The following is a 48561-nucleotide window of genomic DNA, read 5'->3' as shown; positions in this document are numbered from 1 at the left end:
GGCTCGGTGGCCCGGCGGCGCGGGTGCCGGTAGTCCACGGGCCCGGCCGGGGACGGGGTCTCGGACGCGGGGACGGCCTGCGGGGCGGCGGGCGGCGCCTCCGGAACGGCGTGGTCGGCGGGCCAGTCCACGGCCGTCCCCGCGTGTCGGCAGCCGCTCCCGGCGTGCCGCGCGGAGGACTGCCGCGCCGAGAGCACGGCGGCGCTCCCGGCCGTCTCCGCCTCGACGCCCGCGGCGAGCTCGGCGGCGCCGTCCACCCCGAGGTCGTGGAAGAGCTCGGCGAGGCCGCCCGCGTAGCCCTGGCCGACGGCGCGGACCCGCCAGGCGCCCTGGCGGCGGTAGAGCTCCAGGGCCACCAGGGCGGTCTCGGCGTCCAGTTCGGTGACGGTGAAGCTGGCGACGTCGTCGCCGCCGGCCCCGGACAGGGCGAGGAACGGCGCGGCCGTCACACCGAACCGCGCCGGGCCCCGGCCGCCGGGCGGCAGGGCGAGCAGGACGTGCACGCGGTGCACGGAGTCGGGCAGGGCGTCGAGTTCGACGGTGAGCCGCTGGGCCGGGGCGACGCCGTCCGGCGCCTCCACTCCCGGCAGCCGCGGGGAGCCGGGGCGGGCGACCTGTCCGGCGCCGGCGACCCTGCCGTCCGGGCCGCCGAGCGCGGCCCCCACCACCACCGGGTCCCCCGCCGAGACCCGGATCTCCAACCGGCTCTCGGTCAGCGGGTGGTTCTGCCCCCGTACCAGCTCGACCGTCATCGCCCTGCTCCCCCTCCTCGTGTCCTGTGCGCCGCGGAAGCCCGGTGGCGCCGCGCCACCGGGCCGTTCCGTACTGTCCCGTGCTCCGTGTCCGCCCCGTCGGACCCGCCCCCGGCGGGGGCCTAGAGGATGGTCGCGATCACGGGGTAGAGGTCGTGGATCGTGCGGCCGTTGGACGGGGTGCCGATGGCCGTCATCTGCCAGCCGCCGCCCACGCGGTGGACCTTCGCCATGATCTGCGCGGTGTAGGGCCCGCCGCCGTCGAGCGTGTAGCGGGCCAGCTCCTCGCCGGTGTTGTCGTCGACCAGCCGGCAGTGGGCGCTGGTGATCTCGGAGAAGGTCTGCCCGCTGAAGGAGTTGACCGCGAAGACGATCTGGTCGACGTGGACGGGGACCCGGTCGAGGTCGACCAGGATCGTCTCGTCGTCGCCGCCGGTGCCGGCGCCGCCGACCAGGTTGTCCCCGGTGTGCCGCACCGAACCGTCGTGGCTCACCAGGTGGTTGAACCAGACGTCGTCGATGTGCTGGCCGTCGGCGAACATGCTCGCGGAGGCATCGAGGTCGATCTCCTTGGTGCGCGACCTGAACAGTCCCCGGCGCGGGGCCGACTTCCAGCCCAGCCCCATCCGCACCGCGGTCAGGCTTCCCCCGCCGGCCTTCTGCAGGCTGATGCCCTGACCCTTGGACAAGTTGACTGTCACGCGCGGTCCCTTCTCGATCGTCGTTCGGTCACCGTCGTACGGTGCTTCCCCCGGAACGCCGCGCGCGTGCGCGGCGCATGGAACGACCCTATGCACTCCCGCCGCCGCCTGCTCCACCCAGGGCGGTTTGTGGCGGTCTTGCAACATCTCCGCCGGGCGTTTCCGGACAAAGGAACCGGCGCTTCCGCCCGGCCGGCCCGACGGCACGGCCCGAAGGGCCGTCAGGACGGCGGAGGCCGGGCGGAAGGACGGTCAGGCGACCCCGGCCTCCCTCATCTGCCGGAGCTCCTTCTTGAGCTCGCCCACCTCGTCGCGCAGCCGTGCGGCGACCTCGAACTGGAGCTCCGCGGCGGCCGCCCGCATGCGGTCCGTCATGTCCTCGATGAGCTGCGCGAGTTCCGCCGCCGGCCGGTCGGTGGCGACGGCGGCCTTGGCCTTGCCCTTCTTGCCGCCGCCGGCGGCCGTCGGGACGGGGGCCTTGCCCTTCTTCTCGCCGCCCTTGGCCTTGTCCGCCGGCTGCCGGTAGCCCGTGCCGAGCAGCTCCTGGGTGTCGATCTCCTCGCGGACGATGGTGGCGACGATGTCGCCGATCTTCTTCCGCAGCGGCTGCGGGTCGATGCCCCGCTCCTTGTTGTACGCGATCTGCTTGGCGCGGCGCCGGTTGGTCTCCTCGATGGCCTTCTCCATCGCCGGAGTGATCTTGTCGGCGTACATATGGACCTGGCCGGAGACATTGCGCGCCGCCCGGCCGATGGTCTGGATCAGCGACGTCCCGGAGCGCAGGAAGCCCTCCTTGTCGGCGTCGAGGATCGCCACCAGCGACACCTCGGGCAGGTCCAGGCCCTCACGCAGCAAGTTGATGCCCACCAGCACGTCGTACTCGCCGGCCCGCAGCTCGCGCAGCAGCTCGATACGGCGGAGGGTGTCGACGTCGCTGTGCAGGTAGCGCACCTGGATGCCGAGCTCCAGGAAGTAGTCCGTGAGGTCCTCGGCCATCTTCTTGGTGAGCGTCGTCACCAGGACCCGCTCGTCCTTCTCGGTCCGCTTGCGGATCTCGTGCACCAGGTCGTCGATCTGGCCCTCGGTCGGCTTGACGACGACCTCCGGGTCGACCAGCCCGGTGGGCCGGATGATCTGCTCGACGTAGCCGTCGGACTTCGCCAGCTCGTACTTGCCGGGCGTCGCCGACAGATAGACCGTCTGCCCGATGCGCTCGGTGAACTCCTCCCACTTCAGCGGGCGGTTGTCCATGGCGGACGGCAGCCGGAAGCCGTGCTCCACCAGCGTCCGCTTACGGGAGGCGTCGCCCTCGTACATCGCGCCGATCTGCGGGACGGTGACGTGCGACTCGTCGATGACCAGGAGGAAGTCGTCGGGGAAGAAGTCCAGCAGGGTGTTGGGCGGGGAGCCCGGCTCGCGGTCGTCCATGTGCAGCGAGTAGTTCTCGATGCCGGAGCAGGAGCCGATCTGGCGCATCATCTCGATGTCGTACGTGGTGCGCATGCGCAGCCGCTGCGCCTCCAGGAGCTTGCCCTGCTTCTCCATGCGCGCCAGCGTCTCCTCCAGCTCCGCCTCGATCCCGGCGATGGCCTTCTCCATCCGCTCGGGGCCGGCGACGTAGTGGCTGGCGGGGAAGACGTACAGCTCCTGATCGTCGGAGATGACCTCGCCGGTCAGCGGGTGCAGCGTGGACAGCGCCTCGATCTCGTCGCCGAACATCTCGATGCGGACGGCCAGTTCCTCGTAGACCGGGAAGATCTCGATGGTGTCGCCGCGCACCCGGAAGGTGCCCCGGGTGAAGGCCAGGTCGTTGCGCGTGTACTGGATCTCCACGAAGCGGCGGAGCAGCTCGTCCCGGTCGATCTCCTCGCCGACCTTGAGCGGAACCATGCGGTCCACGTACTCCTGGGGCGTGCCCAGGCCGTAGATGCAGGACACGGAGGCCACCACGACCACGTCCCGCCGGGTGAGCAACGAGTTGGTCGCGGAGTGGCGCAGCCGCTCCACCTCCTCGTTGATCGAGGAGTCCTTCTCGATGTAGGTGTCCGACTGGGGGACGTACGCCTCGGGCTGGTAGTAGTCGTAGTACGAGACGAAGTACTCGACGGCGTTGTTGGGCAGGAGCTCGCGGAACTCGTTGGCCAGCTGGGCCGCGAGCGTCTTGTTGGGCGCCATGACGAGCGTCGGCCGCTGGAGCTTCTCGATCATCCACGCCGTGGTCGCCGACTTGCCCGTGCCGGTCGCGCCGAGCAGGACGACGTCCTTCTCACCCGCGCGGATGCGCTTCTCCAGCTCGGCGATGGCAGCCGGCTGGTCACCGCTGGGCTGGTAGGGGCTGACGACCTCGAAAGGCGCCACTTTGCGTTCGATCTGGGAAACGGGCCGCATGTGACCACCGTACGACCTGCCACTGACAATGGCCGGTGCGACGGCCCTCACCTGCGGTTTTCCCAGGTGAACCGGAAGTGAGGATCCGTGGACGATCCGCCGCCCGGCCGTCCTTCCTGCTGCGCGGGGGCGGGGGTTTCCGGTACGACTGTCTCCGTACGCCATGGACCGGTCGCCACCGCGCCCGGTATCCCGGACGCCGCGAGGAGCCTTGATGCGCATCCGCCCCGCCTCCCCCGTGACCCGTACCCTCCTGGGCCTGGCCGTGACCGTCCCGGTCGCGCTGGGCCTCGTCGCACCGGCCGCCGAGGCCGCGCCGGACGCCGGTGCCACCGCGCGCGCCCGGGTGCCGCTCACGATCGGGCACCGCGGGGTGCCGGTCCAGGCCCCCGAGAACACCCTCGCCTCCATCGACAGAGCCGCCCGGCTGGGCGTCCGCTGGGTCGAGAACGACGTCCAGCGCACCAAGGACGGCAAGCTGGTCGTCATCCACGACACCACCCTCACCCGCACCACCGACGTCAGAAAGCGCTTCCCGGACCGGGCTCCCTGGAAGGTCGGCGACTTCACCCTCGCCGAGATCCGCACGCTGGACGCGGGCAGCTGGTACGACCGCCGCTTCGCCGGCGAGCGGATCCCCACCCTCGACGCCTACCTCCGGCGCGTCGACCACAACCGCCAGAAGCTGCTGCTGGAGGTCAAGGCGCCCGAGCTGTACCCCGGCATCGAGCGCCAGCTGGTCGCCGAGCTCCGCAGGACCGGCTGGCTCGACCGGCGGCACGTCGGCGGCCGGCTGGTCGTCCAGAGCTTCAACGCCGCCTCCCTCAAGACCTTCCACGGGCTGCGCCCCGACGTGAAGACCGGCTTCCTCGGCGCGCCGAAGCCCGCCGAACTCCGTGACTACGCCAAGTTCGCCGACCAGATCAACCCCGACCACACCAAGATCAACGCAGCCTGGGTGCGGTCGGTGCACGGGGTCAAGGGCCCGCACGGCCGGCGGCTGGAGGTGTCCGCCTGGACCGTGGACGACCCCGACCGCGCGGTCGCCCTGGCGCACCTCGGCGTGGACGCGATCATCACCAACGCCCCGCACGTGATCGCGGACGCGCTGGAGGAGGACGCCGAGGACGGCTCCCCGCTCGCCCAGGCCGCCCTCCCGGACTCCGCCTGACCCTCCCCGGCCGCCGCCCGCGGCAGCCACCGCGGCCGAAAAAACCCACCGTGACCTGCGGAAACGGTCCGTTGTCAGTGGTACCCCCTAACGTTCCGGGCAGTGAGAGGCGGCCGGTCGTGGCCGCCGGGGAAGGGGGCCCTGCCATGTCCGTCACACCGTCCGCGTCCGGCGCGTCCGAGCGCACGTATCTGGAGCTCTCGCAGGAGGGCGGCGGCGCGCACAAGTTCTACGAGGTCACGGTGGCCGGCACGACCGTCACTGTCCGCTACGGCCGGATCGGCGCGGCAGGGCAGGTGCAGACCTCCGCTTTCCCCACCGAGGAGAAGGCCCGGGCCGCCGCCGCGAAGAAGGTCGGGGAGAAGGTCCGCAAGGGCTACGCGCCGGCCGTGCCGGGCGGCCGGGCCGCGCGTCCGGTGACACGCCGCGAGGTGTCCTCGGCGCCCTCGACCGCCCGCGCGGTGGCCCCGGTGCTGTGGCGCTTCCGCACGGGCGCCGCGGCCTTCGGCATCCACGTCGACGAGGAGCGCTGCTGGGTCGGCAACCAGGCGGGCGACGTCTTCACGCTCGGCCACGGCGGCGAGGTCCTCGCCCGGTACCAGCTGCCGGACGGCGTCAAGTGCCTGGTGGCGGACGACTTCTGGATCTACGCCGGGTGTGACGACGGAACCGTCTACGACCTGTCGTCCAAGCTGCCCTTCGCGGCCTACGAGATCACCTCGGCCGTCGACATCTTCTGGCTCGACATCCACGAAGGCGTGCTCAACGTCTCCGACAGCGACGGCACGCTCACCGTCATCGACCACGAGGACGAGCACCAGTGGTCCCGCCGGAGCGCCGGGCACCACGCGTGGATGGTCCGCCGGGACGAACGCGCCGTCTACCACGGCCACTCCTCCGGAGTGACGGCCTACGCCGCCGACGGCACCGGGCAGTTGTGGCACAGCCCGACCCCCGGCGCGGTCCTCTTCGGCTGGCAGGAGGACCACTCGGTGTACGCGGGGACCGCCCTCCGCGTCGTACAGAGGCTGTCCAAGGCCACGGGCGCCGTCGAGGCGACCTACCGGTGCGACGGCGTCGTCTACTCCTGCGCCACTGCCCCCGGCGGGCGGTACGTCTTCGCGGGCGACAACTCCTCGTCCGTCTACTGCTTCGACGCCGACGGCACCCGGCTGTGGAAGCTCGGCACCGGCGGCGGCTCGGCCCTGTCCATGCAGTACCTGGACGAGCGGCTCTACATGGTCACGACCGACGGCTCCCTGGTGTGCGTGGACGCCTCGGACGCCGCGATCGCCGCCGCCCGCTCCGGCACCGTGCCGGTGCCGCGCGACATCAAGTCGGCCGCCGCGCTGCCCACCTACACCCCGGCGACCACGGTGGCCACCGTCCACACCGTGCCGGCGTCGGGCGTCGTGGTCGAATGCGTCCAGGAGGGCGGACGGCTGCGCGTGCACGTGGTCTCCGAGGGCTACGAGCCCGCGTGGAACGTCCAGTTCCCCCGCCACATCCGCCGGGCGGGCGCCCGCTACGTCGTCGACTCCCTCACTCCCGCCTCCGGAGGCTTCTACCGCGTTCGGGGCGAGATACGACAGCTGGTCTGATCCTGGGGCAAGCGTCGGTCCCGGGTTCCGCGCGGGCGACGGCTGGCCGGCTCCGCTCGCGAGGTTCTCGTGGACCTGGTGGACATGGCGGACAGGGCCGACGGGTGGATCCTGGAGGGGGAGATGGTGCCCATGCCTACGCGTACCGGAAACGAGCCCCTGACGGCCCGCAGTCCCCTGCGGCTGCGCTGCGGGCTGGCCGTCCTCGGCCTGGTGTTCGCCGGGGCGGGGGCCGCACTGTTCGCCCTCACCGGCCACCCCGGCTGGGCGGCGGCCTTCGCGGCCCTGGCCCTGGTGACCGTCGCCGACCTGACGGTGGTGATCCACCACATCCGCCAGGGCCCGCACTACCAGCCGGGCCGCGACGTGCCGCCCTACGAGCCGCTCCGGGACGACAGACCACCGGGCCGAAGGCCCTGACCGACGGAAACGGCGAGGTCCCCGACCCCGACCGCGCTGTCCGCCCCTCCGCGGGCCGCCCCCTCAGTCCTTGTCGTCGAAGCGGGCCGCCGCCACGAAGTCCGGCCGGGGGTCGAGCGCCGCGGCGAGCCGGAAGTGCCGTACGGCCTCCTCCGGGCGGCCGGCGCGGACGAGGGTCCGGCCCAGGGCGAAATGCGCGAACGCGTTGTCCGGCTCGCGTTCGAGCACGTGCTGGAACTCCAGTTCGGCGGGGCGGAGCCGGGCGGCCGCGAAGTAGGCGCGCGCCCGCAGCAGGCGGGCCGCGGTGTTCTCCGGATGGGAGGCGATGACCGAATCGAGCAGTTTCACCGCGCCGCGCGGGTCGCGGGCGTCCAGCAGCCGCTCGGCGGAGCGGAAGTCGATGACGTGGGTCTCGGGTGTCGGCTCGGCCACGGGCACGGTCCTTCCCTGTCGGTAACCCGGACATACGGCGGTCCCGGGGGGACGCGGCCCGCACAACGCCACGGCGTCAAGCCCTATTCCCGGCCGCCGTCCCCCTGCCGCGCTCCCGGGTCCCGGCTCCCCTTACCCGCGTCGCTGCGCCGCCCGCGCGCACAGCTCTGCCCACACCTCGTCCACCCGGGCCTCCAGCTCGGCCACCGGCCCGTCGTTGGCGATGACGACGTCGGCCGCGGCGAGCCGCTGTTCGCGCGTCGCCTGGGCGGCCATCCGGGCCCGGGCCTCCTCCGGCGCCATGCCCCGCAGCCGCACCAGCCGGTCCAGCCGGGTGTCCTCCCGGGCGTCGACCACGACCACCACCTCGTACAGCGGGGCGAGGCCGTTCTCGACCAGCAGCGGCACGTCGTGCACGACGACCGCGTCCGCCGCCGCCGCGGCCTCCAGCTCGGCCGACCGGGCGCGCACGAGCGGATGGACGATGGCGTTCAGCGCGGCGAGCCGTCCGGCGTCGGCGAAGACGATCGCGCCGAGGCGGGGACGGTCCAGGGAGCCGTCCGGAGTCAGCACCTCCGGTCCGAACTCCGCGACCACCGCGGCCAGTCCGGCCGTCCCCGGCTCCACCACCTCCCGCGCGATCCGGTCGGAGTCGATGATCACCGCTCCGTGCGCGGCCAGCCGGCGCGCCACCTCGCTCTTCCCCGCACCGATACCGCCCGTGAGACCCACCTTCAGCATGGGCCCCACGCTATCGGCCGCCGTCTCAGCGGCCGCCCTCGCCCTCCCGGTCGGCGAGGAACCGCTCGAACTCGGCGGCCAGTTCGTCGGCGGAGGGCAGTTCCAGAGGCTCCGCGACGAGGCTCCCGCGCGTCTCCGCGCCGGCCACCGCGTCGTACTGGTGCTCCAGCCCCCGGACGAGCGCCACCAGCTCCTCGTCCCCCTCGGCGACCTGCCGCTCGATCTCCTCCTGGGTCCGCAGCGCCTGACTGCGCAGCGTGTGCGCGGCGCCGGGCAGCACCAGGCCGGTGGCCGAGGTGATCGCCTCCAGGGCGACCAGCGCGGCGTCCGGGTAGGGCGACCGGGCGACGTAGTGCGGGACGTGGGCGGCGATGCCCAGGACGTCGTGGCCCGCCTCCGCCAGCCGGTACTCCAGCAGCGCCTCGGCGCTGCCGGGCACCTGGGCCTCGTCGAAGTGGCCGCGGTGTCCCGGGACCAGCTCCGCGCGGTTGCCGTGCGGGGTGATGCCGACCGGCCGGGTGTGGGGCACGCCCATGGGGATGCCGTGGAAGTTGACCGAAAGCCGTACGTTCAACCGTTCCACCAACTGCCGTACGGCGGCGGCGAACCGCTCCCATTCCACGTCCGGCTCCGGCCCGGAGAGCAGGAGGAACGGCGCGCCGGTGGCGTCCTGGACCAGCCGCAGCTCGATCGTCGGGGCCTCGTAGTCGCTCCAGTGGTCCCGCCGGAAGGTCAGCAGCGGGCGGCGCGCCCGGTAGTCGACGAGCCGGTCGTGGTCGAAGCGGGCCACGACCTGGTTGGGCAGCTGGTCGAGCAGCCGCTCGACAATCTGCTCACCGGTCGCGCCGGCGTCGATGTAGCCCTCGAAGTGGTAGAGCATGACCAGGCCGGCGGTTTCCTGAGCCAGGGCCAGGTCGGCCACGGCGAGCCCCTTGGGCTCCCATTCGTACAAACCCTGCGGATCCAACACGGTGACCGTTCCTCCTCATGTTCCTTGGGAGGGAACGTCCTTGGGAGCCGCCGCCATTCCCGGGAGCGGGCCCCGCCCCGGAACGCGCGTGAGGCCCGCTCCCCCGAAGGGGAACGGGCCTCACGTCAGCCTGCGGTCAGCCGCGGCAGGTCAGAGCCTCAGCTCTGGCCGCCGGCGAGCTTCTCGCGGAGGGCGGCCAGCGCCTCGTCCGACGCCAGGGCGCCGGAGTTGTCGGCCGACTCCGAGGAGTACGAACCGCCGGAGACGTTGCCGGCACCGGAGGCGGCGGCCGGAGCGGCAGCACCCTCGGCAGCGGCCTGCTCGTCGGCCTCGCGGGACTTGATGACCTGCGCCTGGTGCTGCTCGAAGCGCTGCTGCGCCTCGGCGTACTGGCGCTCCCACTCCTCGCGCTGCTTCTCGTAACCCGGCAGCCAGTCGTTGGCCTCGGGGTCGAAGCCCTCGGGGTAGATGTAGTTGCCCTGGTCGTCGTAGGACGCGGCCATGCCGTACAGGGTCGGGTCGAACTCGACCACGGACGGGTCGGCACCGAAGGACTCGTTGGCCTGCTTCAGCGAGAGGCTGATGCGGCGGCGCTCGAGGTCGATGTCGATGACCTTGACGAAGATCTCGTCGTTGACCTGGACGACCTGCTCCGGGATCTCCACGTGGCGCTCGGCCAGCTCGGAGATGTGGACCAGGCCCTCGATGCCCTCGTCGACGCGGACGAACGCGCCGAACGGAACGAGCTTGGTGACCTTACCCGGGACGACCTGACCGATCTGGTGGGTCCGGGCGAACTGCTGCCACGGGTCTTCCTGGGTGGCCTTGAGCGACAGGGAGACGCGCTCGCGGTCCATGTCGACGTCCAGGACCTCGACCGTGACCTCCTGGCCGACCTCGACGACCTCGGAGGGGTGGTCGATGTGCTTCCAGGACAGCTCGGAGACGTGGACGAGACCGTCGACGCCGCCCAGGTCCACGAAGGCACCGAAGTTGACGATGGAGGAGACGACGCCGGAGCGCACCTGACCCTTCTGGAGGGTGGTGAGGAAGGTCTGGCGGACCTCGCTCTGAGTCTGCTCCAGCCAGGCGCGGCGGGACAGGACCACGTTGTTGCGGTTCTTGTCCAGCTCGATGATCTTCGCCTCGAGCTCCTTGCCCACGTAGGGCTGGAGGTCGCGGACGCGACGCATCTCGACCAGGGAGGCCGGGAGGAAGCCGCGGAGGCCGATGTCGAGGATGAGACCACCCTTGACGACCTCGATGACGGTACCGGTGACGATCCCGTCCTCTTCCTTGATCTTCTCGATGGTGCCCCAGGCACGCTCGTACTGGGCGCGCTTCTTCGAGAGGATCAGGCGGCCTTCCTTGTCCTCCTTCTGGAGAACGAGGGCCTCGACCTGGTCACCGACGCTGACGACCTCGTTGGGGTCGACGTCGTGCTTGATCGAGAGCTCGCGGGAAGGGATGACGCCTTCGGTCTTGTAACCGATGTCGAGCAGGACCTCGTCCCGGTCGACCTTCACGATGACGCCGTCGACGATGTCGCCGTCGTTGAAGTACTTGATCGTCTCGTCGATCGCGGCGAGGAAGGCTTCCTCGTTACCGATGTCGTTGACCGCAACCTGCGGGGTGGTGGCGGTGGTCTCGGTGCTGCTCGTCATGTGGGAAAGGGCTCCGGTACGGACATTGAGTCGTAGGTACTGCTACGCCATGAGCCCGTATATCGCACCGCCGAAGCCGGACAGCTTAGAAGCGCACTCTCCGGATGGCTCCGGAAGCGCCTCGACAACCGAGGGGACATACAACAAGTACGAAAGCGGCCTGCTCGGTCCGAGGCGCGCAGGCTCGCAGCGCAACTTGTAGCATACGGGGGCAGCCGGACACGGTCAATGCGCGAAGGCGCACACCAGGGACAAAATGCCCAGAATCCGGCACAACATCCGGCACAACTCGCTTTGTGGAAGCCCCTCGGGACTCCCGGCGGCCGAACAGATTACCCCCACGTACCCCTCCGACCCACAGCCAGGGATGGCGACCACCCAGATGACGCCAGATACGTACGAGCCGCGGCAGGACCCCCGGGACCCTCGGACCCCCGGGCCGGAGGAGGGCCCCGAGCCGGAAGAGGGCCTTGAGCCGGAGGCGACTAGACGGGACGCCGGTGAAGCGGAGAGCAGCCGGGCCAGCCGCGTCTGGTGGGACGGCAACGCCGACGAGTACCAGCGGGAGCACGGCGCGTTCCTCGGCGACGACCGTTTCGTCTGGGGCCCGGAAGGGCTGGACGAGGCGGACGCCGGCCTGCTGGGCCCGGCCGCCGGCCTGGCCGGGCGGGACGTCCTGGAGATCGGCGCCGGGGCCGCCCAGTGCTCGCGCTGGCTCGCCGCCCAGGGCGCCCGGCCGGTCGCGCTGGACCTCTCCCACCGGCAGCTCCAGCACGCGCTGCGGATCGGCGGCGTCCCCTTGGTGGAGGCGGACGCCGGCGCGCTGCCGTTCGCGGACGGCTCCTTCGACCTGGCGTGTTCGGCCTACGGTGCGGTGCCGTTCGTGGCCGATCCGGTGCGGGTGATGCGGGAGGTGCGCCGGGTGCTGCGGCCCGGCGGGCGCTGGGTCTTCTCCGTCACCCATCCGATCCGCTGGGCCTTCCCGGACGAGCCGGGCCCCGAGGGCCTGTCGGTCGCGGCCTCCTACTTCGACCGCACCCCCTACGTGGAGCAGGACGAGACGGGCCGTGCCGTCTACGTGGAGCACCACCGGACCATCGGCGACCGGGTGCGGGACGTGGTGACGGCCGGTTTCCGGCTGGTCGACCTCGTCGAGCCGGAATGGCCGGAATGGAACGCTCAGGAGTGGGGCGGCTGGTCCCCGCTGCGCGGCCGGCTGATCCCCGGTACGGCGATCTTCGTCTGCGAACGGGACTGAGGCGCCCCGCGCGCCCGGCCGGGAAGCGGGTCAGCCCCAGAGGACGCCGATCACCCCGGCCGTCAGGAACACCAGGGCGTGCACCCCGAGCACCGTACGCAGCACCCACCGTGTGTCCGCCGGCGAGTCGGCGTCCGGCCCGGTGATCGTCTCCGTGGCCGAGCGGGTCTCGGCCATCCGCCGGGTGGCGGTCCCGCCGGCTCCCGGGTCCGCCGGGGCCGCTTCGGTGCGGGGGCGGACGGAAGCGGGGCCCGGCGCATTGTCCGCCAGCTGCGCCGCCAGCGCGACACGCGCGGCGGCGGCGCCGGAGGCCAGGGCGGCGCTGACGTTCTGCACGGCGACGAGATGGGCCGCGGAGTGGCCGAGCGCCCGGGCGGTCTCGGCCTGGCCCGCGGCGAACATCGCGTTGGCCCCGGTGTTGGAACCGGCCAGGAATCCGCCGGCCGCCCCGATCCAGGGCGCGAGGAAGAGGTACGAGGAGCCGAGCGAGGCGCAGGCCTCGGCGATCTCCCGGCTCATGCCGGTCACGGTGAGCAGGGTGCCCAGGGCCAGGAAGACGGCCGTCGTCAGGGTCACCTGCCACCAGCGGCCGAACGCGGCGCGGGCCGCCCCGCCCAGCACCTGCCAGCGGGCGCCCAGCAGTCGCGGGGCGAGGAGCGCGGTCAGCGGCAGCCAGCCGGCCGGTCCCGCGACGACCGCCCACCACCCCTCGTCGACCCCGGCCGCCTCCAGGACCGCCCGGCTCACCAGCAGGCCGGCGACCAGGAACGCGTACGGGGACAGGGCCCGGCCGACGGGCTCGCCGCCACCGCTGTTCCGCTCGCGCAGCCGGGAGACCAGGAGCAGCGCGGCCATGGTGACGAGGCCGCCCAGGACACCGGCGGGCGGCACGCCGACGTAGGCGTTGACGGCCCAGACGGTGCCCCAGAGCGCGGTCACGGCGATGGCCAGGTCACCGGCCGAGGCCAGGGCGCGGCGGGGGCCCAGCGCGACGGTCAGGGCGGCGGCGCCGCAGATGAGGAAGACGGGCGCGGACAGCAGGGCGGAGTCGACGCCGAGCCGCTGGAAGTCGACGTCGCCGAGTTCCGCCGCGACGAGGCTGCCCGGCGCCAGGGAGCCCCAGGGGACGGTCACCAGCCCGAGCAGGCCGGCCACGGCGGCCCGTGCCGGGGGCAGGCCGAGGCGGCGCAGCAGCGGGATCGCCACGATCACGCCGATGCCGAAGCCGGTCAGCGACTCGGCGAACGGGGTGACGCCCAGCGTCACGAGCAGGACCGCGCGCCCGGGTGAGCTGCAGGCGCTGCCGAGCCGTTCGCCCATGCGCGCCTGGGCGCCGGTGCGGGCCATCAGCTCGCTGAGCAGGATGCCGCCGAAGAGGATCGCCGCGAGTTCGACGACGGTGGGCAGCATGCGCTGGGAGGCGTCGCCGAGGTCCGCCAAGGGCGTGGGGAAGGCCGTGGCGGTGAGCGTCAGCGCGGTCGCCAGGGCCGCGAGGGCGGCGTACAGGGCGCGTACGCCCAGGGCGAGGAGCACCAGCGTGACGAGGACGGGCAGGGTGGCGAGAGCGGCGTTCACAGGGCGACCTCTGTGGTCCCGAGGCGTGCGGACCGGCGCTGTACTGCGGAAACATCGTTTCGGAGGGGCTCTCCGGCTGTTCCGCGCGGGCAGGGGCGAGCAGCATGCCCGGCGCCCGGAGGGGTGATCAACGGGTTCCGGATAGTCGGTCACCTTGTGGCCGGAAGGGTGGGTCCCGGGTGTGGATCCGTCCGTGTCCGAGGGGTCGGCGACACTGGTGCGCGTGATCCGCACCGACGTCCTCGACCGGCTTCCCGTCCGCACGGCGCTTCCGGCGCTCGTCTCCGCCCTGGACGGGCACGGCACCGCCGTGCTCTGCGCGCCGCCCGGCACGGGCAAGACGACGCTGGTCCCGCTGGTCCTGGCGGGGCTGGTGCCGGGGTCGGGGCTGGTCCGGCGGGTGCTGGTGGCCGAACCGCGGCGCATCGCCGCCCGTGCGGCGGCCCGGCGCATGGCGTGGCTGCTGGGCGAGGAGGCCGGGGGCCGGGTGGGGTTCACCGTGCGCGGTGAGCGCCGGGCCGGGCCGGGGACGGTCGTGGAGGTGGTCACGACCGGTGTGCTGCTGCAGCGGCTCCAGCGTGACCCGGAGCTCTCCGGGGTCGACGTGGTCGTGCTCGACGAGTGCCACGAGCGGCATCTGGACGCCGACACCGCGGCGGCGTTCCTGCTGGACGTGCGGGCGGCGCTGCGGCCGGAGCTGAAGCTGGTCGCCGCGTCGGCGACGACGGACGCGGAGGGGTGGGCGCGGCTGCTCGGCGACGCGCCGGTGGTCGCGGCCGAGGGGGTGTCGCACCCGGTGGACGTGGTGTGGGCGCCGCCGGAGCGTGCGGTGCGGCCGCCGCACGGGACGCGGGTGGACCCGGTGCTGCTGGAGCATGTGGCCGCCGTGGTGCGGCGGGCGCTGCGGGAGCGCGCGGGCGACGTGCTGTGCTTCCTGCCCGGTGTCGGGGAGATCGCCCGGGTGGCCGGCCTGCTGGGCGGTCCGGCGGAGCTGGGGGCGGAGGTGCTCCAGGTGCACGGCCGGGCCCCGGCCGCGGTGCAGGAGGCGGTCCTGGCGGGCGGGTCGGGGACGCGCCGGGTGGTGCTGGCGACGTCGGTGGCCGAGTCGAGCCTGACCGTGCCGGGTGTCCGTGTGGTGGTGGATTCCGGGCTGGCCCGGGAGCCGCGGACGGATCACGCGCGCGGGCTGAGCGCGCTGACCACCGTACGGGCGTCGCGGGCGGCCGGCAGGCAGCGGGCGGGGCGCGCGGGGCGTGAGGCGCCGGGGACCGTCTACCGCTGCTGGGCGGAGGCCGAGGAGGCGCGGCTGCCCGCGTTCCCGCAGCCCGAGATCCTGGTCGCCGACCTCGCGGCGTTCGCGCTGCAGGCGGCCTGCTGGGGCGATCCGGACGCGAGCGGGCTGGCGCTGCTGGACGCGCCGCCGTCCGGCGCGCTGGCCGCCGCGCGCGCCGTGCTGGCGGCCACGGGCGCCGTCGGCGCGGACGGGCGCCCCACCGCGCGGGGGCGGCGGATGGCCCGGATGGGAGTGCATCCGCGGCTGGCCCGGGCGCTGCTGGACGGCGCGGACGAGGTGGGGGCGCGGCGCGCGGCCGAACTGGTGGCGCTGCTGAGCGAGGAACCGCCGCGCGACTACGGCGACGACTTGGCGGCGGCTTGGCGGGCCGCGCGCCGGGGCGGTGACGCGTACTCCGCCCGCTGGCGGACCGAGGCCGGGCGGCTGGAGTCGGCGCTGCGCGGTGTCGCCGAGGGGACGGCCGGCGGCGCGCTCACGGATGACGCCGCCGCGGGTCTGGTCGCCGCGCTGGCGTTCCCGGAGCGGGTGGCGAGGGCGCGGGGCGAGGGCGCGTTCCTGATGGTGTCGGGGACCGGCGCGGTGCTGGGCGACGGCTCGCGGCTGCGCAGCGCGCCGTGGCTGGCCGTGGCGGTGGCCGACCGGCCGGTCGCCTCAGCGTCGGCGCGGGTCCGGCTGGGCGCGGTGATCGACGAGGAGACGGCCCGGGCGACGGCGGGGGCGCTGTTCGCCGAGGGGGAGGAGGTGGGCTGGTCGGCGGAGCGCGGTGACGTCGTGGCCCGGCGCGTCGCGCGGCTGGGCGCGGTCGAGCTGTCCTCCCGGCCGCTCCCCTCCCCCGACCGCGGCCTCCTCCGCGCGGCCCTCGTCGAGGGGCTGCGCGCCGAGGGGCCGGGGCTCCTGCGCTGGAGCGCGGAGGCGACCGGGCTGCGGGAGCGGCTGGCGTTCCTCCACCGGGAGCTGGGCGCGCCCTGGCCGGACGTCTCCGACGAGGCGCTGCTGGCGGACGCCGAGTCATGGCTGGGGCCGGAGCTGGACGCGGCGCGGCGCCGCACCGACCTGGAGCGGGTGGACGCCCGGGCCGCCCTGGAACGGCTGCTTCCGTGGGCGGGCGGGGAGGCGGCCCGGCTGGCCGAGCTGGCCCCGGAGCGGATCGAGGTGCCCAGCGGCTCGCGGATCCGCGTCGACTACGCGAGCGGGCGGCCCGTACTGGCCGTCAAGCTGCAGGAGCTGTTCGGCTGGCAGCGGACGCCGACGGTGGCCGGCGGGCGGGTCCCCGTCCTCGTCCACCTGCTGTCCCCGGCGGGGCGTCCGGCGGCGGTCACGGCGGATCTCGCCTCCTTCTGGCGCGACGGCTACCGGGCGGTCCGTGCCGAGCTGCGGGGCCGCTATCCGCGGCATCCCTGGCCGGAGGATCCGACGACGGCGGAGGCCACCCGGCGGACGAACGCCCGGCGCCGGTGAGGGCGCCGGGCGGGGCCGGTCAGGGCAGATAGCGTTCCAGCGCCGCCGCGCCCTTCTCCTCGATGTGCCGCCTGGCGGCCTCCACCCGTTCGGGAGTGACGTCGTGCCCCGAGGCCATGACCAGGTCCTCGGGGTCGAAGGGTCGCTCACTGCCGGTGTAGAGCCGCTGCGGCGCGGATGCCGTGGACGCGTCCTCGGGACTCTCCTTCACGGCGAGCCTCCTCTGCTCCGCGGTCCCCTTCCCGGGGACCGGCCGTTCGGGTTTCCCTCCATCGTGTGTCACGGAAGGGGGGTGCGCACACCGATCTCCCGGGAAAAACTTCGGACTCGCCGAAAAACTCCGGCCCCTCGCGCACCACCGCCCCGCCGCGAAAGGCGCGCATCGGCCGTCGCGCGGGGCACCGTCCGTCCCTGCTCGGGGCGGTCCGGCGCCCCGCCGACGGCCGGTGCGCGGCCACGGTCGGCGGGTGTCCGGCGGTTTCCGGAAGGGCTCAGTGGGCGGCGGACTCCCAGTCGCCGCCGACGCCCACCGACACGTCCAGCGGGGCCCGCAGGCTGACGGCCCCGGCCATCTCCCGGCGCACCAGCTCCTCGACCTTCTCCCGCTCGCCCGGGGCGACCTCCAGCACGATTTCATCGTGGACCTGGAGCAGCATCCGGGTGGTGAGCTTCTCCTTCTCCAGCGCCTCGGCCACCCGCAGCATGGCGACCTTGACGATGTCGGCCGCGGTGCCCTGGATGGGCGCGTTGAGCGCCATCCGCTCGGCCATCTCGCGGCGCTGGCGGTTGTCGCTGTTGAGGTCCGGCAGGTAGCGGCGGCGGCCGAGCATGGTCTCGGTGTAGCCGGTGGCGCGGGCCTCCTCGACGACCCGGCGCAGGTAGTCGCGCACGCCGCCGAACCGCTCGAAGTAGGTGTCCATCAGACCGCCCGCCTCGCCCGGGGAGATCCCGAGCTGCTGCGAGAGGCCGAACGCGGACAGCCCGTAGGCCAGGCCGTACGACATGGCCTTGATCTTGCGGCGCATCTCCGGGTCGACGTCGCTCTTGGCCACGCCGAAGACCTGCGAGGCGACCGTGGTGTGCAGGTCCTCGCCGGAGGTGAACGCCTCGATCAGGCCCTCGTCCTCCGACAGGTGGGCCATGACGCGCAGCTCGATCTGGCTGTAGTCGGCCGTCATCAGCGACTCGAAGCCCTCGCCGACCACGAAGCAGCGGCGGATGCGGCTGCCGTCACCGGTGCGCACCGGGATGTTCTGCAGGTTGGGGTCGGTGGAGGACAGCCGGCCGGTGGCCGCCACCATCTGGTTGAAGGTGGTGTGGATCCGGCCGTCCGCCGCCAGGTTGTTGATCAGGCCGTCGACGGTCGTCTTGAGCTTGGCCCGGTCACGGTGGCGCAGCAGGACGACCGGCAGCTCGTTCTCCGTCTGGGCGGCGAGCCAGGCCAGCGCGTCGGCGTCGGTGGTGTAACCGGTCTTGATCTTCTTGGTCTTGGGCAGGCCGAGCTCCTCGAAGAGGATCTCCTGGAGCTGCTTGGGCGAGGAGAGGTTGAACTCGCGGCCGGCGGCGCGGTGCGCCTCGGCGACGGCCTGCTCGATCTCGCCCAGGTACTCCTCGGACAGCCGCTCCAGGCGGGCCCGGTCGACGGCGATGCCCTCGCGCTCCATGGCGACGAGCAGGTCGCCGACGGGGAGCTCCAGGTCGCGCATGAGCTCCAGCGCGCCCGTCCCGGCGAGCTTCCGCTCGTAGAAGACGCCCAGATCGAGGACCGCGCGGCCTTCGACCATCAGCTTCTCGGCCGCTTCCTTGTCGGCCGTGCCGTCGAAGTCGAACGCCTGCTGGCCGGCCTCGGCCTTGTCCGGGTCGACGCGCGGGAGGGTCCGGCCGAGCTTGTCCTCGACGAGCACCTCCAGCTCGGTGAGCTGGCGCTTGCCCTTGTTGAAGCGGACCTTGCCGGCCCGCTTCTGCCGGTGGCGGTTGAGCGGGTCCGTCTCGAACGGCCGGGAGCCCGGCTCGTCCAGGTAAGCGGCGACGGCGGTGTCCATGGTGACGCCCTCGACCCGCCAGCCGCGCTCGGCGAAGACGCGGACGACGCGCTTGCCCATGTGCAGCACCTTGGGGCGGTCCGCGTCGGCCAGCCAGGCGGCGAACGCCCGGTCGTCGGCCTCGGACAGCTCCTGCGGGACGAACCAGCAGGCGCGGTCGTCCGGCAGGGCCAGCGCCACCTCGTGGACGTCGCCCGTGCCGAGCTTCCAGTCGTAGCCGGCGACCACGGCGGCCGGCACGTCCGCCGGGATGTCCGCCAGCCAGGCGGCCAGCTCGTCCTGGCCCAGCATCCGGCCGTCGAGCTCGATCTCCAGCTCCTCGGCCGCCTCCTCGACGACCGCAGCCGGGTCCGTGCCCCAGAGCCGGTCGCGCAGGCTCCGGTTGCGGATCTCCAGGCGGTCCAGCAGCCCGCCGAGCGCGGTGAGGTCGTACGCCTCCCGGACCAGCCCCTCGGGGCCGGTCGACAGCTCGACGTCGCGCACCATCTCGGTGAGGCGGCGGTTGAGCTTGACCGCCTCCAGGTGATCCCGCAGGTTCTGGCCCGCCTTGCCCTTGACCTCGTCGACCCGCTCCACCAGCTCCGCGAACGAACCGAACTGGTTGATCCACTTCGCGGCGGTCTTCTCCCCCACGCCCGGGATGCCCGGCAGGTTGTCCGACGGGTCACCGCGCAGCGCCGCGAAATCCGGGTACTGGGCGGGCGACAGGCCGTACTTCTCCTGGACCTTCTCCGGCGTGAAGCGCGTCAGCTCCGAGACGCCCTTGGTCGGATACAGCACCGTGACGGCGTCGCTGACCAGCTGGAACGCATCCCGGTCGCCGGTGACGATCGCCACCTCGAAGCCCTGCGCCTCGGCCTGCGTCGCCAGCGTGGCGATCACGTCGTCGGCCTCGAAGCCGTCCACGGCGAAGCGCGGCACCCGCATGTGGTCCAGCAGCTCGCCGATCAGCTCCACCTGCCCCTTGAACTCGTCGGGGGTCTTGGACCGGGTCGCCTTGTACTCCGCGAACTCCTCGGAACGCCACGTCTTGCGCGACACGTCGAACGCCACCGCGAAGTGCGTGGGGCTCTCGTCACGCAGGGTGTTCGCGAGCATCGACGCGAAGCCGTACACCGCGTTCGTCGGCTGGCCGTCGGAGGTCGTGAAGTTCTCCGCGGGTAGCGCGAAGAACGCCCGGTAGGCCATGGAGTGCCCGTCCATCAGGAGCAGGCGGGGACGGCCTCCCGTACCTCCTCCCACGGCCTCGGGGCCGGTCGGCTCGGTCGCGTCGGACGGTGATTTCGATGCCTTTGCTGCCACGCCCCCGATCCTGCCACGACCCACTGACAATCCCCGCCACACCGCCGCCGCCCCGGCTGTCCGACCCCCGTGACAGGATCGTCACCGGCAGCACTCCACGCGACCGCCTCACCGCTCAGGGGGAACGACATGGCAGGCAAACCACCGACCGGCGACCCCGTCCAGGACGCCCCCGAGGTCACCGCGCCCCAGCACGCCGCGGCGGGCCTCGCCGCCATCGGGCACTCGCTGCGCGCCGCCCAGCGGCAGATGGGCGTCCGGCGCACCGCGCTCACCCTGCTCAAGGTCAACCAGAAGGACGGCTTCGACTGCCCCGGCTGCGCCTGGCCCGAGCCGGACAAGCGGCACACCGCGGAGTTCTGCGAGAACGGCGCCAAGGCCGTCGCCGAGGAGGCGACGCTCCGCCGGATCACCCCCGCCTTCTTCGCCGCCCACTCCGTCACGGACCTCGCCGGCCGCAGCGGCTACTGGCTCGGCCAGCAGGGCCGCCTCACCCGCCCCATGTACCTCGCGGAGGGCGCGGACCACTACGAACCGGTGAGCTGGGAGCGTGCCTTCGGCATCATCGCGGACGAGCTGCGCGCCCTGGAGTCGCCCGACGAGGCCGTCTTCTACACCTCCGGCCGCACCAGCAACGAGGCCGCGTTCCTCTACCAGCTGTTCGCCCGCGAGTTCGGCACCAACAACCTGCCCGACTGCTCGAACATGTGCCACGAGTCGTCCGGCTCGGCCCTCACCGACACCCTCGGCGTCGGCAAGGGCAGCGTCCTGCTGGAGGACCTCTACAAGGCCGATCTGATCATCGTCGCCGGGCAGAACCCGGGCACCAACCACCCCCGGATGCTCTCCGCCCTGGAGAAGGCCAAGCGCGGCGGCACGAAGATCATGACCGTCAACCCGCTGCCCGAGGCCGGCCTCGAACGGTTCAAGAACCCGCAGAACGCCCGCGGCCTCGCCGGCTCCGGCACCCCGCTCACCGACCTCTTCCTCAAGATCCGGCTCGGCGGCGACCAGGCCCTCTTCCGCCTCCTCAACCGGCTGGTCCTGGAGACCGAGGGCGCCGTCGACGAGGACTTCGTCCGCGAGCACACCCACGGCTACGAGGAGTTCGCCGCCCTCGCCCGCACCGCCGACTGGGACGAGACCCTGCGCGCCACCGGGCTCACCCGGGAGGAGATCCTCGCGGCCCTGCGCATGATCCTCGACTCGAAACGCACCGTCGTCTGCTGGGCCATGGGCCTCACCCAGCACAAGCACGCCGTGGTCACCATCAAGGAGGTCGTCAACCTCCTGCTGCTGCGCGGCGCGATCGGCCGCCCCGGCGCCGGCGTGTGCCCCGTCCGCGGGCACAGCAACGTCCAGGGCGACCGCACCATGGGCATCTTCGAACGCCCCGCCCCCGCCTTCCTCGACGCCCTGGAGAAGGAGTTCGGCTTCGCCCCGCCCCGCGAACACGGCCTGGACGTGGTCCGTGCCATCCGGGCGCTCCGCGACGGGCGGGCCAAGGTGTTCCTCGCCATGGGCGGCAACTTCGTCTCCGCCACCCCCGACACCGACGTCACCGAGGCGGCCGTCCGTCGCGCGCGCCTCACCGTGCACGTCTCCACCAAGCTCAACCGCTCACACGTGATCACCGGCGCGCGGGCGCTCATCCTGCCCACCCTCGGCCGTACCGAACGCGACCGGCAGCGCGGCGGCGACCAGTTCGTCACCGTCGAGGACTCCATGGGCATGGTGCACGCCTCCCGTGGCCGGCTCGACCCCGCGAGCCCGCACCTGCTCTCCGAACCCGCCATCGTCTGCCGCCTGGCCCGCGCCGTCCTCGGCACCGCCTCCGCCACCCCCTGGGAGCGCTTCGAGGAGGACTACGGCACCATCCGCGACCGCATCGCCCGCGTGATCCCCGGCTTCGAGGACTTCAACACCCGCGTCGCCCGCCCCGGCGGCTTCACCCTGCCCCACGCGCCACGCGACTCCCGCACCTTCCCCACCACCACAGGAAAGGCCAACTTCACCGCAGCGCCCGTCGAGTACCCGCACGTCCCGGAGGGCCGCCTGCTCCTCCAGACCATCCGCTCCCACGACCAGTACAACACCACCATCTACGGCCTCGACGACCGCTACCGCGGCATCAAGAACGGCCGCCGCGTCGTCCTCCTCCACCCCGACGACGCCCGCGAACACGGGCTCGCCGACGGCGCGTACACCGACCTCGTCGGCGAGTGGACGGACGGCACCGAACGGCGCGCCCCCGGCTTCCGCGTCGTCCACTACCCGACGGCACGCGGCTGCGCCGCCGCCTACTACCCCGAGACCAACGTCCTGGTCCCGCTCGACCACACGGCGGACCAGAGCAACACGCCCGCGAGCAAGTCGGTCGTCATCCGGCTCGAACCCACCGACCGCCCCGCCGGCACCACCTGATAACAAACGTCTACGCGTTACTTCAGGTACCTCATGTACCTGCCGCCACGCGCACCTCACGTACACCAAGAGCACCAGGGGAGCCGAGAAGCATGGGCGAACAGAGCCGGACCGTCTTTCCGCAGGAGATCCTCGACAGCTGGGCCGACAGCGGCCTGGACCTGCCCGCCCTCTTCTCGGCGGGCCACCTCGGCGAGCGCATGAGCGTCCGCGTCGTCGAGGCCTCCCCCGACCGCGTCGTCGGCACCATGCCGGTCGAGGGCAACACCCAGCCGTACGGGCTGCTTCACGGCGGCGCCTCCGCCGTCCTCGCCGAGACGCTCGGCTCCGTCGGCGCCATGCTGCACGGCGGCCCCACTCGGATCGCCGTGGGCGTCGACCTCAACTGCACCCACCACCGCGGGCTCCGCTCCGGCCTCGTCACCGGCGTCGCCACCCCCGTACACCGCGGACGCACCAGCGCCACCTACGAAATCGCCATCACCGACGAGCAGGGCAAGCGCGTCTGCTCCGCCCGCCTCACCTGCGTCATCCGCGACAACCCGCAGCCGTCCGCCTGACAACTCCCCGGCCGTGGAGGAGCGTTGATCCCTCCACGGCCGACGGGTGAACCCCGGGCGGCCGATCCGGATCCGCGTTTGCGGAATGTGATCTCCGTCATAACAAGAGAGTTACATCCTGGACGGCACCTCTGCCCCGCGCTGTCGCCCAGCCCTTACAGTCACGGCCATCCACCACCCCGCCGGGCGGTTCCGCACCCGTTCCCTCCCTCTCCGCCGTTGCCCGGCGAACGTCACGGCACCTGCATCCCGGCAGGCCGCCGCGCCAGGGAAAGGAATCACCGTGCGACACCGTCCCTTGCTCCTGCTCACCACCACGCTCACCGCCGGGGCCCTCGCCCTGAGCGCCTGCGGATCACGCGACGACGACAAAGGGGGCGACAACGGCGACAAAGGCGGCAGGAAGACCACCGTGGTGATCGGCCTCGACGCCCCCCTGACCGGCGACCTCTCCGCCCTCGGCCAGGGCATCAAGAACTCCGCCCACCTCGCCGTCACCAACGCCAACAAGAACAACGAAGTCCCCGGCGTCACCTTCGAACTGTCCGCCCTGGACGACCAGGCCCAGCCCACCTCCGGACAGCAGAACGCCACCAAACTCGCCGGCGACAAAAAGGTCGTCGGCATCGTCGGCCCCCTGAACTCCAGCGTCGCCCAGTCCATGCAACAGGTGGCCCAGTCCAACACCGTGGCCCTCATCTCCCCGGCCAACACCACGCCCGACCTCACCCAGGGCAAGGACTGGAAACAGGACAAACGCAAGCGCCAGTTCAGCACCTATTTCCGTACCGCCACCACCGACGAGGTCCAGGGCGCCTTCGGCGGGAAATACGCCCACGACCAGATCAAGGCCAAAACCGCCTACGTCATCGACGACCAGAAGACCTACGGCGTCGGCCTCGCGGCCGCCTTCTCCACCCAGTTCACGGCCCTCGGCGGAAAGATCGCCGGAACCGAGCACGTCAACCCCGAGGACCGCGACTTCAAGGCCATCGTCTCCAAGGCCAAGAGCTCCGGAGCCGACCTCGTCTTCTACGGCGGCGAATACCCGGCCGCCGCGCCCCTGAGCCAGCAGCTCAAGGAGAGCGGCGTCAAGGCGCCCCTCATGGGCGGCGACGGCATGTACAGCGCCGACTACATCAAACTCAACAAGAAGTCCGCCGGCGACTACGCCACCTCCGTCGGCAAACCCGTCGAACAGCTCGACTCCGCCAAGAAGTTCATCGCCGACTACAAAGCCGCGGGCTACAAGGACCGCTACGAGGCCTACGGCGGCTCCACCTACGACGCCACCTGGGCCATCGTCCAGGCCGTCAAGGCCGTCGTCGCCGACAACGGCGGCAAACTGCCCGACGGCGCCCGCACCAAGGTCGTCGAGGCCCTCAACAAGGTCAAGTTCGACGGAGTCACCGGCACCGTCTCCTTCGACGAGTACGGCGACACCACCAACACCATGATCACCGCCTACCAGGTCGAGGGCAACGCCTGGAAGGCCCGCCACAGCGCCGAGTTCAAGCGCTGACCCACCGGCCGCGCCACCGCGCCGAAACGATTCCCCACACCCCTCATCCTGCCGTGCGCCCACCACCCGGCGCGGCCCCACCGGCCCGCGCCGGCCGCCCGCACCCCTTCCCATCCCACGGAGGCCCGGCGGTGCACGAACTGCCGCAACAACTGGCCAACGGACTCATCCTCGGCGCGATGTACGGCCTCATCGCGATCGGCTACACGATGGTCTACGGCATCGTCCAGCTCATCAACTTCGCCCACGGCGAGATCTTCATGGTCGGCGGATTCGGCGCCCTCACCGTCCACCTCGCCCTGCCCGACGACATCGCGCTGCTCCTGGCACTCCCCCTCATGATCCTCGGAGGCGTCGTCGCCGCCGTCGCCATCGCCGTGGCCGCCGAACGCTTCGCCTACCGGCCCCTGCGCGGCGCCCCGCGCCTCGCCCCGCTGATCACCGCCATCGGCCTCTCCATCGCCCTCCAGCAGGCCGTCTGGAAGTGGTACCCCGACGCCAAGAAGGCCAGGGTGTTCCCCCAGTTCAAGGGCGAGTCCTTCCACATACTCGGCGCCACGGTCCAGCGCGGCGAGGTCTTCCTGCTGATCGCCGCCCCGCTGTGCATGCTGGCCCTCGGCCTCTTCGTCGCCAGGACCCGCACCGGCCGCGGTATGCAGGCCACCGCCCAGGACCCCGACACCGCCCGGCTCATGGGCATCAACACCGACCGCATCATCGTCATCGCCTTCGCCATCGGCGCCACCTTCGCCGCCGTCGCCGCCGTCGCCCACGGCCTCAAATACGGACAGGTGGACTTCCGCATGGGCTTCATCACCGGCCTCAAGGCCTTCACCGCGGCCGTCCTCGGCGGCATCGGCAACATCTACGGCGCCATGCTCGGCGGCGTCGTCCTCGGCGTCGCGGAAGCCCTCGCCACCGGCTACATCGAGGAGATCCCCGGCATGTCCCAGTTCGGCGGCGGTTCCTGGAAGGACGTCTGGGCCTTCGTCCTCCTCATCCTCGTCCTGCTGCTCAGGCCCCAGGGCCTGCTCGGCGAACGCGTCGCGGATCGGGCGTGACGGCCATGCCCCTCGACCGCCACACCACCGGAGGACGACCGGACGCCGCCGGAGGACGACCGAACGCCGCGGCCCCGGCCCCCGGCCCGGCCCCGGTACGCGCCACGGTCCCGCTGCCCCCGAAGGCCGCCCGCCTCCTCGTCGGCGCGGGAGCGCTCCTCGCGATCGTCTCCACCTTCCTCGCCTGGACCTGGACCACCTCGTTCCCCGGAAACCTCACCGTCACCGGGTATCCCGGCGGCCTCCAGAACATCACCCTTGTCGGCGCCGCCCTCACCCTGCTGTACGTCCTGGCCGGCTACGGCATCCGAGGGCTCCGCTGGCTCGCTCCCTCCGGCACCACGGCCCCCACCCTCCTCCTCGCCCTCGGCACCTTCGCCGCCACCTGGTACACCCTCGGCGCCATCACCACCGACCTCGGCGGCCTCGTCAACCTCGAACCCGGCGGCTTCCTCGCCGGCGGCGCCACCCTCGCCGCCCTGCTCGGCGCCCTCGCCCTGCCACCGGCGCGTCCGTATCCGGAGCGCGGGGAGTACGGCGAGTACGGGGACCGACCGGAGCGCGCGGACGACCATACGCGCCCGGAAGGATCCGAACTCCCGGACGGTGCCCAGGGATCGGGCGGCTCACAGAACTCACCGGGCTCGGGCGACTCGACAAGCGCGGAGCACCCGGACACCACCGGCACCTCGTCAAGCTCAGGCCCCCCAGGCGGCTCGAACCACCCGGGGCACAACGCCCCCGCCAACCCCTGGCACCGCTTCCGCCACAGCCTCACCCCCGGCCGTACCGCCGCCCCCACCCCACTGCCCGCCTGGGCCGAAATCCTCGTCATCGCCGCCGCGTTCGCCCTGGGCCTCGCCCTCTTCACTTACGGCATCGAAGCCGAGTACGGCGAACTCTTCGTCGGCTACCTCCTGCTCACCTGCGCCGGACTCGCCGCCCTCGGCCGCTCCGGCCTCACCACCCGCCTCGCCATCCTCACGGCCCGGCACCACACCATCACCCTCACCGCCGCCTTCGTCGCCGCCGCGGCCTTCCCCCTCACCCTCACCAGCGACACCTACACCAACCTGGCCACCAGCATCCTCATCTTCGCCACCGTCGCCCTGGGCCTCAACGTCGTCGTCGGCCTCGCCGGCCTCCTCGACCTCGGCTACGTCGCCTTCCTCGGCGTCGGCGCCTACACCGCGGCTCTCGTCTCCGGCTCACCCGAATCCGCCGCCGGCGTCCACTTCCCGTTCTGGGCGGCCATCCTCACCGGCATCGGCACCTCCCTGGTCTTCGGCGTCCTCATCGGCGCCCCCACCCTCCGCCTCCGCGGCGACTACCTCGCCATCGTCACCCTCGGTTTCGGCGAGATCTTCCGCATCACCATGCTCAACCTCAACGGAAAAACCGGCCCCGACATCACCAACGGCGCCATGGGCATCCCCAACATCCCCGACCTCGCCATCGGCGGCTTCGACTTCGGCGACACCCACGACCTCCTCGGCACCCCCATCGGCCGCTTCGGCAACTACTACCTCCTCATGCTCCTCGCCACCCTCGCCGTCGTCCTCGTCTTCCGCCGCGCCGCCGCCTCCCGCATCGGCCGCGCCTGGATCGCCATCCGCGAGGACGAAACCGCCGCCACCGCCATGGGGATCAACGCCTTCCGCCTGAAACTCCTCGCCTTCGCCCTCGGCGCCGCCCTCGCCGGCCTCGCCGGCACCGTCCAAGCCCACGTCATCACCACCGCCACACCCGACCAGTACCAGTTCGCCGGAACCGTCCCACCCAACTCCGCCTTCCTCCTCGCCGCCGTCATCCTCGGCGGCATGGGCACCATCACCGGCCCCATCGTCGGCGCCGCCCTCCTCTACCTCATCCCGAACAAAATGGACTTCATGCAGGACTACCAACTCCTGCTCTTCGGAGTCGCCCTCATCCTCCTGATGCGCTTCCGCCCCGAAGGCCTCGTCGCCGACCGCCGGAAACAGCTCGAATTCCACGACGACACCGGCCCCACGGCGCCCACCGACGCCGGCCCCGCCACCGACGCCGCGCCCTACACCCGAGCGGAGGCGTGACCACCATGACCCCCGACGCCGCCACTCCCACCACCGCCGCCACCACCGGCACGCCCGTCCTGACCGCCACCGGCATCACCATGCGCTTCGGCGGCCTCACCGCCGTACAATCCGTCGACCTCACCGTCCACGACCGCCAGATCGTCGGACTCATCGGCCCCAACGGCGCCGGGAAAACCACCTTCTTCAACTGCCTCACGGGCCTCTACAACCCGACCGAAGGCATCGTCACCTACCGCGACACCGTCCTCCCCGCCAAACCCCACCTCGTCACTCAGGCAGGCATCGCCCGCACCTTCCAGAACATCCGCCTCTTCCCCAGCATGACCGTCCTGGAGAACGTCCTCGTCGGCCGGCACACCCGCACCCACGAAGGCCTCTTCTCCGCCCTCCTCCGCGGCCCCGGATTCCACCGCGCCGAACGCGCCTCCCACCAACGCGCCCGCGAACTCCTCGACTTCACCGGACTCACCGACAAAGCGGACCACCTCGCCCGCAACCTCCCCTACGGCGAACAACGCCGACTCGAAATCGCCCGCGCCCTCGCCAGCGACCCCGGCCTGCTCCTCCTCGACGAACCCACCGCCGGCATGAACCCCCAGGAGACCCGCGCCGCCGAACACCTCGTCCTCGCCATCCGCGACCAGGGCATCGCCGTCCTCGTCATCGAGCACGACATGCGCTTCATCTTCAACCTCTGCGACCACGTCGCCGTCCTCGTCCAAGGCCGGAAACTCGTCGAAGGCACCCCGCGAACCGTCCAGAGCGACGAACGCGTCATCGCCGCCTACCTCGGCACCCCCTTCGAAGGCGCACCCGGACAGGACGAGGCCGCCGAGGTCGAGGCGGCGGAAGCGGCCCGCGCGGCGGAAGCGGCGGCCGCGACGGCGACGGCGGCGGCACGGGCACAGACAGAGGCACGAACACAGGCGGAACCCCCGACGGAGGGGCGACCACACACCCAAAAGCACCCGCCGACGGTCCCGGACGGAACGCCCCCCACTCACCCCGAGGAGAACGACCCCCGATGACGGCCCTCCTCGAAGTCCGCGACCTCCGCGTCGCCTACGGCAAGATCGAAGCCGTCAAGGGGATCTCCTTCACCGTCCACGCCGGAGAGATCGTCACCCTCATCGGCACCAACGGCGCCGGAAAGACCACCACACTCCGCACCCTCTCCGGCCTCCTCCACCCCACAGCCGGCAGCATCCGCTTCGACGGAAAACCCCTCACCCGCGTCCCCGCCCACCGCATCGTCGCCCTCGGCCTCGCCCACTCCCCCGAAGGCCGCCACATCTTCCCCCGCCTCACCATCGCCGAGAACCTCCAGCTCGGCGCCTTCCTCCGCAAGGACACCACCGCCATCGCCCAGGACATCGAGCACGCCTACCACCTGTTCCCCATCCTCGGAGAACGCGCCCGCCAACCCGCCGGCACCCTCTCCGGAGGCGAACAGCAAATGCTCGCCATGGCCCGCGCCCTGATGTCCCGCCCCAAACTCCTCATGCTCGACGAACCCTCCATGGGCCTCTCCCCGATCATGATGCAGAAGATCATGACCACCATCGCCGAGCTCAAGGCCGACGGCACCACCATCCTGCTCGTCGAACAGAACGCCCAGGCCGCCCTCACCCTCGCCGACCACGGCCACGTCATGGAAACCGGCCGCATCGTCCTCTCCGGCACCGGCACCGACCTGCTCGGCGACACGTCCGTACGCAAGGCCTACCTCGGCGAAGACTGAGCCCCACCGCCCCCGGGCGACGCGAAGGGCCCGCGCCCACCCAGGACACGGGCCCCACACAACAGAACCGAACGATCACCGACCGCTACTGCGACTGCTCCTTGGCCGCCTTCTTCTCCCGGGCGTCCTCGATGACCGCCTCCGCCACCTGCTGCATCGACATCCGGCGGTCCATCGACGTCTTCTGGATCCACCGGAACGCCGCGGGCTCCGTCAGCCCGTACTGCGTCTGCAGAACGCTCTTCGCGCGGTCCACCAGCTTGCGCGTCTCCAGCCGCTGGGAGAGGTCCGCGACCTCCTTCTCCAACGCCTTCAGCTCCGTGAACCGCGACACGGCCATCTCGATCGCCGGCACGACGTCGCTCTTGCTGAACGGCTTCACCAGGTACGCCATGGCCCCGGCGTCCCGCGCCCGCTCCACGAGCTCACGCTGCGAGAACGCGGTGAGCATCAGCACCGGGGCGATCGACTCGGCCGCGATCCGCTCGGCCGCGGAGATCCCGTCGAGCACCGGCATCTTCACGTCCAGGATCACCAGATCCGGCCGGTGCTCCCGCGCCAGCGCGACCGCCGTCTCCCCGTCGCCCGCCTCGCCCACGACGGAGTAGCCCTCTTCCTCGAGCATCTCCTTGAGGTCGAGGCGGATCAGCGCCTCGTCCTCGGCGATCACGACGCGGGTGGTCTGCGGAGGGGTGTGCTGCGGCTCGTCGTCGACGGGCGGCTGGGGCTCGGCGGCGCTCACGGGTCTCCTCGGTCAAGCAGGTGATGTGTATGAGCCTACCTAGTAGGGCCGCTCGATGCTCACACGGTATGCTGCTCACAGCCTGTCTGGCCGGGTTGGCGCAACTGGTTGACGCGGAGGTCTCAAACACCTCTGTCCGTGAGGACATGTGGGTTCGAATCCCATACCCGGCACTCAAGCGGTAAAAGCGGAGGTTCGCGTTCGCGTGAACTTCACCTTTCTCCACATTGCGCACACATTCAATGACACACAGTGGCGCCATGGAGTCTCACGGCAGCACGGTACGACAGGAGGCCCTTCGCCTCCTCCAATCCGGAATAGCCAATGCCGAGGTGGCCCGTAGGCTTGGCGTCCCCACAGGCACGGTCGGTTACTGGTTGCACGTCGACCGCTCAAGGCGCGGAGACTGCCCGGGCCGCCCGTCGTCCAAATGCCCTCGGTGTCACGGCCGACCGCTAGACGAGCAGGCGTACTCCTATCTGCTGGGCCTCTACCTAGGCGACGGGCACATCATCCAGTACTCCCGGCACCGAGTACCAAGCCTCATGATCACCTGTGCTGATGACTGGCCCGGCCTCATGGATGCCTGCGAAGCCGCCATGCGAGCGGTGTTGCCCGACAACAAAGTCTGCCGCGTCAGACGCACTGGCTGCCGCAACGTGAAGGTCTACTCAACTCACCTCTGGTGCCTGTTTCCCCAGCATGGCCCAGGCAAGAAGCACGAGCGACGCATCATGCTCGAACCCTGGCAGCAGCGGATCGTCGATGCCCACCCTTGGGAATTTCTGCGCGGGCTGATTCACTCCGACGGTTGCCGGATCGTCAACTGGACCACAAGAACCGTCCATGGAGCGAGCAAACGCTACGAATACCCGCGCTACCTCTTCACCAACAAGTCCGACGACATCCGGCAGCTCTACTGCGACACCCTCGACAAGGTCGGTGTCGCTTGGAAGATGACGCGACGCGGCGCCGACCCGTTCAACATCTCCGTCGCCCGCCGCGCCTCCGTAGCCCTCATGGACGCCCACATCGGCCCGAAGTACTGATCACCGGGTGCGGCCTACCCCTTCGGCCCGTCGTCCTCCCCGATGTGGTGCACACGCACGAGGTTGGTGGTGCCGGGTGTGCCGGGTGGGGAGCCGGCCGTGATGATGACCATGTCGCCCTTGCGGCAGCGGCCGATGCGCAGCAGGTATTCGTCGACTTGGCTGACCATTTCGTCGGTCGTCTGCACCATGGGGCCGAGGAAGGTTTCGACGCCCCAGGTGAGGTTGAGTTGGGAGCGGGTGGCGGGTTCGGGGGTGAAGGCGAGGAGGGGGATGGGCGAGCGGTAGCGGGAGAGGCGGCGGACGGTGTCGCCGGACTGGGTGAAGGCGACGAGGTATTTGGCGCCGAGGAAGTCGCCCATTTCGGCGGCGGCGCGGGCGACGGCGCCGCCTTGGGTGCGGGGCTTGCTGCGTTCGGTGAGCGGGGGGAGTCCTTGGGCGAGGATGTCCTCTTCGGCCGCTTGGAGGATGCGGCTCATGGTGCGGACGGTTTCGATGGGGTATTTGCCGACGCTGGTCTCCCCGGAGAGCATCACGGCGTCGGTGCCGTCGATGACGGCGTTGGCGACGTCGGAGGCCTCGGCGCGGGTGGGCCGGGATGCGTCGATCATGGAGTCGAGCATCTGGGTGGCGACGATGACGGGTTTGGCATTGCGCTTGGCCAGTTTGATGGCGCGCTTCTGGACGATCGGGACCGTTTCCAGTGGCATTTCGACGCCCAGGTCCCCGCGCGCGACCATGATGCCGTCGAAGGCGGCGATGATGCCGTCGAGGTTGTCGACCGCCTGCGGCTTCTCGATCTTCGCGAGGACGGGGAGGCGGCGGCCTTCCTCGTCCATGACGCGGTGGACGTCGTCGATGTCCCGTGCGCTGCGGACGAAGGAGAGGGCGACGATGTCGGCGCCGGTGGTGATGGCCCAGCGGAGGTCTTCGACGTCCTTGGCGGAGAGGGCGGGGACGGAGACGGCGACGCCGGGGAGGTTGAGGCCCTTGTGGTCGGAGACCATGCCGCCCTCAAGGACGACGGTGTGGACGCGCGGTCCGTTGACTTCGGTGACTTCGAGGGTGACGCGGCCGTCGTCGACGAGGATGCGTTCGCCGCGGGTGACGTCGTCGGCGAGGCCGTCGTAGGTGGTGCCGCAGTGGTGGCGGTCGCCGAGGACGTCCTCGACGGTGATGGTGAAGGTGTCGCCGCGTTCAAGGAGTACGGGGCCTTCGAGGAACCGGCCGAGGCGGATCTTCGGGCCTTGAAGGTCGGCGAGGATGCCGACGTTCCGGCCGGTTTCCTCGGCGGCCTTGCGGACCCGTTCGTACCGCGCCTCGTGATCGGCGTGGGTGCCATGGCTCAGGTTGAAGCGGGCGACGTCCATGCCGGCTTCGACGAGGGCCTTGATCTGCTCGTACGAGTCGGTGGCGGGCCCCAGGGTGCAGACGATTTTCGCTCGGCGCATGGCACGACCTTATGACCTACCGGTGGGTAGAGAATCTGCCGGACACGACCACCCAACGTCCGTTGGGTAAAGGTCTGTTGACAACTAGTGAAACGTGCGCGGGGGTGCTCCGATGAGCGGTGGAGCGTCCCCGCGCATACCCCGGCGTGCACGGTTCACAGGATCGGCGGAGTCATGGTCAACCGTGCGTTGACGTGGGCGTAGACGCTCTGGCGTTGGGGTTCGAGGTCGAGGGCGGGTGGGGTGGAGCCGCCGTAGCCGGCGCTGCGGAGTATGGCGGGGCGTGCGGGCGGGGCGGCGGGGGCGGGGTGTTCGGCGCCGGTGTCGGCGAGTTCGACGAGGGCGACGAGGCGGGAGCCGAGTGCTTCGGCGTATTCGCGGGCGCGTTGGACGGCGTCGTGGACGGCTTGGCGGCGGGCTTCGCGGTGGGCGGGCGAGTCGGCGCGGAGGGCCCACCAGGGGCCGTCGATGCGGGTGAGTTCAAGGTCGGAGAGACGGGTGGTGAGTTCGCCGAGGATGGTGAAGTCGCCGAGGGTGGCGGTGAGATGGACGTGGCCGCGGTAGGCGCGGATGCGTTCGTGGCGGCCTTTGTCGTTGAGTTGGGGGGTGATGGTGACGGCGCCGGTTTCGATTTTCTCGACGGCGTCGCCGTGGGTTTTGAGCAGTTCGATGATGTGGTTGTTGCGTCGGGTGAGGTCGTCCAGGGCTTTGTGACGGTCGGTACCGCGGGCGCTGATGGTGATTCCGAGGCAGGCGATTTCGGGGTCGACTTCGAGGTGGGCCTCGCCGCGGACGGCGACGCGCGGCGTGTCGGGGGTTCCGTAGGGCAGCGGCTCGGTTGCGGTCATGGGGCTAGCGTCTCAGTCCGTGTTCGTCGGCGGGACTGTCCGGAGTCATCGGATCGCAACCTTGTAAGGGTGTTGCCCTGGTGCCTGTGGGGGTCAGAATCTACGCGCGTTGTACCGGGGGGCTTGTGGTGTCGCGGCCGTCCGGTGTCGTTGTCGGACGCAGCCGGCTCCGGGCCGGGTGCGGTGAGATCGTCAGGTAAAGGGATGGGGAATTCGATGCCGCTCAACCGCAGGCGTTTCCTGGGGCGTACGGCCGCTACGGGGGCGGGTGTGGCCCTGACCGGAGCCGTGGGCGCCACGTCGGCGGCGGCCGGTGAGCAGCCCCTGTCGGGGCAAGGGGGGCGTGGGGAGCGCGGGCACGGCAGGACGAAGCGGTACGCGTTCACCGTCATGGGCACCACGGATCTGCACGGGAACGTCTTCAACTGGGACTACTTCACCGACGCGGAGTTCGACGACAAGGCGCACAACGATGTGGGCCTGGCGAAGATCTCGACGTTGGTGAAGCAGGTCCGCGAGGAGAAGGGGCGGCGGAATACGCTGCTCATCGATGCGGGCGACACGATCCAGGGAACGCAGCTCGCGTATTACTACGCGCGGGTGGAGCCGATCACCGGGCACCGTGGTCCGGTGCATCCGATGGCCCTGGCGATGAACGCCATGGGGTATGACGCGGCGGCGCTGGGGAATCACGAGTTCAATTACGGCATTCCGGTGCTGCGGAAGTTCGAGCAGCAGTGCCGCTTTCCGTTGCTGGGGGCGAACGCGCTGGACGCGAAGACGATGCGGCCGGCGTTCCGGCCGTATGTCATCAAGCGGATGCGGACGCCGCACGGGCGTGATGTGCGGGTGGCGGTGCTGGGTCTGACGAATCCGGGGATCGCGATCTGGGACAAGGCGAATGTGCAGGGGAAGATGGTGTTCCCCGGCCTGGAGGAGCAGGCGGCGAAGTGGGTGCCGCGGCTGCGTTCGATGGGTGCGGACGTCGTGATCGTGTCGGCGCATTCGGGGATGAGCGGGACGTCGTCTTACGGTGACGCGCTGCCTCATGTGGAGAACGCGGCGGCTCTGGTGGCGGAGCGGGTGCCCGGGATCGACGCGATTCTGGTGGGGCACGCGCATGTGGAGGTGCCCGAGTACCGGGTGGTGAACAAGGAGACGGGCCGGCCGGTGGTGCTGTCCGAGCCGTTGAAGTGAGGTCAGCGGCTGACACTGTTCGACTTCGATCTGGTGTGGGAGCGGGGCCGCTGGCAGGTCGCGTCGGTGGCGTCGAAGGTGCTGAACTCGAACACCGCCGAGGAGGACGCCATGGTCACCCGCCTGGTGCGGGGACAGCACCGGAAGGTGGTGGCGTATGTGAACCAGCGGATCGGGACGTCGACGGCGGCGATGAGTGCGGCGGAGGCGCCGTACCGGGACACGCCCGTCATCGATTTCATCAACCATGTGCAGGCGGAGACGGTGCGGGCGGCGTTGAAGGGGACGGCGTACGCGTCGTTGCCGGTGCTGTCGCAGGCGTCGTGTTTCTCACGGACGGCGGCGGTTCCGGCGGGGCAGGTGTCGGTCCGTGAGGTGGCCGGGCTGTATCCGTTCGAGAACACGCTGGAGGCGCGGGTGCTGACCGGCGCGCAGGTGCGGGAGTACCTGGAGTTCTCGGCGCGGTATTACGTGCGGACGCCGGCGGGCGCGCCGGTGGATCCGGCGAAGCTGACGAACGCGGAGAGCATTCCGGATTACAACTACGACGTGGTGAGTGGCCTCTCCTACGAGATCGACATCGCGAAGGCGCCGGGTGCGCGGATCGGGAAGCTGCTGTTCGACGGGAAGCCGCTGGACGATTCCGCGCAGTTCGTGCTGGCGGTGAACAACTACCGGGCGAGTGGTGGCGGGAATTTCCCGCATGTGGCGCGGGCGAAGCAGGTGTGGGCGAATTCGGAGGAGATCCGTAACACGATCATCGGCTGGGTGAAGGCGCGGCAGGTGATCGATGTGGCGAAGTTCGCGTCAGTGGACTGGAAGCTGACGCGGGATGGTGTGCCGCTTTTCTGAGGGTGGTGCGGTGTGGGGCCGTGGTGTGGGCCGCGGCTCCAGGCCGAAGGTGGTGAATGCGGTGCGTTGGGGCAGCGGGTAGTGGGTGGTGCCGGTGATGGCGTTGAGGATGGTGGCGCTGCGCCAGGCGGCGAGGCCGAGGTCGGAGCTGCCGATGCCGTGGGTGTGGGTTTCGGCGTTCTGGACGTGGACGGCGCCCTTTACCAGGGGGTCGAGGACGAGGCGGTGCTGGGCGTCGATGCGGGGGCGGCCGCCGGAGTCGCGGCGGATGTAGGGGTCGAGGGCGGCGAGGAGGCGGTCGACGCGGCGCTCGCGGTAGCCGGTGGCGAGGACGACGGCGTCGGTGGTGAGGCGTGAGCGGGTGCCTTGCTGGTGGTGTTCGAGGTGGAGCTCGACGCGGGTGGTGCCGACGCGTCCGGCGGTGCGGACGAAGACGCCCGGGGTGAGGGTGGTGTCGGGCCAGCCGCCGTGGAGGCTGCGGCGGTAGAGCTCGTCGTGGATGGCGGTGATGGTGGCGGGGTCGATGCCCTGGTGGAGCTGCCACTGCTGGGGCAGGGCCTGGTCGCGGACGGGCTCGGGGAGGGCGTGGAAGTACTGGCCGTAGTCGGGGGTGAAGTGTTCGCGGCCGAGCCGGCTGGTCTCGGTGGGGGCGAAGGCGGGGGTGCGGGCGAGCCAGTGGAGCTTCTCGCGGCCGACGGGGCGGTGGCGGAGCAGGTCGAGGAAGATCTCGGCGCCCGACTGTCCGGAGCCGATGACGGTGACGTGGTCGGCGGCGAGGAGGTCGGCGCGGTGGTCGAGGTAGTCGGCGGAGTGGTGGACGGGGACGCCGTGGGCTTCGACGAGGGGGCGGAGGGGTTCGGGGATGTCGGGGGTGGTGCCGATGCCGAGGACGACGTTGCGGGCGTAGGTGCGGCCCAGGGCCTCGGCTTCGCCGTCGCGGTCGAGCTGGGTGTAGTCGATCTCGAAGAGGACGCGTTCGGGGTTCCAGCGGACGGCGTCGATGTGGTGGCCGAAGTGGAGGCCGGTGAGGTTCTCGCTGACCCAGCGGCAGTAGGCGTCGTATTCGGCGCGCTGGATGTGGAAGCGCTCGGCGAAGTAGAAGGGGTAGAGGCGCTCGCGCGTCTTGAGGTAGTTGAGGAAGGTCCAGGGGCTGGTGGGGTCGGCGAGGGTCACGAGGTCGGCGAGGAAGGGGACCTGGATGCGGGTGCCGTCGATGAGCAGCCCGGGGTGCCAGCGGAACGTGTGATTCTCGTCATAGAAAGCCGCGTGGAGGTCGCTCAACGGGTGGGCCAGGGCGGCGAGGGAGAGGTTGAAGGGGCCGATGCCGATGCCCGCGAAGTCGAGGGGAGCGTCGGAAGTGTGGTCGGAGGAGGCGGGGTTGCTCATGCGGGGGTGCGGCCTTCCCGTGGGCGGCGGCGAACACAGCCGGACAAGTCGTTTATGCCCTTTTTGTTCGATACATCAGGTCGTTTCAAGCTACCGGCTGTACCTGCGGCGTGACGCCTTGTGGGGGATGTTTCCCCCGATGGGGGGACGGACCCCGCGCGGCCGGGCAGCCGGGGTCGCGGGGGCTCACGGCGGGGTGCGGGGCGCGCCCCGGGCGCGGCGTCGACTACCCTGCACCCCATGGCCATGATGAACCTCGCTCTCGACATCGGACCGCTCAAGCCGGACGTTGCCCCCCTCGTCCTGGGTCTGGTGCTGTTTTTCCTCGTCTTCGCGGTGATCGCGAAGGGGATCCTGCCCCGGATCAACAAGGTCCTCACCGAGCGTGAGCAGGCCACGGAGGGCCGCTTCGGCGAGGCGGAGGAGACCCGCGCCGAGGCGGAGCGCGTCCACGCCGAGTACCAGGAGCTGCTGGCCGAGGCCCGGCACGAGGCCGCGCGGCTGCGCCAGGAGTCGGTCGAGCAGGGCAACGCGATCATCGCCGAGCTGCGAGCCGAGGGCCAGCGCCAGCGCGACGAGATCATCTCCGCCGGTCACGCGATGATCGACGCGGAGCGCACGATGGCCGAGGCGCAGCTGCGCGAGCAGGTCGGCGCGCTGGCCACCGAGCTGGCGGGTCGCATCGTCGGCGAGTCGGTCGAGACGTACGCGCGGGAGAGCGGCATCGTGGACCGCTTCCTGGAGGAGCTCCGCACGGCGCAGCCGGCGGACGCGATCGAGGACAAGCGCGGCTGACGTAGGCAGCGTTTTTCGGGCCTGGCGCCCGCACCCCGAACCCGGGGTGGGGGCGCCTTTGTCATGCGCGGAAAGCCCTGGTGAGGGTCATTGTCAGTGGGGTGGTGTTCACTGTGGGTAGCGAACGGTGAGGGCTCGGCGAAGGTCGTCGAGCTGGTCCCGCAGCTGACGCCTGAGCGCGGGCGTCGGTTCGGAGCCGTCCAGACAGGCCTCGCCGAGGCGCAGAGTGTCGTGGTCGACGTGGGGACGGGGGAATCCATGGGAGCCGGCGGTTTTGGCGAGGGCGGTGCCGCGGCGGGCGGCGAGCGCCGTGGCGTCGGAGGGGTAGCGGTCGCGGTAGGGGCGGGTGAGGTCGAGCTGTTCGGGCTGCCAGAAGCCCTGGGCGGTGGCGGTCCACAGGTGGGCGGAGAGGCTGTCGTCCGCGTAGAGGGCGTGCCAGGCCGCTTGTTTGGCGGCGGGGTCGGGGAGGGCCGCGTGGCAGCGGGCCGCGCCTTCCCGGCCGGTGGCGCTGGGGTCGGCGGCGAGTTCGGCGTCGATGGCCTCGGGGGTGGTGGCGCCGAGGACGGCGAGGCGGGTGAGGACGCGCCAGCGGAGTTCGGGGTCGAGGGCGGGTCCGCCGGGGACGGTGCCGGCGCGGAGCCAGTCGTGGAGGGTGCCGGGGGCGGTGGCGCTGTCGACGAGGGTGCGGACGGCGGCGAGGCGGAGGCCGGGCGCGGTGGCCTGTCCGGTGCGGCTCAGGAGTGCGTCGCAGGTGTCGCGGAGGGTGGCGAGAGCGTCGTCGCGGTGGTCGGCGGGGAGGTAGCGGTCGGCGATCTGGGCGCGGGCGAAGGTGAGGACGCCCTGGACGACGGCGTTGTCCGTCTCGTGCGGGAGGTGGTCCCGGGTGGCCCGCAGGTAGGCGGTGGGGGCGAGCAGGCCGTCGCGGACGAGGTCACGGAGGGCGTTCCAGAGGACCGCGCGGGTGAGGGGGTCGGGCAGGCCGGAGAGGGCGCGGAGGGCCGTGGTGTGGGAGTCGGGGTCGAGGCGGACCTTGGCGTAGCCGAGGTCGCCGTCGTTGAGGAGGACGAGGGCGGGCCGGGGGCCGGTGCCGGTGAGGGCGGTGGTGGGCCCGGGGTCGGTGGGGATGTCGGTCTCGGTGCGGGGGCGGGCGGTGAGGCGCCGGAGGTCGGCGGGGTCTCGGTCGTAGAGGCCGACGGCGATGCGGTGGGGGCGGGTGCCCTGGTGGTCGATGGTGAGCTGCCAGCCGCCCTCGTCGGTGGTGGTGACGCTGGGGGTGAGGGTGTCGACGCCGGTGGTGCCGAGCCATTGGCGGGCCCAGGCGTGGACGTCGCGGTCGGAGGCGCCGGCGAGGGAGTCGAGGAAGTCGGCGAGGGTGGCGTTGCCGAAGCGGTGCCGTGCGAAGTGGGCGTTGATGCCGGCGAGGAAGTCCTTCTCGCCCAGCCAGGCGACGAGTTGGCGCAGCGCGGCGGCTCCCTTGGCGTAGGAGATGCCGTCGAAGTTGAGGAAGGCGGCGGCGGTGTCCTGGACGGCGCCGGGAGCGGGGGCGACGGGGTGGGTGGTCTCGCGCTGGTCGGCGTCGTAGCCCCACGCCTTGCGGCTGACGCCGAACTCGGTCCAGGTGCCCGTGAAGCGGGTGGCGTCGGCGAGGACTTGGTAGCCCATGTACTCGGCGAAGGACTCGTTGAGCCAGATGTCGTCCCACCACCGGAGCGTGACCAGGTCGCCGAACCACATGTGGGCCATCTCGTGGGCGATGGTGACGGCCCGGTTCTGCCGCTCGGTGTCGGTGGCGGCGGAGCGGAAGACGAACTCGTCGCGGAACAGGACGAGGCCGGGGTTCTCCATGGCGCCGAAGTTGAACTCGGGGACGAACGCCTGGTCGTACGAGTCGAAGGGGTAGGGCTCGTCGAAGATCTCGTGGAAGCGGTCGAAGCAGCGGCGGGTGAGGTCGAGAAGTTCCTCGGCGTCGGCGTCGAGGTGCGGAGCGAGGGACCGCCGGCAGTGCAGGGCGAAGGGCAGGCCGGCGTGTTCCGTGCGGACGCTGTGCCAGGGGCCCGCGGCGAAGGCGACGATGTACGTGCTGATGGGCCGGGTCGCGGGCAGTTTCCAGCGGCCTTCGGCGGGCGGGCCGACGCGGGTGGCGACGGTGTTGCCGAGGACCGTCCAGTCGGGGGGCGCGGTGACGGTGGCCGAGAAGACGGCCTTGAGGTCGGGCTGGTCGAAGGCGGCGAAGACGCGCTGGACGTCGTCGAGGCACATCTGGGTGTAGAGGTAGGTCTCGCCGTCGACGGGGTCGGTGAAGCGGTGCATGCCCTCGCCGGTGCGGGAGTAGCTCATGTCCGCCTCGACGCGCAGTTCGTGCTCGCCCGGCGCGAGCGCGGCGAGCGGAAGACGGTTGTCGGCGAGCGAGGCGGTGTCGAGGGGGCGGCCGTCGAGGGTGGCGCTCAACAGGGCGGCGGGGCGGATCTCGACGAAGGTGTCGCCCTCGGCGCGGGCCTGGAAGCGGATGACGGCGGTGGAGCGGAAGTGCTCGTCGCCGCGGGTGAGGTCGAGGTCGATGTCGTAGCTGTGGACGTCCAGGAGCCGCGCCCTGGCCTGTGCTTCTTCGCGCGTCAGTGCAGTCATGGGGGCCATGCTGCCCCAGCGTCCCGGCGCTGGACGAGCCGTTTCGGGCGGGGGCCGGCCGGCCTGGCGGCGGCGGGCCGCCGGGTGCGTGGGAGACCGGCGGAGGCTCGGCCGAGGGGAGGTGCGGGAGCAGCGGCAGGAGGAGGCGGGGGCGGCCCGGGCCGGCCGGTTCCCGGCCGCCGCCCCCCATGCGATTTTCGGCGCGGTCCCTCGATGCGCCCCCGTTACCGAGGGGACGGGGCGGGGCTGTCCGGCCGGTGGACGGCTGCTAGGTGCGGGCGATGGTCTCGTGGTGCCGGATGACCTCGGCGATGATGAAGTTGAGGAACTTCTCCGCGAACGACGGGTCCAGCTTCGCGTTCTCGGCAAGGAGGCGGAGCCGGGCGATCTGGCGCGCCTCGCGGGCCGGGTCGGCGGGCGGCATCTTGTGCGCGGCCTTGAGGTGGCCGACCTGTTGGGTGCACTTGAAGCGCTCGGCCAGCATGTGGATCACCGCGGCGTCGATGTTGTCGATGCTGTCCCGCAGCCGGGAGAGCTCGGCCCGCACGGCGTCGTCGGGCGCGCCCGCTCCGGCCGCGGCGGCCGGGGCGGCCTCGCCGGACGGGACGGGGCCGGGGCGGTCGACGCCGGGGCGGTCGGCATTGGTGCTGTCGTTCATATCGACCGACCTTATGCGGAACCGGCGGCCCGCGCCGACTCGATGATCCGACCGGTGCCGGATCGGCTGTCTGGGGAACCAGGAACGGTGGTGGAGGGGGTAAGGGGAGTGGTGGTGGACAAGGGACGGCAGGGAATGGCAGGGGTTGGGGGGTGCGGGTGCCCGGCCGATGGGCAGTGGAGCCGCGAGCGGGAGACGGCGGGTGGCGAAGACAGGAGCGGCGGGGACTGCGGGTGGCGGAGGCGGGAGCGGCGGAGACGGAGGGTGTCGGGGCGGGAGCGGCGGAGATGGAGGGTGTCGGAGTCGGAAGTGTGGAGACGGCGGTACCGGGACAGGGGTGCGGATACGGCGGGCGGTGTCGTGGCCCGTGCTCCGGCGGTCCGGTGGTACGCCCCCGTCGCGCCCCGTGCCCCGGTGACGGCGACGGCCGGCGTGGGTCAGGATGGGGCGGCGGCCCGGCCCGCCCGGGCCGCTCGGGCGGGGTGACGGGGCTGGGGGGCTGTTGTGCCGGACTTCACCGTGGCGGAGGACGGGTTCCGGGTCGGCGGACGCCCCGTGCGGCTGCTGTCGGGGGCGCTGCACTACTTCCGGGTGCACGAGGGGCACTGGCCGCACCGCCTCGCGATGGTGCGGGCGATGGGGCTCAACTGCGTGGAGACGTACGTCCCGTGGAACCGGCACGAGCCCGTCGAGGGCCGGTCCCACGACATGGGCGAGCTGGGCCGGTTCCTGGAGGCGGCCGGCGCGGCGGGTCTGTACGCGATCGTGCGCCCGGGGCCGTACATCTGCGCGGAGTGGGAGAACGGAGGGCTGCCGCACTGGCTCACGGGGCGGCTGGGGCGGCGGGTGCGGACGAGCGATCCGGGGTTCCTGCGCGCGGCGGACGGCTGGCTGGAAGCGGTGGGTGCCGAGATCGCCGGGCGGCAGTTCGGCCGGGGCGGGCCGGTCGTGCTGGTGCAGGTGGAGAACGAGTACGGCTCCTACGGCAGCGACCAGGCCTACCTCGAACATCTCGTGGGGCGCCTGCGGGCGTCGGGGGTGGTGGTGCCGCTGGTGACGTCGGACGGGCCGGAGGACCACATGCTCACGGGCGGAACGGTCCGGGGAGCGACGGCGACGGTGAACTTCGGTTCGGGGGCGCGTGAGGCGTTCCGGGTGTTGCGCCGGCACCGGCCGGGCGGGCCGCTGATGTGCATGGAGTTCTGGTGCGGCTGGTTCGCCCACTGGGGCGGCGCGCCGGCCGCGCGGGGCGCCGGGGAGGCGGCGGAGGCGCTGCGGGAGGTACTGGAGTGCGGGGCGTCCGTGAACGTCTACATGGCGCACGGCGGGACCAGCTTCGGCGGCTGGGCGGGGGCGAACCGGGCCGGCGACGAGCATCGGGGCGCGCTGTGCCCGACGGTGACGTCCTACGACTACGACGCGCCCGTCGACGAGTACGGGCGGCCGACGGCCAAGTTCCACGCCTTCCGCGAGGTACTGGCCGCTTGCGGGGACGGTCCGCCGCCGGACCCGCCGCCCGCTCCCCCGGTGCTGCGGGAGCCGGTGGGCGTGGAGCTCACGCGGTGGGCGCCGCCGGCCGAGGTGATGGACGCGCTCGGCGGAGCCGCGCGGGAGAGCGTGCTGCCGCCGTCGTTCGAGGAGCTGGGGGTGGACCGGGGTGTCGTCCGGTACCGGTTCACCGTCCCGGGGCCGCGCCGGGCGCTGCCGCTGCGCGTGGCGGGGCTGCGGGACCTGGCCGTCGTCTCCGTCGACGGCGTACGGACGGCCGTGCTCCGCGACGAGGACGGGCTGATCGGCGACGTGCCGGGGCCGGCGTCGGTCGAGTTGTGGGTGGAGTCGCTGGGGAGGGTCAACTACGGTCCGCGGCTGGGTGAACGGAAGGGGTTGACGGGTGGGCTGCTGCACGGGGGCCAGTACGTCCACGGGGTACGGGCGCGGGGACTGCGGCTCGCGGCGTTCGAGGAGGACGGCGCGCTCGCGGTGGTGCGGTGGCGGCCGGCCGACGGGGGCGAAGCGGGGCTCTATCACGGTGCCTTCCGGTTGCCGGCGGGTGGTGACGCGGTGCTCCGACTGCCGGGCTGGGAACGGGGGTTCGTGTGGGTGAACGGCTTCTGTCTGGGGCGGTACTGGTCCGTCGGCCCGCAGCGCACGCTCTGGGTACCGGGACCGGTGTTACGCACGGGGAGGAATGAGCTGCTGGTGCTGGAGATGGAGCGGGCGGGAACGATGCGGCCGCTGCTGGAACCGATTCCGGTGTGAGGTGTTGTGAGGTGTGAAGTGTGAGAGACGGGCCGGAGCACCGCTCGGCCGGTGGGTCGCTCGGCGCGGAGCCGTCGCGGAGTCCGTGGGCGCGAGGCTCGACGGAGTCGTCGGCGGGGCGTTCGGCCGAGGGTGCGACGGGGCAGCCGGTAAGTCGGGAGGGTTCCGACCCCCGTCCCGCTGATCACCGGCCGATGACGGTGACCAGCGGGACGGCCCTGTGGAGGTGTTGTTCCCAGATCGTGCGGCGTGAAGCCGTCCGGACCGGACCAACTAGTCCGGATGTTCGCATCAAGCGTCTCAGGAGGCCACAGAAATCACGATTACCCCAGGGCGCACGGTTTGTTCTTGCCCGGTGGACAACCCGCCGGGAGTGCAGGAGCATCGCAACATGATCGCGAAACTGGACTGCACCGTCATCGACTGTCCGGACCCCGAGGCGCTCGCGGCCTTCTACGGGGCGATCCTGGGTTGGAAGGTGGACGCGAGCGACCCGGCCTGGGTGTGGCTGAACGACCCCGCGAGCAGCACCCGCATCGCCTTCCAGAAGGCGGAGGACCACCGTCCGCCGCGCTGGCCGGACCCGGAGCACCCCCAGCAGTTCCACCTCGACTTCGCCGTCGGCACCCGGGAGGACCTGGAGCGCGCACAGACGGAAGTGACCGCGCTCGGAGCGCGTTTCCTGCACGACAGCGGTGGGACGACGTCCGGATTCCGGGTCTTCGCGGACCCGGCGGGGCACCCGTTCTGCCTCTGCTACCAGTAACTTCACAGTTCCGCACCCGATCCGGCGATGGCGCCCCGGCCGAAGCCCCGGGGCCTACGCCTTCTCCGGCGCCTCCGTGCGTCCGGGCTTCACCACCGGGCCTGTGTTCCGGTAAGCCGCCAGTGCCGCCCGGTCCGGTTCCGGCAGCCAGACGTCGTCCGGCCGGCGCGCACCGAGATCTCCGCGCGCCGGTCCGGTCCCTTCCTTCGGGTGGGGAAGCGCCCTGAGCAGCAAGCCCAGTTGGGGGTCACGGTTGGAGCGGTGCCAGGTGACGGACCACAGGTGCAGGGGCACGGGGTCCACGATCGGGAGGCGCCGCAGCCGTCCGTCGTGGGGCAGGTCCATCCCGGCCTCCCCCACCGTCACCGCGCGCCCCGCGCGCAGCATGTGCTCGCCGTAATCCCGCGCGCCCACCGCGGGCGCGGTGAAGCGCAGCGGGATCCCGAACTCGTCGCAGAACCGGACGAGATAGCCGCGCCACTCCTCCGCGCCGCCGGGGTCGGGCATGGCGATCCCGGCGTCCCGCAGGTCGGCCGGGCTGACGGACGTCCGGTCGGCGAGGGGGTGCCCGGCGAGCACGTAGGCGTGCAGGGGTTCGAGGTGGACGGGCCGGTGGAGGAGACCGGCGGGCCAGGGCCGGCCGAGGTCGTGGACGCGGCCGAACGCGGCGTCCAGCTCCCGGCCCAGCACGGCCGGGAGGGTGAGGGCCAGCCCCTGCCGCATGCTCGGGTCGACGCGGAGTCCGGGCGTCCGGGCGACGGTGTCGCGCAGCACCCGCATCGGCGTGAAACGCTCGGCGAAGACCTCGACCCGCAGCGGCCGCACCGCGCCGCGGACGGTCTGGACGGCCGCGTCGAAGGCGGCGAGGGCGTCCACGGCGAGCGGCAGCAGCCTCCGCCCGGCGGAGGTGAGTTCGACGCTGCGGGTGGTGCGTTCGAGGAGGGGCGCGCCGAGAGCGTCCTCCAGGCGGCGGACACGCTTGGACAGCGCCTGCTGGGTGAGAAAGAGGCGGGCGGCGGCCCGGCCGAAGTGCAGTTCCTCGGCGACCGCGACGAAGGCGCGCATGCCCGGGAGATCGGGTTCCATGACGCCAGCCTCGACTGACAACCCGTGGTTGTCAAAGAGCCCGCAGAAGTTGTTGGACACCAGCCCTGACCTGCGGTTTTCCTGAGGTCATGAGCGCATATCCCCTGTCGGCCCTCGCCCCATCGGCTCTTGCCCCGTCGGCCCCTGCCCTGGCCACCCCCACCGCGCCGCCCGCGCCCGCCGCCGGCGAGCACGTCTTCCAGCGGCTGCTGCGCAACCGGATCATCGTGCTCGGGCAGCAGGTGGACGACGAGATCGCGAACCGGATCTGCGCCGAGATCCTGCTCCTCTCCGCCGAGGACCGGCACCGCGACATCCACCTCTACATCAACTCGCCGGGCGGCTCGATCACGGCCGGGCTGGCCATCTACGACGTCATGCAGTTCGTCCCGAACGACATCGCCACCCTCTCCCTGGGCTTCACGGCGTCCATGGGCCAGTTCCTGCTCTGCGCGGGCGCGCCCGGGAAGCGGTACGCGCTGCCGCACGCGAGCATCCTGATGCACCAGCCGTCGGCGGGGCTCGCGGGCTCCGCGTCGGACATCAGGATCCAGATCGAACAGATGCGGTCGGTCAAGCGCCTGGTGCAGGAGCGGATCGCCCACCACACGGGCCGGCCGGTGGAACGGATCGAGGCGGACTCCGACCGCGACCACTACTTCACGGCCCAGGAGGCACTGGAGTACGGCTTCGTCGACCACGTCATCGCCTCGGCGGACGAACTCGCCGGTGCGCGCGGCGAAGCCTGAACGAGCGACGAAGCGAGGCCCCCGCCCGGGCTCACCGCCGCCGTTCCACCGGGAACACCGCGGTGATCAGCCACCCGCCCTCCGGCGCCGGCCCGGCGGTGAGCCGCCCGCCCATGGCCTTGGCGCGTTCGGCCAGGCCGACGAGGCCGAAGCCGCCGCCGCGCGCCGTGTCCGGGAGCGGGGCGGGGCGGCGGCCGTCGTCGGCGATGCGCAGTTCGACGCCCTCGGGGACGCCGCGGACGCCGATCCGGACGGCCGTGGCGTCGGCGGCGTGCTTGCGGACGTTGGTCAGGGCCTCGCGGACGACGCGGTGGACGGCGGCTGCGACGTCGCCGGGGAGCCAGTTCTCCATGCCCTGCTCGATGTAGAGGGCGACGGGCGGGCCGGTGCGGGTGAACCGCTCGGTGAGGGACCGCACCTCCGGCAGGCCCGCGACCGGCTCGGTCTCCGGTTCGGCGCCCTCGCGCAGGATGCCGACGAGGCGGCGCATGGCACCCAGCGCCTCCCCCGCCGAACCCTCGATGCGCTCGAACGCGCGGGCGGCGGCGTCCCCTTCGAGGGAGGTGAAGCGCGCCGCCTGCGCCTGGACGGCGATGCCGGTGACGTGGTGGGCGACGAGGTCGTGGAGTTCGCGGGCCAGTTCCAGGCGTTCGGCGGTCCGGACGGCCGCCATGTCGCGGACGCGCTGGGCCGACTGGGCGCGCAGCAGCAGCGAGTACCCGCCGACGACCACGGTCAGGAGGGTGAACACGGCCGTGAACCGGCCCGGGTCGAGGTCGCGCACCGGCGCGGCGAGCGCCGCCAGGGCGAGCGCCGGGCCGAGGAGGGCCGCGCGCCGCGCCGGGGAGCGCTGGACGACGTTGGTGAGCAGCACCAGCAGGGCCACGTCCTCCCCCATGCCCCAGACCGCGCCGGGGTGCGGGCCGGCCATCAGCACAGCCGATGTCGTCCAGGACACGCCGACGGCGACGCCCGCCCGCAGGTCGAGCGGGATCCACGTGTACGGCACGGCGCACAGGCAGACGGCGACGCCCGAGGCCAGCACCACGGCATGCGGCGGGCTGGGCTGCCGGGCGAGGACGAAGCCCTCGAAGCCGACCAGGCCGAGCAGGAAGACCGCCAGCACGGCCTTGGCGACGGCGGCCCGGCGCGGGTGCCGGGTCGCGGGCCCGGCGCGCCCGGTCACGTACCGCCCGTGGCCAGCCCGCTCTCCCAGGCCCAGGCGGCGATCTCGACACGGTTCCGGGCGTCGAGCTTCAGCTGCACATTGGCCAGGTGGGTCTTGACCGTGGACAGGGAGATGAACAGTTCGGCGGCGATCTCGGCGTTGGTGGCCCCGCGCGCCAGGCAGCGGACGACGTCCTCCTCGCGCTCGGTCAACGGCTCGGAGGGCACCTTGACGGAACGGCCGCCGCCCCTCGCCCCGGCCGCGCCGGCCGGGGCGAGGTCACGGAGGAGCCGGACGGTGATGGCGGGCGAGATGAGGGAGTCCCCGACGGCCGCGGCGTGCACCGCCTCGACGAGCATGGCCGGGCTGGCGTCCTTCAGCAGGAACCCGGAGGCGCCGTCGCGGAGCGCGGAGTGGACGTACTCGTCGAGGTCGAAGGTGGTGACGATGACGATGCGGGGGCGCCCGCCGCGCTCCGGTTCGGCGGCGGTGAGCGCGGAGATGCGGCGGGTGACCTCCAGGCCGTCCAGCTTGGGCATGCGGATGTCGAGCAGCAGCACGTCGGGCCGGTGCTCCTCGACGGCGGCCAGCGCCGCCTCGCCGTCCACGACGTCGGCGACGACGTCGATGTCGGGCTGGCTCTCCAGGATCATCCGGAAGCCGGTGCGGACCATCTCCTGGTCGTCCGCGATGACGACGGTGATCGCCATGTCGTCCCCTCCGCCGGGGTGGGCCGTTCGCTTGTGCTCCATGTGACCGGCGGTGTGGTGGGGGCGCAACAGCAGGTGGGTGCCCCGGTCACTCCCTCAGGGCCCCCGAGCTCGCACTCCGCGCGGTTGTCCTCACGTTCCCCCACCGGGTCCCCCGGCGTGTCAGCCCTCTCGGGCCGCCCGTCGGCGGTTCACCAGCCGTAGCCCGCACATGCCTCCGCCGACGGCGAGAAGCGCCGCACCACCGAAGACGAGCGGCTTGCCCATGTCCCGCCGTCCCCCGACCGTCTGCCCGGCCTGCACCATGCGCCGGACGGGATTGCTGGCCGCCTCGTGCCGCCTGACCTGCTTGACGCGCTTGACCTGCTTGACGTGCTCGACCCGGCCGGCCCGCTTGCCCTGCTCGGCCTGCTCGGCCTGCTTCATCCGCTTGACCTGCTCGACCCGCCCCGCCGGCCGCAGCGGCGCCGCGGGACGCGACACGCCGGAGTGCTCCCGGTGGGTGACGCGGAGGTCGTGCCGGCGGGGGGCCGTCCAGCGCCGGTCGGTCCCGGCGGCCGGGTGACCCGCCTCCCGGTCCTCCCCCGGACCCGCCTCCCGGCCCGCCACGGGAGCGCCCGAAGCGGGAGCGCCCGAAGTGGGAGCGCCCGACGCCGCCGCGCCGGAACCATCGTGGTGGACGACGTTCCGGACGTCCCCGGCACGGTCCCGGTCGCGGTGCCCGGTGTCGGCCGCCGCCGCGCCGGTCACCGGCAGGAGCGCCGCGCTCGCGGCGGCGAGGAGGGTGACGACGGCGATGCGGGTCCTGGCGGGCACGGAGGTGCTCTTTCTGTCGGGGGTCCTGCGGTGCGGCGCGTGCCGCGAACGACGCGCCCCGGCCCCCTGTCGAAAGGGCGGACCGGTGCGCGTGATCCACGTTACGGGCCTCCCTGCCCCGTACACCTCGACCAAGGGGCCATTCCGGGCCGTTCCCCCTCGGCCGAAAGAATGACGGCGGTCCCGCCCGGCGTCATACCCCGGTCGCGTGGACGGTCTTACGGCGGGCGCGTGGGCGCCCCGCCGTAAGAC

37 protein-coding genes, 1 tRNA gene and 1 pseudogene are annotated in these 48561 nt (G+C 72.0%); 19 read left to right on the top strand and 20 right to left on the bottom strand.

Going from position 1 to position 48561, the window contains the following annotated elements; translation table 11 throughout:
• The 3 genes from ACSNOK_RS03125 to uvrB all read right to left on the bottom strand — a co-directional run.
• Positions 1–752, bottom strand: a 752-nt coding sequence (locus tag ACSNOK_RS03125; RefSeq protein WP_436778968.1) for a TerD family protein, incomplete at its 3' end; no start/stop codon positions are given.
• Between the two features lie 122 nt (positions 753–874).
• Positions 875–1453, bottom strand: a complete 579-nt coding sequence (locus ACSNOK_RS03120; protein ID WP_436778967.1) for a TerD family protein — start codon at positions 1451–1453, stop codon at positions 875–877.
• A 252-nt stretch (positions 1454–1705) separates the two neighbouring features.
• Positions 1706–3841 (bottom strand): excinuclease ABC subunit UvrB, encoded by a 2136-nt coding sequence (gene uvrB / locus ACSNOK_RS03115; RefSeq protein WP_436778966.1) that lies wholly within the window; start codon positions 3839–3841, stop codon positions 1706–1708.
• A gap of 214 nt (positions 3842–4055) precedes the next feature.
• On the opposite strand from uvrB, the gene ACSNOK_RS03110 reads away from it, so the two are divergent.
• From ACSNOK_RS03110 to ACSNOK_RS03100, 3 genes are all read left to right on the top strand, one after another.
• On the top strand, positions 4056–5012 hold the full coding sequence (locus tag ACSNOK_RS03110; protein WP_436778965.1) for a glycerophosphodiester phosphodiesterase: 957 nt from the start codon (positions 4056–4058) through the stop codon (positions 5010–5012).
• Between the two features lie 146 nt (positions 5013–5158).
• Positions 5159–6613, top strand: coding sequence for a WGR domain-containing protein (locus ACSNOK_RS03105; RefSeq protein WP_436778964.1), 1455 nt, complete (start codon positions 5159–5161; stop codon positions 6611–6613).
• 132 nt (positions 6614–6745) lie between these two features.
• Positions 6746–7033: a DUF6343 family protein gene (locus ACSNOK_RS03100; protein WP_436778963.1), complete on the top strand. Its 288-nt coding sequence runs from the start codon at positions 6746–6748 to the stop codon at positions 7031–7033.
• 63 nt (positions 7034–7096) lie between these two features.
• Here ACSNOK_RS03100 and ACSNOK_RS03095 read toward each other — a convergent pair whose 3' ends face one another.
• From ACSNOK_RS03095 to rpsA, 4 genes are all read right to left on the bottom strand, one after another.
• On the bottom strand, positions 7097–7465 hold the full coding sequence (locus tag ACSNOK_RS03095; protein WP_436778962.1) for a tetratricopeptide repeat protein: 369 nt from the start codon (positions 7463–7465) through the stop codon (positions 7097–7099).
• Between the two features lie 132 nt (positions 7466–7597).
• Positions 7598–8206 (bottom strand): dephospho-CoA kinase, encoded by a 609-nt coding sequence (coaE, locus tag ACSNOK_RS03090; protein WP_436778961.1) that lies wholly within the window; start codon positions 8204–8206, stop codon positions 7598–7600.
• Positions 8207–8231: 25 nt separating this feature from the next.
• Positions 8232–9176, bottom strand: a complete 945-nt coding sequence (locus ACSNOK_RS03085; protein ID WP_436778960.1) for a proteasome assembly chaperone family protein — start codon at positions 9174–9176, stop codon at positions 8232–8234.
• 158 nt (positions 9177–9334) lie between these two features.
• Positions 9335–10840, bottom strand: a complete 1506-nt coding sequence (gene rpsA / locus ACSNOK_RS03080) for a 30S ribosomal protein S1 (RefSeq protein ID WP_171167717.1) — start codon at positions 10838–10840, stop codon at positions 9335–9337.
• A 382-nt stretch (positions 10841–11222) separates the two neighbouring features.
• On the opposite strand from rpsA, the gene ACSNOK_RS03075 reads away from it, so the two are divergent.
• Positions 11223–12098, top strand: coding sequence for a class I SAM-dependent methyltransferase (locus ACSNOK_RS03075; protein WP_436778973.1), 876 nt, complete (start codon positions 11223–11225; stop codon positions 12096–12098).
• 30 nt (positions 12099–12128) lie between these two features.
• Here the strand turns inward: ACSNOK_RS03075 and ACSNOK_RS03070 are convergent, their stop codons facing one another.
• A complete protein-coding gene (locus ACSNOK_RS03070; protein WP_436778959.1) occupies positions 12129–13673 on the bottom strand; it encodes an L-lactate permease in 1545 nt (514 codons plus the stop codon).
• Positions 13674–13896: 223 nt separating this feature from the next.
• Here ACSNOK_RS03070 and hrpB point away from each other — a divergent pair, with 223 nt between their 5' ends.
• Positions 13897–16425, top strand: coding sequence for an ATP-dependent helicase HrpB (gene hrpB, locus ACSNOK_RS03065; protein ID WP_436778958.1), 2529 nt, complete (start codon positions 13897–13899; stop codon positions 16423–16425).
• A gap of 19 nt (positions 16426–16444) precedes the next feature.
• Here the strand turns inward: hrpB and ACSNOK_RS03060 are convergent, their stop codons facing one another.
• Positions 16445–16636, bottom strand: coding sequence for a hypothetical protein (locus tag ACSNOK_RS03060; RefSeq protein ID WP_004953055.1), 192 nt, complete (start codon positions 16634–16636; stop codon positions 16445–16447).
• 280 nt (positions 16637–16916) lie between these two features.
• Complete coding sequence (polA, locus tag ACSNOK_RS03055) at positions 16917–19769, bottom strand: DNA polymerase I (protein ID WP_436778957.1); 2853 nt, start codon at positions 19767–19769, stop codon at positions 16917–16919.
• A 129-nt stretch (positions 19770–19898) separates the two neighbouring features.
• Here polA and ACSNOK_RS03050 point away from each other — a divergent pair, with 129 nt between their 5' ends.
• The 7 genes from ACSNOK_RS03050 to ACSNOK_RS03020 all read left to right on the top strand — a co-directional run bounded on the left by ACSNOK_RS03050 (position 19899) and on the right by ACSNOK_RS03020 (position 29152).
• Entirely contained in the window at positions 19899–22193 is a 2295-nt protein-coding gene (locus ACSNOK_RS03050; RefSeq protein ID WP_436778956.1) for an FdhF/YdeP family oxidoreductase, read from the top strand.
• Between the two features lie 92 nt (positions 22194–22285).
• Entirely contained in the window at positions 22286–22753 is a 468-nt protein-coding gene (locus ACSNOK_RS03045) for a PaaI family thioesterase (RefSeq protein WP_436778955.1), read from the top strand.
• 298 nt (positions 22754–23051) lie between these two features.
• Positions 23052–24275 carry a branched-chain amino acid ABC transporter substrate-binding protein gene (locus ACSNOK_RS03040; RefSeq protein WP_436778972.1) on the top strand — a complete coding sequence of 408 codons (1224 nt, stop codon included), beginning with the start codon at positions 23052–23054 and terminating at the stop codon, positions 24273–24275.
• A 131-nt stretch (positions 24276–24406) separates the two neighbouring features.
• On the top strand, positions 24407–25336 hold the full coding sequence (locus ACSNOK_RS03035) for a branched-chain amino acid ABC transporter permease (protein WP_436778954.1): 930 nt from the start codon (positions 24407–24409) through the stop codon (positions 25334–25336).
• 5 nt (positions 25337–25341) lie between these two features.
• The gene (locus tag ACSNOK_RS03030) at positions 25342–27408 is read left to right on the top strand and encodes a branched-chain amino acid ABC transporter permease (RefSeq protein ID WP_436778971.1); all 2067 of its coding nucleotides are present in this window, start codon (positions 25342–25344) and stop codon (positions 27406–27408) included.
• A gap of 5 nt (positions 27409–27413) precedes the next feature.
• Entirely contained in the window at positions 27414–28439 is a 1026-nt protein-coding gene (locus ACSNOK_RS03025) for an ABC transporter ATP-binding protein (RefSeq protein ID WP_436778970.1), read from the top strand.
• Positions 28436–29152, top strand: coding sequence for an ABC transporter ATP-binding protein (locus tag ACSNOK_RS03020; RefSeq protein ID WP_436778953.1), 717 nt, complete (start codon positions 28436–28438; stop codon positions 29150–29152). The genes ACSNOK_RS03025 and ACSNOK_RS03020 overlap by 4 nt, the downstream gene beginning before the upstream one ends.
• An 85-nt stretch (positions 29153–29237) precedes the next feature.
• Here the strand turns inward: ACSNOK_RS03020 and ACSNOK_RS03015 are convergent, their stop codons facing one another.
• Positions 29238–29894, bottom strand: a complete 657-nt coding sequence (locus ACSNOK_RS03015) for an ANTAR domain-containing response regulator (RefSeq protein ID WP_436778952.1) — start codon at positions 29892–29894, stop codon at positions 29238–29240.
• Positions 29895–29983: 89 nt separating this feature from the next.
• On the opposite strand from ACSNOK_RS03015, the gene ACSNOK_RS03010 reads away from it, so the two are divergent.
• Both ACSNOK_RS03010 and ACSNOK_RS03005 read left to right on the top strand, forming a co-directional pair.
• Positions 29984–30067 (top strand) — tRNA-Leu (locus ACSNOK_RS03010).
• A gap of 87 nt (positions 30068–30154) precedes the next feature.
• A complete protein-coding gene (locus ACSNOK_RS03005) occupies positions 30155–30943 on the top strand; it encodes a helix-turn-helix domain-containing protein (protein WP_436778951.1) in 789 nt (262 codons plus the stop codon).
• Between the two features lie 14 nt (positions 30944–30957).
• Here ACSNOK_RS03005 and pyk read toward each other — a convergent pair whose 3' ends face one another.
• Positions 30958–32394, bottom strand: a complete 1437-nt coding sequence (pyk, locus tag ACSNOK_RS03000; protein ID WP_436778950.1) for a pyruvate kinase — start codon at positions 32392–32394, stop codon at positions 30958–30960.
• 155 nt (positions 32395–32549) lie between these two features.
• On the bottom strand, positions 32550–33242 hold the full coding sequence (locus tag ACSNOK_RS02995; protein ID WP_436778949.1) for an SIMPL domain-containing protein: 693 nt from the start codon (positions 33240–33242) through the stop codon (positions 32550–32552).
• Between the two features lie 216 nt (positions 33243–33458).
• Here ACSNOK_RS02995 and ACSNOK_RS02990 point away from each other — a divergent pair.
• Positions 33459–35291 (top strand): annotated as a pseudogene (locus tag ACSNOK_RS02990) (bifunctional metallophosphatase/5'-nucleotidase).
• Here the strand turns inward: ACSNOK_RS02990 and ACSNOK_RS02985 are convergent.
• On the bottom strand, positions 35247–36677 hold the full coding sequence (locus tag ACSNOK_RS02985; protein WP_436778948.1) for a lysine N(6)-hydroxylase/L-ornithine N(5)-oxygenase family protein: 1431 nt from the start codon (positions 36675–36677) through the stop codon (positions 35247–35249). The pseudogene ACSNOK_RS02990 and the gene ACSNOK_RS02985 overlap by 45 nt on opposite strands.
• Before the next feature lie 240 nt (positions 36678–36917).
• Here ACSNOK_RS02985 and ACSNOK_RS02980 point away from each other — a divergent pair, with 240 nt between their 5' ends.
• Entirely contained in the window at positions 36918–37472 is a 555-nt protein-coding gene (locus ACSNOK_RS02980; RefSeq protein WP_436778947.1) for a F0F1 ATP synthase subunit B, read from the top strand.
• A 108-nt stretch (positions 37473–37580) separates the two neighbouring features.
• Here the strand turns inward: ACSNOK_RS02980 and pepN are convergent, their stop codons facing one another.
• Together pepN and ACSNOK_RS02970 are read right to left on the bottom strand one after the other, a co-directional pair.
• A complete protein-coding gene (gene pepN / locus ACSNOK_RS02975; protein ID WP_436778946.1) occupies positions 37581–40097 on the bottom strand; it encodes an aminopeptidase N in 2517 nt (838 codons plus the stop codon).
• Positions 40098–40365: 268 nt separating this feature from the next.
• On the bottom strand, positions 40366–40755 hold the full coding sequence (locus ACSNOK_RS02970; protein WP_436778945.1) for a chorismate mutase: 390 nt from the start codon (positions 40753–40755) through the stop codon (positions 40366–40368).
• 504 nt (positions 40756–41259) lie between these two features.
• On the opposite strand from ACSNOK_RS02970, the gene ACSNOK_RS02965 reads away from it, so the two are divergent.
• Both ACSNOK_RS02965 and ACSNOK_RS02960 read left to right on the top strand, forming a co-directional pair.
• Positions 41260–43014: a beta-galactosidase gene (locus ACSNOK_RS02965; protein WP_436778944.1), complete on the top strand. Its 1755-nt coding sequence runs from the start codon at positions 41260–41262 to the stop codon at positions 43012–43014.
• Between the two features lie 391 nt (positions 43015–43405).
• Complete coding sequence (locus ACSNOK_RS02960; protein ID WP_436778943.1) at positions 43406–43780, top strand: VOC family protein; 375 nt, start codon at positions 43406–43408, stop codon at positions 43778–43780.
• 54 nt (positions 43781–43834) lie between these two features.
• On the opposite strand, the gene ACSNOK_RS02955 is transcribed toward ACSNOK_RS02960, so the two are convergent.
• A complete protein-coding gene (locus tag ACSNOK_RS02955) occupies positions 43835–44866 on the bottom strand; it encodes a LysR family transcriptional regulator (protein WP_436778942.1) in 1032 nt (343 codons plus the stop codon).
• A gap of 89 nt (positions 44867–44955) precedes the next feature.
• Here ACSNOK_RS02955 and ACSNOK_RS02950 point away from each other — a divergent pair, with 89 nt between their 5' ends.
• Entirely contained in the window at positions 44956–45615 is a 660-nt protein-coding gene (locus tag ACSNOK_RS02950; RefSeq protein WP_436778941.1) for an ATP-dependent Clp protease proteolytic subunit, read from the top strand.
• A 31-nt stretch (positions 45616–45646) separates the two neighbouring features.
• Here ACSNOK_RS02950 and ACSNOK_RS02945 read toward each other — a convergent pair whose 3' ends face one another.
• The 3 genes from ACSNOK_RS02945 to ACSNOK_RS02935 form a co-directional block, all read right to left on the bottom strand.
• Complete coding sequence (locus ACSNOK_RS02945; RefSeq protein WP_436778940.1) at positions 45647–46801, bottom strand: sensor histidine kinase; 1155 nt, start codon at positions 46799–46801, stop codon at positions 45647–45649.
• Positions 46798–47493 carry a response regulator gene (locus ACSNOK_RS02940; RefSeq protein ID WP_436778969.1) on the bottom strand — a complete coding sequence of 232 codons (696 nt, stop codon included), beginning with the start codon at positions 47491–47493 and terminating at the stop codon, positions 46798–46800. The genes ACSNOK_RS02945 and ACSNOK_RS02940 overlap by 4 nt, the downstream gene beginning before the upstream one ends.
• 162 nt (positions 47494–47655) lie before the next feature.
• The gene (locus ACSNOK_RS02935; RefSeq protein WP_436778939.1) at positions 47656–48309 is read right to left on the bottom strand and encodes a hypothetical protein; all 654 of its coding nucleotides are present in this window, start codon (positions 48307–48309) and stop codon (positions 47656–47658) included.
• Between the last annotated feature and the right edge of the window lie 252 nt (positions 48310–48561).

Source organism: Streptomyces sp. URMC 126 (assembly GCF_051386555.1).
Taxonomy (GTDB): Bacteria; Actinomycetota; Actinomycetes; order Streptomycetales; family Streptomycetaceae; genus Streptomyces.
This window is presented reverse-complemented; position numbering and strand designations above follow the sequence as displayed.

What these genes read in the sequence shown, in the direction of transcription:
- ACSNOK_RS03005 (WP_436778951.1), top strand. Translation starts at nt 30,155, where the DNA reads ATGGAGTCTCACGGCAGCACGGTACGACAGGAGGCCCTTCGCCTCCTC.
- ACSNOK_RS03075 (WP_436778973.1), top strand. Translation starts at nt 11,223, where the DNA reads ATGACGCCAGATACGTACGAGCCGCGGCAGGACCCCCGGGACCCTCGG.
- rpsA (WP_171167717.1), bottom strand. Translation starts at nt 10,840, where the DNA reads ATGACGAGCAGCACCGAGACCACCGCCACCACCCCGCAGGTTGCGGTC.
- ACSNOK_RS02985 (WP_436778948.1), bottom strand. Translation starts at nt 36,677, where the DNA reads ATGAGCAACCCCGCCTCCTCCGACCACACTTCCGACGCTCCCCTCGAC.
- ACSNOK_RS02940 (WP_436778969.1), bottom strand. Translation starts at nt 47,493, where the DNA reads ATGGCGATCACCGTCGTCATCGCGGACGACCAGGAGATGGTCCGCACC.
- ACSNOK_RS03020 (WP_436778953.1), top strand. Translation starts at nt 28,436, where the DNA reads ATGACGGCCCTCCTCGAAGTCCGCGACCTCCGCGTCGCCTACGGCAAG.
- ACSNOK_RS03110 (WP_436778965.1), top strand. Translation starts at nt 4,056, where the DNA reads ATGCGCATCCGCCCCGCCTCCCCCGTGACCCGTACCCTCCTGGGCCTG.
- ACSNOK_RS03025 (WP_436778970.1), top strand. Translation starts at nt 27,414, where the DNA reads ATGACCCCCGACGCCGCCACTCCCACCACCGCCGCCACCACCGGCACG.
- ACSNOK_RS02980 (WP_436778947.1), top strand. Translation starts at nt 36,918, where the DNA reads ATGGCCATGATGAACCTCGCTCTCGACATCGGACCGCTCAAGCCGGAC.
- ACSNOK_RS03045 (WP_436778955.1), top strand. Translation starts at nt 22,286, where the DNA reads ATGGGCGAACAGAGCCGGACCGTCTTTCCGCAGGAGATCCTCGACAGC.
- ACSNOK_RS02995 (WP_436778949.1), bottom strand. Translation starts at nt 33,242, where the DNA reads ATGACCGCAACCGAGCCGCTGCCCTACGGAACCCCCGACACGCCGCGC.
- uvrB (WP_436778966.1), bottom strand. Translation starts at nt 3,841, where the DNA reads ATGCGGCCCGTTTCCCAGATCGAACGCAAAGTGGCGCCTTTCGAGGTC.
- ACSNOK_RS02960 (WP_436778943.1), top strand. Translation starts at nt 43,406, where the DNA reads ATGATCGCGAAACTGGACTGCACCGTCATCGACTGTCCGGACCCCGAG.
- ACSNOK_RS03105 (WP_436778964.1), top strand. Translation starts at nt 5,159, where the DNA reads ATGTCCGTCACACCGTCCGCGTCCGGCGCGTCCGAGCGCACGTATCTG.
- pyk (WP_436778950.1), bottom strand. Translation starts at nt 32,394, where the DNA reads ATGCGCCGAGCGAAAATCGTCTGCACCCTGGGGCCCGCCACCGACTCG.
- coaE (WP_436778961.1), bottom strand. Translation starts at nt 8,206, where the DNA reads ATGCTGAAGGTGGGTCTCACGGGCGGTATCGGTGCGGGGAAGAGCGAG.
- pepN (WP_436778946.1), bottom strand. Translation starts at nt 40,097, where the DNA reads ATGACTGCACTGACGCGCGAAGAAGCACAGGCCAGGGCGCGGCTCCTG.
- ACSNOK_RS03050 (WP_436778956.1), top strand. Translation starts at nt 19,899, where the DNA reads ATGGCAGGCAAACCACCGACCGGCGACCCCGTCCAGGACGCCCCCGAG.
- ACSNOK_RS02970 (WP_436778945.1), bottom strand. Translation starts at nt 40,755, where the DNA reads ATGAACGACAGCACCAATGCCGACCGCCCCGGCGTCGACCGCCCCGGC.
- ACSNOK_RS03100 (WP_436778963.1), top strand. Translation starts at nt 6,746, where the DNA reads ATGCCTACGCGTACCGGAAACGAGCCCCTGACGGCCCGCAGTCCCCTG.
- ACSNOK_RS03030 (WP_436778971.1), top strand. Translation starts at nt 25,342, where the DNA reads ATGCCCCTCGACCGCCACACCACCGGAGGACGACCGGACGCCGCCGGA.
- ACSNOK_RS02955 (WP_436778942.1), bottom strand. Translation starts at nt 44,866, where the DNA reads ATGGAACCCGATCTCCCGGGCATGCGCGCCTTCGTCGCGGTCGCCGAG.
- ACSNOK_RS02950 (WP_436778941.1), top strand. Translation starts at nt 44,956, where the DNA reads ATGAGCGCATATCCCCTGTCGGCCCTCGCCCCATCGGCTCTTGCCCCG.